General features: G+C 54.0%; 55 protein-coding genes (1 of these 55 cut by a window edge). 36 read left to right on the top strand and 19 right to left on the bottom strand.

Going from position 1 to position 57,671, the window contains the following annotated elements; genetic code table 11:
• Nucleotides 1-82 precede the first annotated feature (82 nt).
• Entirely contained in the window at nucleotides 83-634 is a 552-nt protein-coding gene (locus JNK54_00680; GenBank protein ID MBL8022784.1) for a hemerythrin domain-containing protein, read from the top strand.
• Between the two features lie 2 nt (nucleotides 635-636).
• Here JNK54_00680 and JNK54_00675 read toward each other — a convergent pair whose 3' ends face one another.
• Nucleotides 637-918, bottom strand: a complete 282-nt coding sequence (locus JNK54_00675; protein ID MBL8022783.1) for a hypothetical protein — start codon at nucleotides 916-918, stop codon at nucleotides 637-639.
• Nucleotides 919-1,064: 146 nt separating this feature from the next.
• Here JNK54_00675 and nifJ point away from each other — a divergent pair, with 146 nt between their 5' ends.
• From nifJ to JNK54_00605, 14 genes are all read left to right on the top strand, one after another.
• On the top strand, nucleotides 1,065-4,676 hold the full coding sequence (nifJ, locus tag JNK54_00670) for a pyruvate:ferredoxin (flavodoxin) oxidoreductase (GenBank protein MBL8022782.1): 3,612 nt from the start codon (nucleotides 1,065-1,067) through the stop codon (nucleotides 4,674-4,676).
• A gap of 19 nt (nucleotides 4,677-4,695) precedes the next feature.
• Entirely contained in the window at nucleotides 4,696-5,691 is a 996-nt protein-coding gene (locus JNK54_00665) for a dihydroorotate dehydrogenase-like protein (protein MBL8022781.1), read from the top strand.
• Between the two features lie 5 nt (nucleotides 5,692-5,696).
• Complete coding sequence (locus tag JNK54_00660; protein MBL8022780.1) at nucleotides 5,697-6,806, top strand: hypothetical protein; 1,110 nt, start codon at nucleotides 5,697-5,699, stop codon at nucleotides 6,804-6,806.
• A complete protein-coding gene (locus JNK54_00655; protein MBL8022779.1) occupies nucleotides 6,803-7,795 on the top strand; it encodes a PorV/PorQ family protein in 993 nt (330 codons plus the stop codon). Before JNK54_00660 ends, JNK54_00655 begins: the two co-directional genes overlap by 4 nt.
• Nucleotides 7,796-8,112: 317 nt before the next feature.
• The gene (locus JNK54_00650; protein MBL8022778.1) at nucleotides 8,113-9,405 is read left to right on the top strand and encodes an O-acetylhomoserine aminocarboxypropyltransferase/cysteine synthase; all 1,293 of its coding nucleotides are present in this window, start codon (nucleotides 8,113-8,115) and stop codon (nucleotides 9,403-9,405) included.
• Between the two features lie 81 nt (nucleotides 9,406-9,486).
• Nucleotides 9,487-10,620 carry a homoserine O-acetyltransferase gene (locus tag JNK54_00645; protein ID MBL8022777.1) on the top strand — a complete coding sequence of 378 codons (1,134 nt, stop codon included), beginning with the start codon at nucleotides 9,487-9,489 and terminating at the stop codon, nucleotides 10,618-10,620.
• Nucleotides 10,621-10,627: 7 nt separating this feature from the next.
• Nucleotides 10,628-11,224: a methionine biosynthesis protein MetW gene (metW, locus tag JNK54_00640; protein MBL8022776.1), complete on the top strand. Its 597-nt coding sequence runs from the start codon at nucleotides 10,628-10,630 to the stop codon at nucleotides 11,222-11,224.
• A gap of 16 nt (nucleotides 11,225-11,240) precedes the next feature.
• Nucleotides 11,241-12,539: a porin gene (locus tag JNK54_00635; GenBank protein ID MBL8022775.1), complete on the top strand. Its 1,299-nt coding sequence runs from the start codon at nucleotides 11,241-11,243 to the stop codon at nucleotides 12,537-12,539.
• 55 nt (nucleotides 12,540-12,594) lie between these two features.
• Complete coding sequence (locus JNK54_00630) at nucleotides 12,595-13,584, top strand: sulfate ABC transporter substrate-binding protein (GenBank protein ID MBL8022774.1); 990 nt, start codon at nucleotides 12,595-12,597, stop codon at nucleotides 13,582-13,584.
• Nucleotides 13,571-14,419, top strand: a complete 849-nt coding sequence (gene cysT / locus JNK54_00625) for a sulfate ABC transporter permease subunit CysT (protein MBL8022773.1) — start codon at nucleotides 13,571-13,573, stop codon at nucleotides 14,417-14,419. Before JNK54_00630 ends, cysT begins: the two co-directional genes overlap by 14 nt.
• Nucleotides 14,419-15,279 (top strand): sulfate ABC transporter permease subunit CysW, encoded by an 861-nt coding sequence (gene cysW / locus JNK54_00620; protein MBL8022772.1) that lies wholly within the window; start codon nucleotides 14,419-14,421, stop codon nucleotides 15,277-15,279. Before cysT ends, cysW begins: the two co-directional genes overlap by 1 nt.
• Complete coding sequence (locus tag JNK54_00615) at nucleotides 15,276-15,686, top strand: YjbQ family protein (protein MBL8022771.1); 411 nt, start codon at nucleotides 15,276-15,278, stop codon at nucleotides 15,684-15,686. The genes cysW and JNK54_00615 overlap by 4 nt, the downstream gene beginning before the upstream one ends.
• A 36-nt stretch (nucleotides 15,687-15,722) precedes the next feature.
• A complete protein-coding gene (locus JNK54_00610) occupies nucleotides 15,723-16,436 on the top strand; it encodes a hypothetical protein (GenBank protein MBL8022770.1) in 714 nt (237 codons plus the stop codon).
• A gap of 6 nt (nucleotides 16,437-16,442) precedes the next feature.
• Nucleotides 16,443-17,546 carry a DNA recombination protein RmuC gene (locus JNK54_00605; GenBank protein ID MBL8022769.1) on the top strand — a complete coding sequence of 368 codons (1,104 nt, stop codon included), beginning with the start codon at nucleotides 16,443-16,445 and terminating at the stop codon, nucleotides 17,544-17,546.
• Here the strand turns inward: JNK54_00605 and JNK54_00600 are convergent.
• The 5 genes from JNK54_00600 to JNK54_00580 all read right to left on the bottom strand — a co-directional run bounded on the left by JNK54_00600 (nucleotide 17,524) and on the right by JNK54_00580 (nucleotide 19,806).
• Nucleotides 17,524-18,456, bottom strand: a complete 933-nt coding sequence (locus JNK54_00600) for a HipA domain-containing protein (GenBank protein MBL8022768.1) — start codon at nucleotides 18,454-18,456, stop codon at nucleotides 17,524-17,526. The genes JNK54_00605 and JNK54_00600 overlap by 23 nt on opposite strands.
• Nucleotides 18,446-18,784, bottom strand: a complete 339-nt coding sequence (locus JNK54_00595) for a HipA N-terminal domain-containing protein (protein MBL8022767.1) — start codon at nucleotides 18,782-18,784, stop codon at nucleotides 18,446-18,448. The genes JNK54_00600 and JNK54_00595 overlap by 11 nt, the downstream gene beginning before the upstream one ends.
• Nucleotides 18,785-18,788: 4 nt before the next feature.
• Complete coding sequence (locus JNK54_00590) at nucleotides 18,789-19,001, bottom strand: helix-turn-helix transcriptional regulator (GenBank protein MBL8022766.1); 213 nt, start codon at nucleotides 18,999-19,001, stop codon at nucleotides 18,789-18,791.
• 147 nt (nucleotides 19,002-19,148) lie between these two features.
• Nucleotides 19,149-19,466, bottom strand: coding sequence for an iron-sulfur cluster assembly accessory protein (locus JNK54_00585; protein ID MBL8022765.1), 318 nt, complete (start codon nucleotides 19,464-19,466; stop codon nucleotides 19,149-19,151).
• Nucleotides 19,467-19,482: 16 nt separating this feature from the next.
• Nucleotides 19,483-19,806 (bottom strand): iron-sulfur cluster assembly accessory protein, encoded by a 324-nt coding sequence (locus JNK54_00580; GenBank protein MBL8022764.1) that lies wholly within the window; start codon nucleotides 19,804-19,806, stop codon nucleotides 19,483-19,485.
• Between the two features lie 166 nt (nucleotides 19,807-19,972).
• Between JNK54_00580 and def the strand changes: the two genes are divergently transcribed.
• Genes def through JNK54_00550 form a run of 6 tightly spaced genes read left to right on the top strand, consistent with a single transcriptional unit; the run spans nucleotide 19,973 to nucleotide 25,217 of the window.
• Entirely contained in the window at nucleotides 19,973-20,509 is a 537-nt protein-coding gene (gene def, locus JNK54_00575) for a peptide deformylase (protein ID MBL8022763.1), read from the top strand.
• A gap of 39 nt (nucleotides 20,510-20,548) precedes the next feature.
• Nucleotides 20,549-21,445 carry a methionyl-tRNA formyltransferase gene (locus JNK54_00570; GenBank protein MBL8022762.1) on the top strand — a complete coding sequence of 299 codons (897 nt, stop codon included), beginning with the start codon at nucleotides 20,549-20,551 and terminating at the stop codon, nucleotides 21,443-21,445.
• A 15-nt stretch (nucleotides 21,446-21,460) separates the two neighbouring features.
• On the top strand, nucleotides 21,461-22,357 hold the full coding sequence (gene htpX / locus JNK54_00565) for a protease HtpX (protein ID MBL8022761.1): 897 nt from the start codon (nucleotides 21,461-21,463) through the stop codon (nucleotides 22,355-22,357).
• Between the two features lie 12 nt (nucleotides 22,358-22,369).
• Entirely contained in the window at nucleotides 22,370-23,446 is a 1,077-nt protein-coding gene (gene rlmN, locus JNK54_00560; protein ID MBL8022760.1) for a 23S rRNA (adenine(2503)-C(2))-methyltransferase RlmN, read from the top strand.
• Nucleotides 23,447-23,493: 47 nt separating this feature from the next.
• Nucleotides 23,494-24,537, top strand: coding sequence for a PASTA domain-containing protein (locus JNK54_00555; GenBank protein ID MBL8022759.1), 1,044 nt, complete (start codon nucleotides 23,494-23,496; stop codon nucleotides 24,535-24,537).
• Complete coding sequence (locus JNK54_00550; protein MBL8022758.1) at nucleotides 24,534-25,217, top strand: ribulose-phosphate 3-epimerase; 684 nt, start codon at nucleotides 24,534-24,536, stop codon at nucleotides 25,215-25,217. Before JNK54_00555 ends, JNK54_00550 begins: the two co-directional genes overlap by 4 nt.
• Before the next feature lie 91 nt (nucleotides 25,218-25,308).
• On the opposite strand, the gene JNK54_00545 is transcribed toward JNK54_00550, so the two are convergent.
• On the bottom strand, nucleotides 25,309-27,207 hold the full coding sequence (locus JNK54_00545) for a DUF2723 domain-containing protein (GenBank protein MBL8022757.1): 1,899 nt from the start codon (nucleotides 27,205-27,207) through the stop codon (nucleotides 25,309-25,311).
• A gap of 117 nt (nucleotides 27,208-27,324) precedes the next feature.
• On the opposite strand from JNK54_00545, the gene JNK54_00540 reads away from it, so the two are divergent.
• The 9 genes from JNK54_00540 (at nucleotide 27,325) to JNK54_00500 (ending at nucleotide 38,028) form a co-directional block, all read left to right on the top strand.
• Nucleotides 27,325-27,867 carry a superoxide dismutase family protein gene (locus tag JNK54_00540; GenBank protein ID MBL8022756.1) on the top strand — a complete coding sequence of 181 codons (543 nt, stop codon included), beginning with the start codon at nucleotides 27,325-27,327 and terminating at the stop codon, nucleotides 27,865-27,867.
• A gap of 2 nt (nucleotides 27,868-27,869) precedes the next feature.
• Nucleotides 27,870-28,802, top strand: a complete 933-nt coding sequence (locus JNK54_00535) for a hypothetical protein (GenBank protein MBL8022755.1) — start codon at nucleotides 27,870-27,872, stop codon at nucleotides 28,800-28,802.
• 156 nt (nucleotides 28,803-28,958) lie between these two features.
• The gene (locus JNK54_00530; protein MBL8022754.1) at nucleotides 28,959-30,008 is read left to right on the top strand and encodes a hypothetical protein; all 1,050 of its coding nucleotides are present in this window, start codon (nucleotides 28,959-28,961) and stop codon (nucleotides 30,006-30,008) included.
• A gap of 60 nt (nucleotides 30,009-30,068) precedes the next feature.
• Complete coding sequence (locus JNK54_00525; protein MBL8022753.1) at nucleotides 30,069-30,971, top strand: mechanosensitive ion channel family protein; 903 nt, start codon at nucleotides 30,069-30,071, stop codon at nucleotides 30,969-30,971.
• A 77-nt stretch (nucleotides 30,972-31,048) separates the two neighbouring features.
• Nucleotides 31,049-32,890: a sodium:proton antiporter gene (locus tag JNK54_00520; GenBank protein MBL8022752.1), complete on the top strand. Its 1,842-nt coding sequence runs from the start codon at nucleotides 31,049-31,051 to the stop codon at nucleotides 32,888-32,890.
• 130 nt (nucleotides 32,891-33,020) lie between these two features.
• A complete protein-coding gene (locus tag JNK54_00515) occupies nucleotides 33,021-35,258 on the top strand; it encodes a trehalose-6-phosphate synthase (GenBank protein MBL8022751.1) in 2,238 nt (745 codons plus the stop codon).
• Between the two features lies 1 nt (nucleotide 35,259).
• Nucleotides 35,260-36,582 (top strand): chloride channel protein, encoded by a 1,323-nt coding sequence (locus JNK54_00510; GenBank protein MBL8022750.1) that lies wholly within the window; start codon nucleotides 35,260-35,262, stop codon nucleotides 36,580-36,582.
• Entirely contained in the window at nucleotides 36,579-37,385 is an 807-nt protein-coding gene (otsB, locus tag JNK54_00505; protein MBL8022749.1) for a trehalose-phosphatase, read from the top strand. The genes JNK54_00510 and otsB overlap by 4 nt, the downstream gene beginning before the upstream one ends.
• A 22-nt stretch (nucleotides 37,386-37,407) precedes the next feature.
• Nucleotides 37,408-38,028 (top strand): carbonic anhydrase, encoded by a 621-nt coding sequence (locus JNK54_00500; GenBank protein MBL8022748.1) that lies wholly within the window; start codon nucleotides 37,408-37,410, stop codon nucleotides 38,026-38,028.
• Here the strand turns inward: JNK54_00500 and JNK54_00495 are convergent.
• From JNK54_00495 to JNK54_00450, 10 genes are all read right to left on the bottom strand, one after another.
• Nucleotides 38,023-38,628 carry a LysE family transporter gene (locus tag JNK54_00495; protein MBL8022747.1) on the bottom strand — a complete coding sequence of 202 codons (606 nt, stop codon included), beginning with the start codon at nucleotides 38,626-38,628 and terminating at the stop codon, nucleotides 38,023-38,025. The genes JNK54_00500 and JNK54_00495 overlap by 6 nt on opposite strands.
• Before the next feature lie 172 nt (nucleotides 38,629-38,800).
• Nucleotides 38,801-39,361: an OmpA family protein gene (locus JNK54_00490; protein MBL8022746.1), complete on the bottom strand. Its 561-nt coding sequence runs from the start codon at nucleotides 39,359-39,361 to the stop codon at nucleotides 38,801-38,803.
• Nucleotides 39,362-39,376: 15 nt separating this feature from the next.
• Complete coding sequence (locus tag JNK54_00485; GenBank protein ID MBL8022745.1) at nucleotides 39,377-39,751, bottom strand: hypothetical protein; 375 nt, start codon at nucleotides 39,749-39,751, stop codon at nucleotides 39,377-39,379.
• Entirely contained in the window at nucleotides 39,748-41,652 is a 1,905-nt protein-coding gene (locus JNK54_00480) for a SpoIID/LytB domain-containing protein (protein ID MBL8022744.1), read from the bottom strand. The genes JNK54_00485 and JNK54_00480 overlap by 4 nt, the downstream gene beginning before the upstream one ends.
• Nucleotides 41,653-41,830: 178 nt before the next feature.
• Complete coding sequence (locus JNK54_00475) at nucleotides 41,831-43,180, bottom strand: sigma-54-dependent Fis family transcriptional regulator (GenBank protein ID MBL8022743.1); 1,350 nt, start codon at nucleotides 43,178-43,180, stop codon at nucleotides 41,831-41,833.
• A 7-nt stretch (nucleotides 43,181-43,187) separates the two neighbouring features.
• Nucleotides 43,188-44,990, bottom strand: a complete 1,803-nt coding sequence (locus JNK54_00470) for a HAMP domain-containing protein (protein ID MBL8022742.1) — start codon at nucleotides 44,988-44,990, stop codon at nucleotides 43,188-43,190.
• A 154-nt stretch (nucleotides 44,991-45,144) separates the two neighbouring features.
• Nucleotides 45,145-47,148 (bottom strand): hypothetical protein, encoded by a 2,004-nt coding sequence (locus JNK54_00465; protein ID MBL8022741.1) that lies wholly within the window; start codon nucleotides 47,146-47,148, stop codon nucleotides 45,145-45,147.
• Nucleotides 47,145-49,715, bottom strand: a complete 2,571-nt coding sequence (locus JNK54_00460) for a DUF2339 domain-containing protein (GenBank protein ID MBL8022740.1) — start codon at nucleotides 49,713-49,715, stop codon at nucleotides 47,145-47,147. The genes JNK54_00465 and JNK54_00460 overlap by 4 nt, the downstream gene beginning before the upstream one ends.
• Entirely contained in the window at nucleotides 49,667-50,140 is a 474-nt protein-coding gene (locus JNK54_00455; protein MBL8022739.1) for a hypothetical protein, read from the bottom strand. Before JNK54_00455 ends, JNK54_00460 begins: the two co-directional genes overlap by 49 nt.
• Before the next feature lie 703 nt (nucleotides 50,141-50,843).
• Entirely contained in the window at nucleotides 50,844-51,428 is a 585-nt protein-coding gene (locus tag JNK54_00450; protein MBL8022738.1) for a TetR/AcrR family transcriptional regulator, read from the bottom strand.
• A 260-nt stretch (nucleotides 51,429-51,688) separates the two neighbouring features.
• Between JNK54_00450 and JNK54_00445 the strand changes: the two genes are divergently transcribed.
• From JNK54_00445 to JNK54_00435, 3 genes are all read left to right on the top strand, one after another.
• Nucleotides 51,689-52,207, top strand: a complete 519-nt coding sequence (locus JNK54_00445; GenBank protein MBL8022737.1) for a hypothetical protein — start codon at nucleotides 51,689-51,691, stop codon at nucleotides 52,205-52,207.
• Between the two features lie 350 nt (nucleotides 52,208-52,557).
• The gene (locus JNK54_00440) at nucleotides 52,558-53,286 is read left to right on the top strand and encodes a pirin family protein (protein MBL8022736.1); all 729 of its coding nucleotides are present in this window, start codon (nucleotides 52,558-52,560) and stop codon (nucleotides 53,284-53,286) included.
• Between the two features lie 122 nt (nucleotides 53,287-53,408).
• The gene (locus tag JNK54_00435) at nucleotides 53,409-53,792 is read left to right on the top strand and encodes a DUF2784 family protein (protein MBL8022735.1); all 384 of its coding nucleotides are present in this window, start codon (nucleotides 53,409-53,411) and stop codon (nucleotides 53,790-53,792) included.
• 9 nt (nucleotides 53,793-53,801) lie between these two features.
• On the opposite strand, the gene JNK54_00430 is transcribed toward JNK54_00435, so the two are convergent.
• Nucleotides 53,802-54,356 (bottom strand): hypothetical protein, encoded by a 555-nt coding sequence (locus JNK54_00430; protein MBL8022734.1) that lies wholly within the window; start codon nucleotides 54,354-54,356, stop codon nucleotides 53,802-53,804.
• A gap of 29 nt (nucleotides 54,357-54,385) precedes the next feature.
• Nucleotides 54,386-56,002, bottom strand: coding sequence for a BamA/TamA family outer membrane protein (locus tag JNK54_00425; GenBank protein MBL8022733.1), 1,617 nt, complete (start codon nucleotides 56,000-56,002; stop codon nucleotides 54,386-54,388).
• Between the two features lie 105 nt (nucleotides 56,003-56,107).
• Between JNK54_00425 and JNK54_00420 the strand changes: the two genes are divergently transcribed.
• The 3 genes in view from JNK54_00420 to JNK54_00410 are tightly spaced (at most 3 nt apart) and all read left to right on the top strand, a layout consistent with a single transcriptional unit that may run on beyond the window.
• Nucleotides 56,108-56,851 (top strand): YebC/PmpR family DNA-binding transcriptional regulator, encoded by a 744-nt coding sequence (locus tag JNK54_00420; GenBank protein ID MBL8022732.1) that lies wholly within the window; start codon nucleotides 56,108-56,110, stop codon nucleotides 56,849-56,851.
• A gap of 3 nt (nucleotides 56,852-56,854) precedes the next feature.
• Nucleotides 56,855-57,349, top strand: a complete 495-nt coding sequence (gene ruvC / locus JNK54_00415; protein MBL8022731.1) for a crossover junction endodeoxyribonuclease RuvC — start codon at nucleotides 56,855-56,857, stop codon at nucleotides 57,347-57,349.
• Nucleotides 57,346-57,671 carry the 5' portion of a hypothetical protein gene (locus tag JNK54_00410; protein ID MBL8022730.1) on the top strand. It continues 289 nt past the right edge of the window, so 326 of the gene's 615 nt are visible here — the first part of the coding sequence; its start codon is at nucleotides 57,346-57,348; the stop codon falls past the right edge of the window. Before ruvC ends, JNK54_00410 begins: the two co-directional genes overlap by 4 nt.

The raw sequence follows: 57,671 nt of genomic DNA, 5'->3' as shown, positions 1-57,671 counted from the left end.
GGAGAGTTCATAGCGGTAGGGGCATTATAGCCGCAAATCGTCTGTTTGTATAAAGAAATTTGATAAAAATCCGATAATACCTATGAGATCAGTTCGTGTGGGGGGGAATAAATCCGTGGAGATAAAAGAGTTGTCGCAACAACACACGGAAATGTTGGATCAAATTCAGGATATTCGAGCACTCCTGGGATTGGTTTCCACGAAGACTCTGGCGGCGGATATTGGGCAAAGATTGGATGTTCTTGCCGCCTCTCTGGGGCTTCATTTATCGGTGGAGGACCGGGAGTTTTATCCCGCTGCTCTAATCTCAACGGACGAAAAAGTTCGAACCACCGCCGAGCGCTTTTATGTTGAAATGGGTCATTTGCGGAGAGCCTTTGGAAACTATCGGGAAGCCTGGAAATCCGACAAGGCCATTCATGGGAGTTTTCCACTGTTTGCGGAAGACACGCAGCGCGTGTTTGCGTTGCTTGAAAAACGGGTTCGTTTGGAAGAAGAACACCTTTATCCGTTATGGAAGGCCCCAGTCACTCCCTTTTCAGAAGGACAGCGGGCTCTAATGAAAGAAAACAATGACTCAGAGCTTACCTATTTTAATGTGATGAATTCCAATCATTTCCGAATGAAAACGTAACCCTAATCCTCTCCTTCGCTCCTCTTGTAGGAGACCACTTTCAATTTCAATTCCACTCCCGCCGGTTTTCCGTAGGAGAGGCGCTGAGCGCTTCGGAGTTTGACAAAAACTTCGCCACGGTGACCTCGAACAAGAACCGCGTTTTCCACTGACCCAGACCAAAGACGTGTCAAGAGCTCTGTCCCTGGGACTATCGCCTTCATCTCGTAATGGAGCTTAACCCAGGTGGCCTGGAGAGGTACTATGGGGGAGAGGTCTGTTTCGGGCATGTTTTTTTTTAGCATTTTTTTGGCGTGGGGGGATGTCAATCCTCTTCACTTTTCATATGATCGTCGGGAAAGTAAGTGGTTTCTTTTCCGTTCGTTGCCCCTTTCTTTAATGCACGGGATTCGACGTTGCACGAACGAGATTCCATCTCCCGAGGTTTTCTATGTCCCAAGCGCGATTTAAAACAATTGATGGCGGCGAAGCCGTTGCGTCTGTGGCGTTCCGCACCAACGAAGTTATTGCGATCTATCCCATCACCCCTTCCTCCACGATGGCGGAATGGTCCGACGCGTGGATGTATGAGATGAAGAAAAATATTTGGGGAGACGTTCCTTACGTCTACCAAATGCAGAGTGAAGCGGGGGTTGCGGGTGCGGTTCACGGGGCCCTGCAAACGGGATCTCTGTCCACCACCTTCACGGCAAGCCAGGGTCTACTCCTGATGGTTCCGAACATGTACAAAATCGCCGGGGAACTGACCCCAGCGGTTTTTCATGTGGCCGCCCGGTCCCTTGCGGCTCAAGCGCTTTCTATTTTTGGTGACCACCAAGACGTTATGGCCACTCGCCAGACCGGGTGGGCCCTCTTGTGTTCCTCGTCTGTTCAAGAGGCCATGGACTTCGCCGCCATTTCTCAAGCCGCGACACTTAAATCGCGCATTCCGTTCCTTCATTTTTTTGATGGATTTCGCACATCGCACGAAGTCCAGAAAGTCACGTATCTGGAGGATGAGACTCTTCGGGCCCTGATTGATGACGCCGATATTCACGCCCATCGCGCCCGGGGGCTCACGCCAGAAAAACCCGTGATGCGGGGATCCGCCCAGAACCCGGATGTTTATTTTCAAGGGCGAGAGACCGTCAATCCCTTCTACGATGCCTGTCCGGGAATCACGCAGTCGATCATGGATCGGTTTGCAAAGCTGACGGGCCGACACTATCGCTTGTTTGACTATGTGGGGGCACCGGACGCCGAGCGTGTCATCGTCCTAATGGGTTCTGGGGCGGAGACTGCCCAAGAAACGGCTAAGGTATTGAACGCTTCAGGTGAAAAAGTGGGGGTTCTGAAAGTTCGTCTGTATCGGCCGTTGGATGGGGCGGCGTTCTTAAAGGCCCTGCCCAAAACAGTGAAACGCATGGCCGTGTTGGACCGAACGAAGGAACCCGGGTCCGCTGGGGAACCGCTTTTTACGGATGTGGTCAGCACCGTGTTTGAATCGTTGGGGGCAGGGACTTCTCCTTTCATTGGGGCCCCGGTCATTGTGGGAGGACGTTACGGACTCTCGTCCAAAGATTTTACCCCCGGGATGGCCAAAGCTGTTTTCGATAACCTCTCCGCCGCAAAACCCAAAAGCCATTTCACCATTGGAATTCATGACGATGTGGGGCACACCAGTCTTCCGTGGGACCCGCATTTTTCAGCGGAACCGCCCAAAGGCGTGCGTGCGCTGTTCTATGGGCTGGGTTCGGATGGGACCGTGAGCGCCAACAAGAACTCCATTAAAATTATCGGGGAAAACACCGAGGGGTATGCCCAGGGCTACTTTGTTTACGATTCGAAGAAGGCGGGGTCCATTACAATTTCTCACTTGCGTTTCGGTCCGGAGCCGATTCACGCGCCGTATCTTATTTCTGAAGCGGATTTTTTGGGCATCCACCAGCCGGTGTTTCTGGAACGGTTTGACCTCTTGGACCAAATGAAAACAGGCGGAACGGTATTGCTCAACACCGCTTTTGGGCCGGATAAGATTTGGGACGAACTCCCTCGGATTTTTCAGGAAAAATTCATTTCCAAGAAACTTCGTTTTTTTGTAATCGACGCCTACGCCGTGGCCAAAGAGGCTGGGTTGCGCGGTTTGATCAACACGGTTATGCAGTCTTGTTTTTTTGCTATTTCCGATGTTCTTCCTCGGGAGAGGGCCATAGCTGAGATTAAGGATTCCATTGAAAAAGCCTACGGCAAGAAGGGCGATGATATCGTTGAAATGAATTTACGGTCCGTGGACATGGCGTTGGAACATATGTTTGAAGTGAAAATTCCCTCCCAAGTGACGAGCGTGAAAGAATTGCCTCCTCCCGTGGCGGAGGGCGCGCCAGCTTATGTTCGGGATATTATCGGCACCATGATCCGAAACGAAGGGAATTCTTTGCCGGTCAGTGCCATGTCGATCGATGGGACATTCCCTCTCGGGACAGCGGCCTATGAAAAACGTAATTTGGCTTTGGAAATCCCTGTGTGGGATACGAACACCTGTATTCAATGCAACAAGTGCGTGATGATCTGTCCTCACAGTGTGATCCGTTCGAAAGTGGTCGAACCCGAGTTGATCGCCAGCGCTCCTTCGACGTTCAAAAGCCGTGACGCCATTGAGCGCGATTGGAAAGGTCAGAAATTTGTTCTCCAGGTCGCTCCTGAGGACTGTACGGGCTGTACCCTTTGTGTTGAAATTTGTCCCGCGCGCAACAAGTCGGAAGCCAAACTGAAAGCCATTAACATGCAACCCCAACCTCCCCTCCGCGCGACGGAGAAAGAGAACTGGGATTTTTTCCTCACCCTTCCGGAATACGATCGACGGAAACTGAAGATGGGACGGATCAATCAAGTGCAAATACAAACCCCACTGTTTGAATTTTCGGGAGCTTGTTCCGGTTGCGGGGAAACGCCTTACCTCAAACTTCTTTCCCAGATATGGGGCGACCGCGCGTTGATCGCCAACGCCACGGGATGTTCCTCCATTTATGGGGGTAATTTGCCCACCACCCCCTGGGCAACCAACAAGGAGGGGCGCGGTCCCGCCTGGTCCAATTCGCTTTTTGAAGATAACGCCGAATTCGGCCTGGGGTTCCGCCTTTCGGTGAATCAGCAAATGGAAATGGCCCGGGATTTGGTGAAACGCCTCTCCTCCCACTTGGGGGATGAGTTGGTGATGGGTTTGTTGGAAGGAAAACAACGGGATGAAGCCGGGATTTATGAACAGAGGGAGCGGGTCAAAATTCTCAAAGAGAAATTAAAAAATGTGCCGGGGAATGAAGTGGCCCGATTGATGGACTTGGCGGATGTCCTGGTTCGGCGAAGTGTGTGGATCGTGGGGGGGGATGGCTGGGCTTACGACATCGGGTTTGGGGGGTTGGATCATGTGTTTGCCAGCGGGATGGATGTCAACATCCTCGTGTTGGACACAGGTGTCTATTCCAACACGGGAGGACAGGTGTCCAAGGCGACCCCGCGGTCTGCGGTGGCCAAGTTTGCCACAGGGGGGAAATCTTCGGCGAAAAAAGATTTAGGTTTGATGGCCATGAGTTACCGCAACATTTATGTGGCGGAAGTGGCCATGGGGGCGCGGGACGAACAGACGCTCCGGGCCTTCCTTGAAGCGGAGTCGTTTGATGGGCCTTCGTTGATCATTGCCTACAGTCATTGTATTGCTCACGGGATCAATATGACCAAGGCGCTGGACAGCCAAAAAGCAGCTGTCGGGAGCGGCCAATGGCTTCTCTATCGGCACGACCCGCGTCGAATCACTGAGGGCCAAAACCCCTTGGTGATCGATTCCCGGCCCGCCGCCATGAAAATGGAAGAGTTTTATATGCGGGAGAATCGCTTTAAAATGCTCACGAAAACAGCGCCCGAACACGCGCGGGATCTCTGGGGTCGTTCTCAGGAAGACGCGGAATCCCGTTGGGCGCTTTATCAGCACATGGCGTCGCGGCCTGTATCCAACGGCCCAGCGGTGACCCCTAGCGGGGTTCCCGTTACACCACCCCCAACGAATTAAAGGAGCCCCTGTCATGCCCGTGGACTTATCGACTGATTATTTGGGGATGAAACTTCGATCTCCCCTTGTTCCTTCGGCCTCCACCTTGGCCGACGATCTGGACAATTTAAAAAAATTAGAAGACGCCGGTGCTTCCGCGGTTGTTCTCCATTCGTTATTTGAAGAACAGTTGCGTCGGGACAAAGAAGAGCTTATTGAACGGACCACCCAAGGAACAGAAAGTTTTGCCGAAGCCCTGACCTATTTCCCGGCTTCCGAGTCGGCGTTGTTGGGCCCGGAAGAATATTTGGAACATATTGTGAAAAGCAAGAAAGCCCTTTCCATTCCGGTCATCGCGAGTTTAAACGGGAGTTCCACGGGGGGATGGATTGACCACGCCCAGAAAATACAAGAAGCGGGCGCCGACGCTTTGGAATTAAACATCTATGTTATCCCGACGGATCCAGACGCTTCGGGGGTCCAGGTGGAGGAAAGCGCCATTGAGGTTGTCCGAACCGTTCGGAAGGCCGTCAATATTCCTTTGGCGGTGAAGTGCAGTCCTTTTTATTCCAATATGGCCAACATGGCCAAACGGTTTGTGGAAGCGGGGGCCGATGGTCTCGTCCTGTTCAACCGGTTCTATCAGCCCGACGTGGATTTGGAAAACCTGGATATCCGGCCGAAAGTTCTCTGGAGTACGCCCCAGGCCGCCCGTCTTCCTCTCACGTGGATTGGGATCCTCCACAGCCGAATTAAAACAGATTTCGCCGCGACAAGCGGTATTCACACCGGACGGGACGCTTTGAAAATGCTCATGGTGGGGGCCAGCGTGACCATGATCGCTTCGTCTCTTTACCGCCACGGCATCAAACACCTTTCTCTGATCGAAAAGGAAATCCGGGAGTGGATGGAGAAAAATGAGTATGAATCCGTGAAACAACTGCGGGGAAGCCTTTCGCAAACCAACTGCCCTGACCCATCCGCTTTTGAGCGAGCGCACTACATGCGCGCCCTTCAAACGCCTCCGGCCGCGTAACGGGTATGATTCGCGCGCGTTCGAATCGAGGGGGAACACGGGTCGGGTTGCTGGTGGGCCTCCTGTTGGGGGTGGGTTTCTCCGCGGGAGTGCTGGGCGTTTTTCTGTGGTTTTTAAATGGCGTGGTTTCGTCAGGTCTTGAGGGTTACCTCCGGACCTATGTTTTTGATCGACCGGAGGCCACTTTTGAAACGGTTCGCGTGGACGTGTGGCGCGGCCGTCTTCGCCTCACGGACCTGCGGTTGAAAGGAGAACGGCTCTCGTTGTCTGTTCCTGAAATAAAAGTGGACATCCCTTTTCGTGAACTCCTCGCCGGACGTGGGGTGGTTCGCTCGCTCCACTTTGAAAATCCCTTGGTGGAATTTTCTTTTTCGTTCAAGGGGGTCGCGAGTGGATTAACTGATTTTTCTCAGCGGTTCCCGGTGTGGGTCCATCGGCTCCCCATTTCTGAAATCTCCATCACCCATGGGCAAGTTCGGTTGGTGAACCGTGATTCGAACGGTTCCTGGGGGCTTCGTCAGGTGGAGGCCCGCCTGACCCAACAGGGGCGGGCCGAGGGGATAGGGGGGGCCTATCAACTCAAGGTGGACGGGATAAACGAATCCGAATTACCTGGTGCGGTTTCGGTAAGTTTGGAGATGGACCGGGTGCGCCCAGGGGTCAACCTGAACGGGGAATGTTCCCTTAAAAATTGGCCCATCGATCCTTTGGCGCGGTTTTTAACAGGGAATGGGGATGTCCGGGTCACGGATGGTCGGGTTGATTTGAAAACCTCATTAACGTGCAAGGACGATTGGCTCACCGCAAGCCATTTGGTTCAAATCACGGATTTGAAAGTGGAGGTGTCTTCTTCACGGAAAGAAATCCTTGGTCTTTCCGTGAAACGGTTTAAAGATGTGATGGCTATCCCCTATCTTTCCTTTGTGGTCCCCATGAACGGGTCTATTCGGGATCCCCATGTGGGCATCGCCTCAAGTGTTCAGCAAATCCTATACAAAGTTTTGGAAGGTAAAATCGAAGATAAAAAGAACCTTGAAAAATGGGCACGACGGGGGGGGGATTACATCGGGGCGAAAATCGATCGATCTCTCCGGGACGGGATTAAAACGAAATGAAAGGGGGCCTCCCCTTTCGACCTGTTATCCTTGGGTGTGTTTTTTTAGTGGGGTATGGGGTTTCTCCTGGATGGAGCGAAGGGAAATCCTCCGCTCTTCCTTTTTTGACTTTAGATGTAAGCGCTCGCTCCGCTGGGATGGGAGGAGCTCAGGTGGCGGTTGTGGACGATGCCACTGCCGTCCTATCGAACCCTGCCGCGCTTCGCCGATTGATTCGTCCAACCGTCTCGATGTTTCACTCTTCCTATGTGGGGTCAAGTTTTTTTGATTTTGTTGGAGTGGGGCGGCGGGTCGGTCGCACGGGGGCTTTTGGTGTCGGCGCTCAATTCCTTTCTCAGGGCCGTCTCGAACGTATTGATACGGAAGGCAACACCACAGGAAACTTTTCCCCCAACGACGCGGCCCTGTCTTTCGGATACGCGGGCGAATTTGGCGGCACGTTTTTGGGTGTGGGGGGAAAATACATCCGTTCCTCACTCTCGGACACCGCGTCCACCTTTGCCGGCGATGCCGGAATTCTTTCCCCCCCACTTATGGATCAAACGGTGCGTTTGGCCGCCGTGGTCTCAAATCTGGGTCCGGAGATTAAATACAAATCGAAATCGGAATCTCTTCCCACGCAAGGTCGAGCGGGCGTCCGGTTTGAGGCCAACGCCCAGTGGAATTTCGCGGCGGATATTGTTTTCCCAATAGCGGGGGATATCTATTCCGCTCTAGGGGGAGAATACCATGTCCCGTTGGATGGATCTCTGGATGTGTTCTTGAGAGGGGGCTACAACACCCGGGCCAAAGGAATGGATTCCCTAAGTGGGTTCAGCGGGGGGATCGGATTTGGCCATGCTTTATTTGATGTGGATTACGCTCTCGTCACTTTAGGAGATTTGGGGCTCAGCCATCAATTTTCTCTCACGTTTCGGTTTGGCCCAGAAACGAAACCTCCCACCCCTAAGAAATTCCCCCCTGGACTCCCTCGGAATTTAAACGAATAAAAGGATGCTCTCTTATTCGCGGTCCTTTCCCCCAAAGTGTTTTGCGTTACACCCTTCTTGAATTTGACAGGGCGGGTTATGCTATGGTACGATCGGTGTAACGGCGAGGCTTTAATTTCCAACTTGCCCCGGCCGGCTTTTACCGAGAGGTAACATCGTGTGGCGTTTTGCGCGGTGCTGTCTTCCCTTTCAGTTCAGAGAGGGGGATGGGTCAAACAGGGTGCTAAAACGGTCCGAGTCCCTCACGATTTTCTGATGGCCCGCACCGCAACTTACGGCGCGGGTTTCTTTTTTTCCCGCCCCAATGGAGTTCAACGATGACACAGTTTGATCACCAATTGAAACCTGAAACATTAGCGCTGCATGGGGGACAAGAGTCTGATCCCACCACAGGGGCCCGCGCGGTTCCCATCTACCAAACCACCAGCTATCAGTTTAAGAACACCGAACACGCGGCCAACCTGTTTGGTCTTAAAGAGTTCGGGAACATTTACACGCGGCTCATGAACCCCACCACCGACGTGTTGGAAAAACGTATCGCGGCGTTGGACGGGGGCGTGGGCGCGCTCGGGGTGTCGAGTGGGCAATCGGCAATTTCTCTGGCCCTCTTAAACATCGCTCAATCGGGAGACGAAATTGTTTCGGCCGACAACCTGTATGGGGGCACCTATAACCTGTTCCATTACACGTTCCCGAAATTTGGCGTGACGGTGAAATTCGCAAAATCGGGCGATTTGGACAGCATCAAAAAAGCCATCACACCGAAAACCAAAGCCATCTACGCGGAATCCATTGGCAACCCGAAACTGGACGTGGCGGATTTAGCCGGGATATCCGCCATTGCTCATGAGGCGGGAATCCCCTTCATTTTGGACAACACCGTTTCGCCCTACCTCCTGCGTCCTTTTGATCACGGGGTGGACATTACCGTGTATTCCGCCACGAAGTTTATTGGTGGTCACGGGACATCGATTGGGGGACTCATCGTGGACTCCGGAAAATTCGATTGGACGAACGGGAAATTTCCGCTGATGGCGGACCCCGATCCCTCTTATCATGGGATTAATTTTGTGGAAGCCCTAAAGCCCATGGGGAACATTGCTTACATCATCAAGGCGCGGGTCACACTTCTCCGGGATCTCGGGATGGCCCTGTCCCCGTTTAACGCGTTCCTTCTCCTTCAAGGATTTGAGACGCTCCACCTGCGTATGCCGCGCCACGCGGAAAACGCGCTGGCCGTGGCCACTTTCATGAAGAAGCATCCAAAGGTCAACTGGGTGAATTACCCGGGGTTGGCGGACAGCCCTGAGCAGGTTCGGGTTAAAAAATATCTGCCCAAAGGTGCCGGCGCTATTTTGGGGTTTGGCATTAAGGGGGGCTTGGAGGCGGGCCGGAAATTTATTGATCGGTTAAAACTGATCAGTCATTTGGCCAATGTGGGGGACGCCAAAACCTTGGCCATTCACCCGGCCACGACCACCCACTCCCAGCTGTCTGCGGAAGAGCAGAAGGCCACTGGGGTGACCCCAGACTACGTTCGCCTTTCTGTGGGACTTGAACATATCGACGATATCTTGGCGGATATCGATCAGGCTTTAAAACAGGCGTAATTCAAAACCATCTCTTCTGGTTTCTGGCCGCCCAGATGGTTCAAGGCGGCTGTCCGGGCGAGAATTGGGTTTAGGTGCCCCATGACACAAGCGATTCCCACCCCCTCAGCTCTCGGTGTTGTTGAGACGCGGACCTTCACGTTTGATCGGATGGTTTTGGCGTCGGGACAGGAATTGGGACCCGTGACGTTGGCTTATCAGACGTATGGGAGGCTGAATGAAAAACGAGAGAACGCTATTCTCCTTCTTCATGCTTTAACGGGTGATGCCCATGTGGCGGGGCTTGAAAAGGGGGAACCGAAACCCGGATGGTGGGACCCCCTTGTGGGACCGGGGAAGGCTTTTGACACGGACAAATATTTTATCGTGTGTTCAAATGTCATCGGAGGCTGTCGCGGTTCAACCGGGCCGGGCTCCCTTGATCCAAAAAACGGGAAGCCCTACGGCCTTCACTTTCCGGTCATTACCATTGGGGATATGGTGGAAGCTCAACGGCGACTCATGGACCACTTAGGGATCCCCGCTTGGCTTTCCGTGGCGGGGGGATCCATGGGGGGGATGCAAGCACTCCAGTGGGCGGCCAGCTATCCGGAACGGGTTAAAAGCGTGATCCCGGTGGCCACCACGCTCAAGCATTCCCCTCAGCAGATCGCCTTCGATGAAGTGGGGCGTCAAGCCATCATGGCGGACCCGGACTGGATGGGGGGGGAATACTATGGGCACGGTCAGCCGGAACGGGGGCTGGCGGTGGCCCGGATGATTGGACACATCACATACATGTCGGACCAGTCCATGGAAGAGAAATTTTCCCGACGGCTTAAAGCCGAAGGGTTCAAATTCACCTTTGATGCGGAGTTTGAAGTGGAAGGGTATTTGCGCCACCGGGGGGCCCATTTCGTTCGACGGTTTGACGCGAACAGTTACCTCTATGTGACCCGCGCCATCGACTATTTCGATCTTTCCGGTGATAAGCTGTTTGGGTCCGGTGGTCCCATCCCTCGGTTTCTTGTCATTTCCTTCAAATCCGACTGGCTCTACCCCTCTTATCAGTCCCGTGATATTGTGACCGCATTGCGATCTCGGCAAGGGGACGTGACCTACGTGGAAATTAATTCCACTTACGGTCATGACGCGTTTTTGGTGGAGTATGATGAACAAGCCCGACTGATTAAGCCTTTTTTGGCCAAGACCTTTGAATTCGGATCCCGAGGTTAAACGATCCATGCGCCCCGATCACCACGCGATTCTTCAGATGGTTGAACCGGGGGCCAAGGTATTGGATTTGGGATGTGAAAAGGGGGACCTCTTGGCCCTCTTGGAAAAGGAACGCGGTGTGAAAGCTCAAGGCGTTGAGTTGAGAGAGGATTCCATCTACGAATGCGTGGAAAAGGGGTTGACCGTATTGCACGGTGATATTGAGGGGGGGCTTGGTCAATTTCCCGATGGTTCTTTCGATTACGTGATCTTGAACCACAGCATGCAGGAAACCCGGAACGTGGAGTTTGTCTTGAAAGAAGCTCTCCGTGTCGGGCGAAAGGCCATCGTGGGGTTTCCGAACATGTGCCACTGGCGGGCACGGGTGGACGTTTTTTTTCGCGGGCGGACGCCCGTATCGCCGGCCTTACCCTACCGTTGGCACAACACCCCCAACATCCATTTTTTGAGTCTTTACGATTTTGAAGAGTTCTGCCGAGAAAAAGGCCTTCGGGTCTTACAGCGGTACGGGGTAACACGAAACGGACGCGCACGGGTGTGGCCCAATCTTTTTGCGGAAAGCGGTGTATTTAAAATAACGGCCGGGGATTCTTTTTCCCTCTAGGCGAAGGAGTCGGTCTATGAAATGGAATGCGAGCGTCTGGGGGTGGGGTTTGCTGTTGGTGGTGACAGGGACCCTGTGTTCTGCGGCGACCGAAGTGGAAAACCGACTGGCCAATCTGGAAGCCCGTCAGAAAGCTCTGGAGGACAAATGGGCGGACCAGCCGGTCGTGACCGCTGGCGCCGAAGGGTTTTCGTTGAAATCGCCGGATGGGTCCATCGGTATTCGATTTTATGGGGATATTCAACTGGATGGGCGTTTTTATGTGTCCGATAAGGCGGGATCCTTTACCGACACTTTCTTGTTGCGCCGTCTGCGGCCGGGGTTTGAAATGAATGGGTATGGGATTTTGAAGGCCCGGTTCCAACCGAATTTTGGTGGAAGTTCTGTCTCCTTGGATGATGGCTATTTTGATTTTATTGTTTCCCCGGAAGCCACGTTTCGTTTGGGGCGGTACAAGCCGCCAGTGGGTCTGGAAAATCTTCAGGCCAGTACGCGTTTGACCTTTGTGGAGAGAGGCCTTCCCACCAATCTTGTTCCAGGGTATGACGAAGGGGCTCAAATCCACGGCGTTCTTTCCCAGGGGCGGGTGAGTTACGCTGTGAGCGTTTCCAATGGGGCTCCAGACGGTGCGGGTGTGGCGGCCGATCACGCGGATGGCAAAACGGTTTCGGCCCGCCTCTTCGTCGAGCCCCTGAAAGGTTCCTCCTCCCTCCTCCGTGATTTGGGGCTGGGTGTGGCCGAAACCCGTGGTCGGGAAAAGGGGACGCCGCTTCCCGCGGGATTCAAAACCGAAGGTCAGAATACTTTTTTCAGTTACACGAACGCGGTGGCTCAGGGGAAACATCAACGGATTTCGCCCCAGATGTACTGGTATGGTGCGGGATTAGGATTTTTAGGGGAGTACGTGGTCTCCTATCAAGAAGTCCAGCACACCTCTACCCAAAGGATAACCCATTTGACGAATACGGCCTGGCAAATGGCCCTTTCTTACGTGCTGACCGGAGAGCAACCCACTTATAAGGGGGTAAAACCAAAAACGAATTTTGACCCGTCCCGGGGGACCTGGGGAGCGGTGGAGTGTTCGGTGCGTGTGAGCCGATTTACGGCGGATGAATCGGCTTTTGAAATGAACGTGGCGGATGCCGCGACGTCGGCCCGGGAAGCGCGCGCGTGGACCGGCGGGGTGAACTGGTACCCCAACTCTTTGCTTAAAACGGTGATCAATTATACCTACACGTCTTTTTCGGGTGGGGCACCCAACGGTCGACGCGTTCCGGAAAACGCCCTCTTCCTTCGGACACAAATCGCTTTCTAGATTCGCTCTCGACGAATTCATGACGATTCCTTTTCTCCAGGATGGATCGGCCTCAATGAGAAGAATCCTCTTTGGGGTCTCTCTTCTTTGTGGGGCGTTTGTTCCCGCTGTTTATTCGAAGGATTCCACGGAACTCTTAAACGTTTCCTATGATGCCACCCGCACGTTTTTTCAAGATTACGGGCGACTGTTTCAATCCCACTGGAAAGAAAAGACCGGCGAGTCTGTTTCTGTTCGCCAATCCCATGGGGGGTCGGCCAAACAAGCGCGTTCGGTCATTGATGGACTGGAAGCCGACGTGGTCACTCTCGCCTTGGCGTCGGATATCGACGCGATCGTGACGCGGTCTGGAAAAATTTCATCGGAGTGGAGGGGTCGTTTTCCGAACAACAGTTCTCCCGCCACATCGACGGTCGTCTTTCTTGTTCGTGCGGGGAACCCCAAAAATATTCACGGCTGGGAGGACCTCGTTCGGCCGGGGATTTCCGTGATCACGCCTAACCCCAAAACGTCCGGTGGCGCCCGGTGGAACTATCTTGCCGCTTGGGGCTATGCCTTGAAAAGGGACCAGTCCCCAGCGAGCGCTCAGGCGTTTGTGGGAAAACTCTATCGCAATGTCCCTCTCCTCGATTCAGGGGCGCGAGGGTCCGCCATGTCTTTTGTGCGGCGGGGATTGGGCGATGTTCTGATCGCCTGGGAAAACGAAGCACTGTTCATTCAGCGGGATTTTGGGGAGAAGAGGTTTCAGCTCATCCGTCCTTCCCTCAGCGTTCAAGCGGAACCTTGCGTGGCGGTGGTGGATCACGTTGTTGACCAACGGGGCACCCGGGCGCTGGCCACCGCCTATTTGGAATTCCTCTATTCTGACGTTGCCCAAGAGCTCGCGGTTCAGCACTTTTTTCGACCGTCTCGTCCAGACATCCGGAGCCCCCTTCCCCCCATGGAACTCTTTACCGTGAAGGAAATCGTTGGGGATTGGGAAACCGCCCAACGGGTCCATTTCTCAGACGGGGGCCTTTTCGACCAGATTTATGATCCGCGCTAACCGAAAAAGGCGAAGGTCCAGTCCGTTGCCTGGATTGGGTCTTTCCCTGGGCTACGCTGTATTTTACCTGGGACTGTTGGTCCTTTTGCCTTTGTCCGCTCTTTTGGTGAATGCCGGAAAAATGTCGGGATTGGAATTTATTCAGATCGTCACTTCGCCCCGGGCTTTAGCGGCGTTCCGTGTTACTTTTGGAACGGCGGCCGCGGCGGCGGCGCTGAACGGGGTTTTTGGGTTTCTTGTGGCGTGGGCGCTCATCCGTTACCGGTTTCCAGGGCGACGAATCGTGGATGGTCTCGTGGACCTTCCGTTCGCGTTGCCAACGGCGGTGGCGGGGCTAACGTTAACGGAACTGTACAGCCCCTCCGGTTGGCTGGGGGCTCCGTTGGCGTTCGTAGGATTGCCGGTGGCGTTCACGCGCTTAGGCATTGTGATTGCCCTCGTTTTTATTGGACTTCCTTTCGTGGTGAGGACGCTCCAACCGGTGTTGGAAGATCTGGACCGGGACATGGAAGAAGCCGCTAAAACATTGGGGGCAAGTCCGTTTCAGATTTTTCGCCGCGTGATCCTTCCCCCTCTTGTGCCTCCGCTCCTAACGGGTTTCGCGTTGGCTTTTGCCCGGGGGATCGGGGAATACGGGAGCGTGGTGTTCATTGCGGGGAACATGCCGCTTCGGACCGAAATTGTTCCCCTCTTGATCATGACGAAACTTGAACAGTATGACGTGGCCGGGGCGTCCGCGTTGGCGGTGGTCATGTTGGGTCTTTCCTTCGCTCTCCTGCTCACCATCAATTCATTTCAAGCGTGGACACGACGTCGACAAGGAGCGGCCACGTGATCCCCACCGTCAGTGGTCCTTCGTTGAATGAGGAAACTCCTGGATCAATCCGAACCCGTTGGTTCTTGTTGGCGATCGTTTTTCTGTTTCTTGGTCTCTTTCTTCTTCTTCCGCTCCTCGCTATTTTTGTGAACGCGTTCTCTGAGGGATTTCGTGTGTACGCGGCCGCCCTGTGGAACCCGGACGCGCGCTCGGCGGTGCTCCTCACTCTCCTGGCCACCGGGGTGGCGGTTCCGCTGAACACGGTGTTCGGAATGGCCGCTGCCTGGGCCGTGGCCCGGTTCCGGTTTCCGGGCCGAAACATTTTTCTAACGGTGATTGATCTGCCCTTTTCCATTTCGCCCGTGATCGCTGGTTTGATCTTTGTTCTCCTATTGGGGGCTCACGGGTGGTGGGGCCCCTGGCTCACCGCCCACGGGATTTCGGTGATCTTTGCGGTGCCTGGGATTCTCTTGGCCACGACGTTTGTGACCGTTCCCTACGTGGCACGGGAATTAATCCCGCTCATGCAAGCCCAGGGAACGGAGGAGGAGGAAGCGGCCCATGTGTTGGGGGCCAACGGCTGGCAAATGTTTTGGCGGGTGACTCTTCCTAAAATTAAGTGGGGCCTTCTCTACGGGGTTATCCTGTCCTCCGCCCGTGCGGTGGGTGAGTTTGGGGCCGTTTCCGTTGTCAGCGGCCACATTCGCGGTCGAACCAACACCGTGCCCCTCCATATCGAAGTCCTTTACGACGATTACCAATTTGCCGCGGCTTTTGCGGTGGCGTCTCTTCTGGTGATGGGCGCTCTGGTCTCTTTGGTCGCGAAGGCCTGGGTGGCGGGGCGGTTTCGTCACGGGGGGGAAAAGGAGACCTTATGAAAAGCCGAACAGAGTATCTTTGGTTCACTACAAAAAAACGGAAGGAACTCATCAACGTCACTTCCGTGCTTGCGGATCACGTTCAATCCAGTGGTGTACAAGAAGGGATTTGTTTGGTCTCCGCCATGCACATTACTTCCGCCATTTGGGTGAACGATGAGGAACCGGGTTTAAAAGAGGACGTGATGGTGTGGTTGGAAAAGCTGGCGCCCGCGGGGGACTATCTCCACCACCAGACCGGCGAAGACAATGGGGACGCCCATTTGAAACGAACGCTGATAGGCCATCAAGTGACCCTGCCGATCACAAAAGGGACGTTGGATTTAGGCCCCTGGGAACAGGTCTTTTACATGGAGTTTGACGGTCAACGGCGGAAACGTGTGGTGGTTAAAATCTTAGGAGAGTGATTTCTCCGACGACGGAGTGTGGTATAATAGTTTCCTATGGCGCCGGAACCCGATTACTTTAATGGCATCAACTTTGACCGTGCTTGGGAAGAAGAGGACTGGGAACGTTTCTTTGAAGCCCAAGACCGATTGACCTCCGCCCGTCGTCGTCGTGTGGGGCGGCCGTCGGAACGCCCTTCCGTGGACCCGGGCCTTTCTTTTCGTCGCGTTCTTCACCAGTTTGGAATGGATCCGGACAATCCCGAGTCTCCCCCGCGGCCTTTTGCGTTGGATCAGGTTTTGGGTCCGGACGGGGCGGTAGGGCTTCCCTTCTGGCACCCCGGGGCCGATCCCGAACGATTGCCCCTCTTCCTGCAAGCGGCAGAATTTTCCCGCCAGATGTCGGAATTGGTGGAAGTCCGTTTCGTGAAAATCCTCGCCAAAGTGTATAAAAGTCCCTCCCACAAACAGTTTCAAAAAATTCTTCCGGAAGCGGACGATCGGGCGCGGGCCATTCCTCGCCTCGTGGCTCTCGGTCATCGGGCGGGCTATGATCCTTTTGGGGCCAAGGGCAACATTGTCCGATGTCGGCAGGGGTTGATCAGCGCCGAAGCGTGTGTGAGCCTTCTGTCCCGGCTTCCACGACGGCACATGGATCGAGTCCTCTATCATAAAGTGTTCGCCGACTGTGTTCGGTTACGGAACGGGTTGATGGATTGGATTCTCTTGCTTCGAACCCGCTTCGCCGCTCGTTCCTTCCGGCCCCGCTGACCTGTTGTGAATACGACCCTCCTTGTTTTGATCGGTCTGATCCTTGGGGTTCTGGGCGCCCTGCTGGTTGTCTGGAGGGCCAAGTCCACTGGGGGCTCTCTCCTTCTTCTTCAACAGCAAATGGACGCCCTTCGCCGCCAGTCGGCGGAATCCGCCCAAACCCAAACCGATCTTGTGACAGATCGCCTCATGCGTTTAGGCGCTGAAGTCAATCGCCAGTTGGAAACCGTTGGACAACGGGTTCAAGAAAGCCAGAAATCTGTGGGGGATCGCCTGGACAGTGCCACCCGAGTGGTGGGGGAAGTTCAAAAAAGCTTGGGGGTTCTGGGCCAAGCGTCGGATCGAATCTTTGAGATCGGCAAGGACATTTCCAGTCTTCAGGATATTTTGAAGGCGCCGAAACTTCGCGGAGGCTTGGGGGAATTCCTTCTTGCGGATCTGCTGCGGCAAATCCTTCCGGCCCAGAACGTGGAACTGCAACACACGTTTAAAACACGCGAAACAGTTGATGCGGTGATCCGGTTGGGGGGACGGTTGGTCCCTGTCGACGCAAAGTTTCCCCTGGAAAACTTTCGGAAAATGCTGGACGCCACCACCGATGAAGAACGGCGGGTGCTCCGCAAAAAGTTCGGGGCGGATTTGCGCAGGCACGTGGACGCGGTGGCGTCAAAATATATTCTTCCGGACGAAGGCACCTTTGATTTTGCGCTTCTCTATATTCCGGCCGAGAACGTGTATTACGAATGCATCGTGAAAGACGAGGGAGAAGAGGGGGCCTTGATGGAATACGCTCTCCGCCGTCGGGTTGTCCCTGTTTCTCCGGGGAGTATCTACGCATATCTTCAGGTGATCGCGCTGGGGTTGCGGGGTTTCCAAATTGAGGAAAACGCCCGGCGGATCATGGAAGATCTCGGGCGATTAAGAGAGAATTTGGCACGATTTGCCGAAGATTTTGATTTGGTGGGGCGCCATCTGTCCAACGCTAAGACAAAATACGACGACGCTGGTCGCCGGTTGGAACGGTTTCAAGACAAACTTTCAACCATCGCCAACACCGCGCCGTCCATTGGTCCTTCCCCAGACACCCCTACCCTTCCTTCAAAGTCGTAAACAGTCGCCGGTGGCGTTCCTGTATAAGCCCGATAAGTTTTTCGCGAAGGACGGGGGAGAGCGTTGATGTCTGGGCGAATGTGATGAGCCTTTCAAGCGTCGAGCTGAATTTTTTAAAAGTAAACTGAGAGGCCTTCGGATCGATGCGGAGTGATGTCGCCAGGACTTCAAAATCTTTCCGTGTGAGTCCGTGGTGTTTGCCGTTGACTGTCAAAGCGGAGTCTGATTCGTCCGGGAGATACACTTTGGACGACACAAAGTCGTAGCAAGGGGCCAGTTTGATCACCCTCTGGGGGTCTGTTAAGAGGGCCCAATTCTTTTGGTGCATGTCGCCGTTGCCAATTAAATAACAGAAGAGAACGCGCTCAAAAAAATCTAGGGCGTCGAGACCTGTTCGGGTGGCATGAAGGCGGATGATTTTCCCCAAGCTCTCCAAGGATCCAGCGTATTTGTTTTCTTGGCCGGAAATTTGAAAAAATGTTTCTTTCGGTAACTTCTTTCCGTTTTCCAGACGATCGAACCTTTTCACGATGTAGCAGAAGGTCCCGTCCGCCATTGCAAATAATCCGTGCGGTGGAACATTTAAGCCCAACGTGGACGCCATATTCATGCAGAGGTTTTCATTGTGGGGGAGTTCGGCGAAAGTTCCGGGTTCGGGTTTCAAAATGTGAGTCCCTCCCTCTGAAACGGTTTCAACTCTCCAGGTTTCCGGATCAATCCTTACGGACAGTTTCATTTGAATTCCCGATATGGACATGCGCATGTTCGTTTTAAGGGCTTGTCCCGGAACCTCCGCGGTGCCGAAGGGGATCAGGGGAACGCGTGATTTCCCAAAAAGAGACTTTAGGCATTTCGGGTGGTACGTTTTATTATCCGACGGTTTTAGGCAAGACAGACAATTATTTTTCATTGTAAGTTATCGGGCGCACACTTACGGCACCCACAGGATCCCGTCCCGTGTGCAATAGAAGCCTGAATTTGTCGGTTTTGTCAATTTTGGCCGCTTTGGCCGTGAGGTCCAAGAGCCAGCCCTCAGGAAGAAGGCCGTCAAAGAAAGAGAAAAGGCGGGGGCATTCATACGCTTTTTCTCGAAGAGGGAGTGAAAAACTTATGGGGTGAGCCTCCGGGGATTTTAAATAGGTTGGTTCGTAAACAAAAATAAAACCCTGGGCCGTTTTTGATAGGGTACCGGCCCTTTGGTTAAATGCGAAAACGGCGGCCCGCTGTTCGTTGTCTATCACGTCAATTCTCGTGGCGCGTGAGATCCGTTGGTCCGAGACATTTTCCGAAAAGAACGAGGACTTTATTGGTGGTATCCATACGAAGGGAGGGTTTGCCCTGCTCCAAATCTCGAAGGAACCGTAGCCCCACGCCAGCTTTTTTCGCCAGGTCGATTTGAGTCAGGCGCGACTCCTTGCGTTCTTTCTTCACAAATTCTGAGATATTGTTTTTCATTTATCCCCTTCCGGGTATAAAAATAATCTGTCGTAATAAAAAATAGTTATTTGGTTTATTACCTTATTAATTATACCCGTTAAGGGTTATTAATTCAACTATTTATTGAGCAGGTGGAAATATTTGGAAGTGAGGCTATTTCCTGGGTTATACTGCGAAAGATTCTCCGCACGAACAGGACGTGGACGCGTTGGGGTTTTTGAAAATGAAGCGGCGGGAAAAGACGGTGTCCTCGTAATCCAGGGTTGTGCCGGCCAGGAAGAGCAGACTTTTTTTATCCACGTAAACCGTAAGATTTTCTAGATCCACCCGATGGTCTTCCGCTGGGGCCGGTCCGGACCAGGGGTCCAGGTTGTAGCTGAATCCAGAACACCCGCCCGGCGTGACCTTAACGCGGAGGGCGCGGTCCTGGGGTTTCCGGGCGGCGAGCAATACCTGGGCGCGGGCCGCGGCCCGATCGGTGATTTCGAAAAGATTTTTTTTAGGCGTTGAAGGATTTGCCACAACCACAGGAAGATTTCGCGTTGGGGTTAGAGATGGCGAATCCGCCGCCCGAAAAATCTTCTTTGTAATCAACCACCGACCCTGTGAGCAGTCCGGCGGTCTGCGGATCCACGAGAAGTTTCACTCCCGCTTGATCCAATTCCGTGTCCCCCTCTTTTTTATCGTCAAAGGTAAACCCGTATTGGTAACTGGAGCACCCCCCCTTCTCCACCACCACCCGGAGGGATTTTCCGGCCAGAGAAGGGTCCCCGGTAAAAATATCTTTCACTTTCTTTGCCGCGGTTTCCGTCAGTGTGATCATGGGAATCCTCCTGTTCTTAGGGTGAGACCCGTGGGTCTCTTTTCGTGGAGGGGACCTCTGCGGACACCCTCTTGGGGACGGTCCATTCCACTCCGAATTTTCTATACTTTACTAAAATAGTCATATATTGTCAATTCCGTCGATGACTTAGTATAATGTCCAAACTATGGATCACGCCATTCCCAAAAATCTTCCCTCGTTGCTGCCGATCGTGAAATACGGGAACCCGGTCTTGGTCAAAAAGGCTAAACCTGTGGGAACGATTGATGACGCGGTACTTCGATTAATTCCCGTCATGTTTAACACCATGTATGCCGAGCCCGGTATTGGATTGGCGGCGCCCCAGGTGGGCGTCTCTGTTCGTCTCATGGTCGTGGACGTTGCTCCGGATGGGAAAAGCCAACCCCTGGCTCTCATCAACCCAAAGATAGAGGTCTGGAAAGGGCGCATTCGGTCGGAAGAAGGGTGCCTTTCTTTTCCGGGGATCCAGGTGACGGTTCCTCGGGCGGCTTGGGTCAAAGTTTCAGCCATCAATGAGAAGGGGTTGCCCATCACCATTGAAGCGGAGGGACTTTTGTCCCGATGCCTTCAACACGAAATGGATCATCTGGATGGGGTGGTAATGATCGACCATTTGTCCCTGGCCCAACGGGTTAAAACGCTTTGGGAAATTCGCACACGAAAAAAATCCGGTCTCTGGTAGATCCCCGTGCTCTCCACCGTATTCTTTGGAACTCCTGATGTGGCCGTTCCGTTTTTGGAACGGTTAGCGAAAAATTCCCATGTGATGGGGGTCGTGACCTCCCCAGATCGTCCCGCGGGGCGCGGGTATGCTCTGGCACCCACGGAAGTGAAACGGGCGGCAGAGGCGCTGGGCTTGCCTGTTCAGCAACCGGAAAAGTTGGCGGGTTTTTCTCTAGCGGGAAGTTTTGGGAAAACGCCCGATGTGGGGATTGTTGTCGCGTATGGCCATCTGATTCCGCCTAGCGTTTTTAACGAGCCTCGCCGCGGTCTTGTGAACGTTCATTTTTCCCTCGTGCCCCGCTACCGGGGAGCTGGCCCCATGCAATGGGCCCTGATTCGGGGGGAATCGGAGACCGGTGTTTCCCTTTTTCAAATTGAAAAGGGTTTGGACACGGGGCCTGTCTTTCTTCAGGGGCGCATGCCCATTGAGGCCAAAGATAATGCCGTGACGTTGCGGGAGAAACTGGTGGGGCAGGGGATTGAACTTATGGAGGAGTTCCTGCGTAAATTGGAGCAAGGGGATTGTTCCCCTGTTCCCCAATCCGGGGAAGTCCTAATGGCTCCCCAATTGACGAAAGAAGACGGTCGAATTCGTTGGGGACAGCGTTCCGCTCTTGATATCGTCAATTTGATTCGCGGAACCTACGAGTGGCCCGGTGCTTTCGGGATTTTGAAAGGCCAACGGGTGAAGATTCGCCGGGCCGAAGCAGAAATTCAACAATCGGGTCGACCCGGGGAGATCACCGCCGTCGAGAAAGGGCGAGGATTTTTGGTAAAATGTTCCCCCGATAGTCTTTGGGTGTTACGGGTTCAGCCTGAAGGGAAAAAAGAAATGGACGCATCTGATTTTTGGAACGGCGCTCGCCTGGCGGTGGGCGACCGATTTGAAGAATAATCAAAGGAGTTCACAATGGCGATGATGAAACGTTTCATGCTTTTTATGGCGGTCAACCTTTTGGTTGTCGTTACAATTTCAATTGTTCTTAACGTCCTAGGTGTTCGCCCCTACATCACGGCCCAGGGGTTGGACATGACATCTTTGGCTATCTTTTGTTTGGTGTGGGGAATGGGTGGGGCTTTTATTTCCTTGGGTCTTTCCCGCATTTTGGCGAAGATGTTTCTCAAGGTGAAAGTCATTGACCCCGTCACGGCTTCGGGAGACGCGGCGTGGTTGGTCCAAACGGTGCACCAATTGTCTCGGCACGCCAATCTTCCCGGGATGCCTGAAGTGGGGATTTACGAAAGTCCCGAACTTAACGCTTTTGCCACCGGGCCCACCAAGCGTCGGTCTTTGGTGGCCGTTTCCTCAGGACTTTTGGAACGGATGGACCGGAACCAGGTGGAAGGTGTTTTGGGCCACGAGGTCAGTCACATCGCCAACGGCGACATGGTGACCATGACTCTCCTGCAAGGTGTGGTGAACGCTTTCGTCATGTTTCTCGCCCGCATCATCGCGTTCGCCATCAGTCAAAACGTGAAAGAAGGGAGTCGCCGGATGGTCCAATTCACCGTGACCATCGTTTTGGAAATCTTGCTCAGTTTCTTGGGGATGATGGTGGTGGCGGCTTTTTCCCGTTACCGGGAGTTTCGTGCGGACGCCAGCGGCGCTCGGTTGACGGGGCGGGAAAAAATGATCGCCGCGTTGGAAGGGCTCCGCCGTGGGGTGGGCCTTGAAGACAAACGCGCCCCTTCTTTGGCGGCCTTCAAAATTTCAGGGAAACGCGGAGGTCTCATGGCTCTGATGGCCACTCACCCGCCGCTGGACGTTCGAATCGCCCGCCTCCGTCAGTCGACGGGCGCCTTCTAAATTGAAACTCCTGTGACGTCTCCCGCCGCCCCGAGGCGGTCACTTCTCGATATCCCTTTCAACGACTGGTTCAAGGCCTTGGGCCTGGAACCGAAGGAAGCCTACCGTGTTCGGCAGGTCCATACCTGGGTTTTTGAGCGCCGGGCGAAGACCTTTGAGGAAATGAGTGATCTTCCTCAGGCGCTCCGGGAAAAATGGGACACGGAGTTTCGTTTGCGGTCTCTGGTGTTGAAACGACGGGATGTGTCCGCTGAGGATGGAACCGCGCGTCTTTTTTTTGAAACGGCCGACGTGGAGCGTTTTTCGTCTGTCTATCTCCCCGCCAAAGGGGGGGAAGGGGCGCGGTCGGCGCTCTGCCTTTCCAGCCAAATCGGTTGCGCCTGGGGGTGTGTCTTTTGCGCTTCCGGGCGGGTTCCTCTCGAAAGAAATTTAGCGGCCTCAGAAATCGTGGAGCAAGTGTTGTGGGCGGAAGAAGCCTTTGGGCATAAAATTTCGAGCCTTCTCTTTATGGGCATGGGGGAACCCCTCGCCAATTTCACGAACCTCGTGCAGGCCCTCCAGATTCTTCGATCCCCGTTGGGCCTCAACTTTGGGGCGCGGCATGTGACGGTTTCCACCACGGGATTGGTACCACAAATTCCGATGCTGGCCACGTTGGCTCCGAAAGTGAATCTGGCCATCAGTCTCCATGCCGCCGACGACGAGACCCGAAAAAAACTATTGCCCAAGTCCTCCGCGTGGCCCATCAAGGACCTTTTAAAGGCGGCGTGGGACTACCAACGATCAACAGGTCGCGGACGAGTCACGTTTGAATATATACTGATTAAAGGGGTCAACGATTCCACGCGCGAAGCTCAACGGTTGGCCAATCTTCTTCGGGCCAAAAAAGCCTGGATCAACTTAATTGCGTACAACCCGGTGGCGGGGGTTCCTTACGAGGCTCCCACGGATCTGTCCATGCATGAATTTGCTCGGGTGTTGACGGGCCGAGGCCTTTTCGTTCGGTTGCGGAAACCTCAAGGCACTGACATCGCCGCGGGGTGCGGCCAGTTGGGGGAAGCGGGCCCCTTAGGACGCGGACGGAAATAAGGGCGACGTTGTTCCTGCCCAACTCGATTCTCTAAGAGGATATCTCCATGGCATCGAACGATTCTCCGATTCCCGATAAAACGTCTAAAGCCAACGCCGGTTCGTCTCGCGTCGCCGCTCTCACGGCACGGGTAGGTCCCCGCGGGGGTGGGCGCCGATGGACGGGTTTTGCGGCTCTTTTTGTGGCGGCACTTTTGGCCACGGCTCTGGGGCTCCAGTGGGCCGTGACCGGGCTTTTGCATTCCAGGAAGGTGGTGGTGGTGCCTGACCTGACGGGGAAAACGTTGGAACAGGCGTTGGATATTCTTTCCCCTCTCCAATTGGCCTTGTCCAAAGAGGCGGTTCAATTCGATGAAAATTCTCCGCCTGGGGCTATTGTTCGGCAGGCCCCACCGGCGGAACTTCGTGTGCGAGAAGGAAAAATTATTCGTGTCACCCTCTCGTCGGGGGGGCAAGTGGTCTTTGTTCCCGACGTGATCGGAGTGACGTTGACGGAGGCCCAGAACCGATTGCGTTCGGGCGGCTTGTCATTGGGAGCGGTGTCTCAAATCTATTCCGGCCAACATCCGGCCGGCACGGTGATGGAACAGACTCCTTTGGCCAGCGCTGTTGTTCCACCCAACGCCATGGTGGACCTCAAGTTGTCCAAGGGGCTTCCGCCTGAGGGGATGTCGCTCATGCCGGACTTCGTCAATCAATCCATCACCCAGGCCCGCCAGTGGGCGGAGGAACGAAAAATTGCTCCTGAAATTAAAGAAGAAATGACCACTGTTTTCCTCCCGGGTGTGGTGATCCGCCAATTCCCTGCGCCGGACACGGCGGTGACCGAAAAAACGGCGATTTCTTTTGTGGTGGCGTTTTCTTCGGGAACCTTAGACGGGACGGCTCGATCGGTTCGATATCAATTGCCCTCGGGTTCCGGATCGGTTCGAGTGCGAGTTCTGTTACGGGACGATCTGGGGGAGAGGGAAGTTTTTTCTTCGGTTCAGGGGTCTGGCACCCTCGTGGACGTTCCCGTATCTCCCCAGGGGGCCGCCCGGGCCCACATTTTCATCAACGGTGTTTTGGTGGAGGAGCGCGAAATCCAATGACCCCCCACCCTCTGGTGATCGCGCCATCCATCCTGTCCGCTGATTTCGCGCGGTTGGGCGAGGAAATTCGTCGAGTGGAAAAGGCGGGGGCGGATTGGGTTCATGTGGACGTGATGGATGGGCATTTTGTTCCGAACCTGACCATCGGTCCGGTGGTGGTTCACTGGTTAAAGAAATGCACCGCTCTTCCCCTGGACGTCCATCTCATGATTGAACATCCGGAAAAATACATCCCGGAGTTTGCCAAGGCCGGTGCTTGGAACATCACGATCCATTGGGAAGCCTGTCGGCGTCCGTTGGACGTGCTGCGTCTCATCAAGGACCACGGGTGTCGGGCGGGGATCTCGGTGCGCCCTCGAACGCCCATCCAAAAGATTGCTCCTTTATTGAACGAATTGGATTTGGTCTTGGTTATGACCGTCGAACCGGGCTTCGGCGGTCAATCGTTTATGCCGGATATGATGCCCAAAGTCCGGTGGCTCCAGGATAAATTTGCGGGGGTGAAGAGGTCAAAGCGGCCTTGGATCGAGGTTGATGGGGGGATCAATAACGACACCGCTCCCATCGTCGTCCAGTCGGGAGCCGATGCTCTCGTGGCCGGAAACGCGATTTTTGCCGCTCCCAACCCCGCGACCGCCTTAAAAACTCTCCGCCACCGCGCCCAAACCCCGATCCTCTAGCCCGAAATCCCCAGTTGAATCACGGGATTCGACAAAAAAATCGGGCCTTTTTCCTTCCCAAAAAAGTTTGTCCGTAGTCCCCGCGACCGCGCTAGCGCCATCCCACTTTTTGGGCCATCCGGTTTCTCAAGGTACGCGCCAGTTCAAAATGGGGATCCACATCCAACGCCATTTGGGATGCGTCATAGGAGGCGCGAAAGTGCCCTTGGGTGGCGTGGATCACGGCCCGGTTGTAATGGCCAATGGAATAGAGGTAGAAAATTTCTTCCACAAAATAATTCTCCCGTAAAGCAGCGGGAACGGGCGGTACTCCCGCCCAGGAATCCAACCCCTCGGGTTCCATCTCGAGATTCACGTCTTGCGCGATCTCAAACGCCAAACCGCTGGGACGTAAAACGAAGGGATTTCCCAGAACGCCCAACTCCTGAAATTCCGTCCCCGGCACCCCAATAAGGAAGAGGGGAAACTTCCCGTAATTATTTGTGATCACTTTTTTTAGAGTGGGGGTTCCCTGGGGACCGAAACCGAGTTCCGGATAGTGAACCCGGATGTGGTCCGCGTAGGCGGCACTGATGTTGGCGTTTAAAATCTTGATGTCGGTCCGGACCCGGGAAAGTCGTTGGAGATACCAAAGAGTAAAAAGTGAATTGTCCCCGTTAACGAAAAGGACCGCGTTGGGAGGGAGAGTGAAGAGCAGGTCTCGCCCGTATCTCTCACAGAGGTCAAAGGTGGCAAAGTTGAGCCGGCGGAAGTTTCGGGCCAGAAGGAAGGTGGGAAGAACCAACAACAACACAAAAACCAGGGCGGCCGCGGTTTTGGGGTGCCTTTTTCCCCCGGCACTTTTTCGAACGTGTTCAGAAAGTTGTGCCATCCCAACCCCAATTCCCACCGCGAATAATAAAAATGAAGCCACAAAAAACCGTTCCAAAATGGTTTTCAGCACAACGGAAGTGGCGGGCATTCCGGCCCAGGCGAGAAAAAAGGGCCCAGCTAAAAATCCCGACAAGCCGATCATAAGGAAGATCCGGGGAGACTTCCAAAGAAGGACGCCAAACCCCCAAAGGCCCAAGACAATTCCCGCCCAAGAAAAACTTTTTAAGAGGGATTGGCCATAGAACGCCAACACGGAGGCCATCGCCGGTTCGTTGAAGGGAGTGTATTCCGGTGTGAGGGACGTGACGCCATAGGCGCGACGTGTGAAATGGTCAATGAAGCGGGAAAAAGTTGTTACGGTTCCCGCGTTCATGTACGGCATGGCGTGCGCTCGGAGGGGAACGTAAAGGTAGGGGGTGAGACCGATAAAAAGGCATCCCACGGCCGCGAGCCATGCTTTGGGCCCCAGAGGTGTTTTGTTTTTTTTGGCCCACGCGATCACCCCGATCAGCACTCCCGGAACCATGAAAACAATGGAGTGGTGGTGAGAAAAAGCGAGGCCCAAAAAGAAGGCGAGTCCGTACAACTTTTTAGGGTTTGTCCTAATGGCCTCTTCAGGGGTTTGAAAGGACGGGGAGAGGTTGAGAACGCTTAACACGATGAGTCCATAGAAAAAGGCGTTCAAGGCGGTGATCTCTGGAACGTGAGCGTATAACCAAAAGTGATAGGAACACGCCAAGGTTAAGGCTCCCGCGAAAGCGGCAAGAAGTTGCCCTGTAAGAAGGGTCAGAATGAAGAACAGGGCAACGATGGCAAGGGATCCACTTAACGCGTTAAAGAGATGCACCCCCCACGCCGGAGCGTGTGGAGTGAAGAGAGAAAAAACACCCCCACCCAGGGTGAAGAGGGGATAGCCTGGGGCGTGGGCGACACCAAAACTGGCGGCCGCGGCGGTCATTTCGGCCGAATCACCACAGGAAATCAATGTGAGCGAACTGGTTTTGACATACAGAAAAAAGACGAGGACCCCCACAAGAGTCGCGATCCATCGGATGGGTTTTAAGGGGCCTTGCGTCACCGGAGAGTGTTGATGAATAGGGGGTTTTCTCTGTTTCAAAAGAGGGCGGTCTCCCAGGAAACTTTTTAACGCGAATCTTGTTAAAAAGATTACCATACTTGAAAGAGGATTTTATAGTTCTACCAAATCGAACGAGTGCAGGGAAAGGAGCTTCCTATGAAAATTCAGATGAGGCGGGGTCCCCACCGATTAAAAGTTTTGGTTGTCATTTTAACCCTTGGAACGGCATCGGCTGTTTTAGCGGAAAAAGGGGTGGCGATCCTGAAGGGAACCGCCGCCGAATCTTCCATTGCGGGGACCGTCTCGTTTCAAGACACGCAAAAAGGGTTGGAAGTGACCGCCACGTTAGCGGGACTGGCCCCCGGGTTGCACGCCTTCCATATCCATCAGTTCGGGCTTTGCGCCGATATCGGGAAAGCCGCTGGGGGCCATTACAATCCCAAAAGTTCTCCCCATGGGTATCTCCCGAAAGACGGGCCCCATCGGGCCCACGCGGGAGACATGGGGAACCTAACGGTGGGTGCAGACGGTACCGCTCGATTGAAAACGGTTCTCCCGAAAATTACTCTGTCGCAAGGCAAGTCCACGGTGGCCGGGAGGGCTGTGATCGTTCATGAGAAGGTGGACGACTTTAGCCAACCCGTTGGGAACGCGGGGGGACGTGTGGCCTGTGGCGTGATTACGATCACAGGGGAATAAGCGTGCCCCACGTTTCCTTGATCCGATGGGGTGGGGTGTTGGGGGCCACGTTGTTCCTCGCGTCAATGGTCCCTGCGGCTCCCTTTGACAAAACCTTCTGGGACCATTGGGGCGATGGAAAGGCGGAAGTGTCAGGGTATGAGCTCACGTTCCCCCGTTACGGGGAACTCCGTCAAGGAACGGCCGTCTTAATTTTCGTGACGGAACCTTTTTCGGATTCGAAGCGGGTGAAGGCGGACCCGGGAAAGAATCCGAAATCTGACGAGTTTCAAGTGATGAAGCTTAACGTTGTGCGCGATTTCCCCACAGGGGTTTACGATTACAACTTGATGACCAGCGTTTTTCTGGGGCTGGAACCCTTTGGGGGAAAAGGATTACGCGGTCAACAGGCCGCGGGGACACCGGCCAAAATTTCTTTTTCGGCTCAGGAATGGTGCGGGCAGGTCTATGAGCAAGCCCTGTTCCGAAAAGATTCCGTGAACACGCTGTGGCACAGTTACTTTGATGGGGAAGCGGACGGGAATTCCCAGCTCCCTTTTCCGGAAAAGGGAGCCAGTGAGGACGCTCTTTTTCTCTGGGCCCGTGGCTGGGCCAACCCTCGCTTGAATCCTGGCGAAACCCGTGACGTTCCGCTTCTTCTCTCCTTGGTCACGTCCCGGTTGAACCACACCCCCCTGGTGTGGAAAAACACCAAGCTCTCCCGCGGTTTAACGAGCGAATCGATCAAAGTTCCCGCCGGCACTTTTGCCGCCGAAGTCTGGACAGCCGAAACGGAAGGAGGTCCGGCCTGGACCTTTCACGTGGAGGCTGTTGCTCCACACCGGATCCTGAAATGGACCACAAGCGAAGGCGAACAGGGCCTCTTAAAAAAGTCCGAACGTCTCCCCTACTGGAAAAGGAACGGTTCCCAATGGAACTCACGGATAGAAGAGTGACTGAATTGACGTGCCCAGACCAAACTCTTAAAATGGGCCATGCCCCACAGCGATCGACTGAATAGATCACGTGAGTTTTCCACCGGTAGTTTGGGGGGCTTCCCTGTCCGATTTCTGATGGATGGGGTCCTCCGGAAGTTTTTGTTTCCCTAAATCATGATGACCCTCCCCTCAACCATCGATTTCCTCTGGATGAGATTTGTTTTGTCAGCGCTCTTTGTTGTGGCGGCGGGCATTAGTATTGGCCGCGTGAGTGGGGAATTGGGGGAGCGGCTGGGGTTGGGGCGTGCCTGGTCGGGAGCCGTATTCTTGTCGCTGGCCACCACGTTGCCCGAACTGGTTTCTTCCGTGACGGTTGTTCTCCGGGGGGCCCCGGGGATGGCCGTAGGGGGAATTCTCGGGAGCATCGTTTTTAACCTGTTTATCCTTGCGTTGGTCGATTTGGTGGGGGTGGATTCTATTTATCGCCGAGTTTCCTCGAATCACGTGGCCACAGGTCTGTTAGGATGCGCTCTTCTGGGCACTCTGGTCACAGGGCTCTCTATCGGGGCGGGTGGGGGTGGAATGAGTTTCGGTTTGGGGCATGTGGGATTGACGCCCCTCACGATTCTGGCTTTGTTCGCCTTGGGCCAATTTGTTCTCTTGAGACTGGCGCGAGGCGGATCGGGAGAGGAACGAAGGGTCAATGTATCCACCGTGTTCAACCGGATGTCGTTAACGGGACTCTTTTTTGTCTACGCGGGAATAGCGGGAGTGATCCTCGTGTCCGCCTACAATCTCGGTGTTGCGGCACAAGGATTGGCCTCCCATTACAGTCTTGGTGCGACGTTTGCGGGAGCCATCCTCTTGGGCGTTGTGACGAGTTTACCTGAAATTTCCAACGCTACGGCGTGCGCCAAAAAGCGTGAATTTGACCTTGCCGTTGGAAACATCTTGGGCGCTAACGCCATTGTGTTGACCGTCTTAGCCATCGCTGATTTATTTTATTTCCCCGGAAGAATCCTCTCTCTCTTGTCCCCAGGAGAAGCCCTTTCGTCCATTGCCATGGCGGGGATTGCCATCGTGATGCAAGCCATCGTTTTGGGGGCGCTCGCGTCCCGAAGCGGGGATCGCGTCTGGCGGGTGGGGATTGCTTCCCTTCTCCTCACAAGTCTCTACGGGGCTAGTCTCCTCATTTCCTATCGATTTTCGACGGGTCCCTCCTGACGGGGAAGCCTACACGAAGGTCATTTTTTCAAGACATTCTTTTCTTGTTCGGAGGATACGATGACAATGGATTTAGTTAAAAAGTGGGTCTTTGATCCCTCTCTGGGGAAGGTGATTGCTGTGGGGATCGGATTGATTATGACCTCTCTGCTTATTCGAGGGTTACAGAATTGGGTGGGGGGGCGAGTTAAAAGCACGGAACTTCGTTACCGCGCCAAGAAAATCATAGGTTTTACAGGATATCTGATTGCTTTTTTTATCGTGGGGGCAATCTTCAGTGATCGGTTGTCCCGATTTACAGTGGCGTTTGGGGTGGCCGGGGCTGGGATTGCTTTTGCCTTGCAGGAAGTCATTGCCAGTGTGGCGGGATGGATCGCGGTTTCGTTTGGAAACTTTTACAGTCCAGGGGACCGCATTCAGTTGGGAGGGACGAAAGGGGACGTGATCGATATCGGGGTCTTGCGTACCACCCTGATGGAAGTAGGTCAATGGGTGAACGCGGACCAATACAACGGCCGGATCGTGCGGGTGGCGAACAGTTTTGTATTTAAAGAACCCGTCTACAACTATTCCGCGGATTTTCCGTTCCTTTGGGATGAAATTATTTTCCCCGTGCGCTATGGTTCGGATTGGGTTTTTGCCAAAGAAACCTTGACCCGCGTGGCGGACGAAGTGGTGGGGGATTACGCCGCTCGCACACGGGCCTCGTGGGAGGTCCTTTCTAGGAAATATTTGTTGGAAGACACGGACATTGCGCCCATCGTCACGTTGCGTGCCGATGAAAACTGGATAGAATTTACTCTGCGTTACATCGTGGATTACCGGAGACGCAGGACAACGAAGGATCGATTGTTTTGCCGTCTCTTAGAAGAGGTCGATAAAAACCCGACCCGTTTGCGGATTGCCACGGCGGGATTCGAAGTCTTGTCTGTCCCTGGGCTTGATGTGAACGTGAAACGCTAACCCCGTCTTCTTTTCAACCCCGTCCGGTTTAAACGGGGGTGGAATTCGGGTCCACTAAATCCTAAAGTAGAATCCCCATGATGGTTCACCAGCCCCTCCTCACTATTCTGTTCATGATTGTTGGCGGTGTGGCTTGCCTGCTGATTGCCCAGCGAACACGTATTCCCAGCATCCTTTTTTTATTGTGTGCGGGAATTGGGCTGGGACCTCACTTTGCGGGACTGGTCCAACCCGAAGTGTTTCGGTCCAATCTCTCGACCTATATTTCCCTCCTGGCCGCCTTGGTCCTCTTTGAGGGGGGGGCGTCCTTAAAAAAAGATCAATTCCGAGAGGTTTCTGGGATCGTTCGCAACCTTTTAAGCGTGGGGGTGTTGGTGACTTGGGCCGGGGTAACGTTGGCTGTTCATGGGTTGATCGGGGCTCCCTGGCGGGTGGCGGTCCTGTTCGGTGCCCTCATGATTGTCACCGGGCCCACCGTTGTGGGCCCTATTCTCCAGCGTGTTCGAGTCCGGGAACAACTTCATAACGTACTCAAATGGGAGGGGATTCTGGTTGACCCCCTGGGGGTTGTCATGGCCGTTGTGGTGTTTGAGCTCTTGCACTTAAACCATGTGGGGTGGGTGGGGGGCCTCGGCCTCTTTGCCGCTCGACTCGTTCTGGGGGCGATTCTGGGACTGGCGGCAGGCGCGGTCATCACGGGTTCGTTGCGCAAGAGTCGGTTGCTCCGTTTTGAAGGGGACGAGTTCGGCGGGTTGTTTATGCTGGCGGCGGTTTTGTTTTTCTTTGGAGTTTCCGATGTGATTTTATCTGAAACAGGGCTGGTGGTGGCCACCGTGGCGGGTATTTATGTGGGGAACAGTGCGTTCCCGGGGAAGGAAGAAATACTTCGGTTCGGAAGGCAGCTCACCCTCTTTTCCCTTTCGGTTCTCTTCATCCTTCTCTCCAGCGGAATTCCCGTGGGGGACTTGGTTTTGTGGGCGAAGCCATCCGGGGTTCTCTTGGTTGTCATGATTTTTTTGATTCGCCCTCTTTCTGTTCTCGCCAGTTCCTGGGGGGGAGGCCGGATGCCCTGGCGGGAAACGGTTTTTATTTCGTTATTGGCGCCTCGAGGAATTGTTTCGGCGGCGTTGGCTTCTTTGTTTGCGGTGGCCCTGGTGGATCATAATATTCCGGGGACAACTTTTTTTCTCCCGGCGGCTTTTTTCGTCATTGTGGGGACCATTGTCTTTTACGCGGTGGTTTCTCCCTGGGCCGCTCGTTTGTTGAACGTCCGTGAGGAGCCCGGCAAGAATCTTGTCATTGTTGGCGCGAACCCTTTGGGAAGGCTCTTGGCCGCCGAACTTCTGAAGGACGGGGTGGTCTCTGTTTTCGTGGATACAAATCCCCAATTTTGTCGGAAGGCCCGTAAAGAAGGGTTTTCCGCTTCGCTCGGAAGCGGTTTCGACGCGGGCCGACTGGAATCTTTGGATTTCAAAGGGATTGGGCGAATGGTTGCTTTAACGTCAAACCATGAGGTCAACGTGTTGTCGTGTCAGGCCTTTTCCCGATTTCTTGGCAAAGCCAACACGTATCGGTTGTGGGGAGGCGGGGACACCTGGGAAAGTGTCCATTCCACGGCGTACGATGCGACGTGGGGGAGACCCTTGCTGTCTCCTCCCGCAGATGATCAGCCTTCCATTTGGGAGGAGTTAGAGGAAAAAAGGCTATCTTTGGAACGATTGTCGGTGGACACGCCCCTCACCCTATCTCCAGAGAGCCTGGCCGAGAAAAAAATCACATGGCCTTTTTACGCTTTGGTGGAGGGACAGGTGGTGTTTCCCCAGCCCGATACGCCGATTCCCGCGGGGGGGGTGCTGGTTCATATGGTTTTCTCAGATTCAAAACTTGCGGGGTTTTTAAAACTCCTTAAAAAAGTTTAGGGATTTCAAGTGAACCGGTATACAGGACCGTCCTAAAGCGATAAAATTAGGCTTAGACTTCTCCCCGCTTCCCGACAAGAGTGCGGTCCGGCTGCGCGTCAGCTGAATACATAAAATGGGGACCCCTAAAATGCGAATCACTTTCCGTTTGATTGTCTCACTTGTGGTGGCTGTGGCCGGTGTGGCGGCTCTGTTTGCCCGTTTCCAAGTCATCGAAGAGAGAACCCGCCTGGAAACCGAAATGGACCGTCGCGCACTCCTTTTGTGCGAGAGTCTTCAGGACAACGTGGAATCCTTGTTGGCCCGGGGATCCTCCCCGGCCTTGGGCCGGTTGGTCGAGAAATTTTCCAATCGAGAACGGGTGAAGGGAACGGCGGTCTATGGTGCGGACGGGAGCGTCCTGGCTGTGTCAAAGGCCTTGTCTGAACCCTTGAAAGAGCGGCCCCACGGGGTCAAGGACCTCCCCACCAAACCTTCCGGTACGTTTGAGATGTTGGCGGGCGTGCGCATGCACGTCTTTGGTCACCCTCTGGGCGACCCGGAGAACAACAAGGGGGTTATCCTTCTGGTTCAGGAGGCGGCCCACATTCCCGCGCATTTGAACAACATCTGGAAACGGGCTTTTTTACGCGTCCTTATTCAAATGGCTTTGATCACGTTGATTACGCTCTTGGTGGTTCGCTGGAGTGTGCAAGGCCCCATCGCTCGAATGGCCGATTGGATGAAACGTCTTCGTGCGGGTGAAGATTTGTCCAACCTCTCGGTCCCCAAAGAAGACGCCCTGTCTCCCATTGCCCGTGAGGTGAGTACGTTTGCTCAACACCTCAATCGGGCCCGAACCGCCGCCGAAGAAGAGGCTCGCTTGCGCCATCAATCGGAGGCTCTTTGGACTCCTGAAAAACTAAAAGAGGTGATGAAAAACCGTCTGCAGGGAAAGCCCCTCATCGTGGTGTCGAACCGAGAGCCCTACATGCATTTGCATCGGGGCCGAAAAATAGAATGCATTATTCCTGCCGGTGGATTGGTGGCCGCTTTGGACCCCGTCCTTCGTGCCACGGACGGATTGTGGATTGCCCACGGATCGGGGGACGCCGACTGGGACGTGGTGGATGACAAGAACCGTATTCGCGTTCCACCCGAGGACCCCCACTACACTCTGAAACGAGTGGCCCTGACAGAAGAAGAAGAGAACGGCTACTATTTCGGTTTCTCAAACGAAGGGCTCTGGCCCCTGTGTCACATTGCCCACGCGCGACCGATTTTCCGCCCGTCCGATTGGGAGCAATACACCGCGGTGAACGCCAAATTTGCCGCCAATGTGTTGGAAGAAATCGAAGGCATGACGGAACCTCTGGTTCTTCTTCAAGATTACCATTTCGCTCTTTTGCCCCGTTTGATCAAGGACAAACGTCCCGACGCGCGGATCGGTCTTTTCTGGCATATCCCGTGGACGAACCCGGAAGCTTTTGGGATCTGTCCCTGGCAGAAAGAAATCCTTTATGGAATGTTGGGCGCCGATCTTATTGGTTTTCACACCCAGTTCCACGCCAATAATTTTCTGGACACCGTTGACCGTACGCTGGAATGTCGTATCGAATGGGAACGCTTTACCATCAACAAAGGTGGCCACTCGACCCTGGTGAAGCCTTTTCCCATTAGCGTCGATTTTCCATCGGAAACAAAGAAAGGGGCTCCGGTCCCTGGGAAAGAAGAGCTTCTTAAAGAGCTCGGTGTTAAGGCGGAGTTTCTGGCGGTCGGGGTGGACCGTGTGGATTACACGAAAGGGATCCTAGAACGATTTCGTGCGGTGGAACGGTTCTTGGAGAAATACCCGGATTACCAGGGGCGGTTTACGTTGGTTCAATTGGGGGCCCCCAGCCGAACGCACATTAAGCGTTACGCGGATTTCTTGGCGGAAGTGGACCAGGAAGCGGACCGTATTAATTTAAAGTTTAAGGCCAAGTCATGGAAAGCCATTGTCTTCTTAAAACGGCACCACAACCCGGCTGAAATCCGTCCCTTTTACAAGCGGGCCGATGTGTGTCTGGTGACCAGTTTGCACGATGGGATGAACCTGGTGGCCAAGGAGTTTGTGGTGGCTCGGGACGACAGTGATGGTGTTCTGATTTTGTCACGGTTCGCGGGGGCTTCCCGGGAACTTCGCGACGCTTTGTTAATCAATCCCTACGATGTGGAACAAACAGCGGACGCCATTTACACGGGGCTCAATCTCGACCCGGCCGATCGGCGAGAACGCATGCGCCGAATGCGGGAAAACGTTCGTGAAAACAATATTTATCGTTGGGCCGGTAACCTGGTTTTGGAATTGGCCCAAGTGTCGACGTCCCAAGAAGGACCGCGCGGTTAACGTGAAGATGTTTACGTTGTTACGGGTGTTTGAGCGACGTAAAGTTCAAGTGGTGACGCTCGCCCTTTACTTAACCGCGGCCCTGGCGACGGGCGCTGGGTGCTATCTGTTCATGCGGGGTTTTGAGTTCATGAATACCCATCGCCTGGACTACCGAAGCGTCGGCCTTTGGTGTTGGATTACCACCCCGGTTCTATTTATCGGGGCCGTCTGTTTGATCCGGTTTATTTCTCCCTTCTCCGCTGGAACCGGAATTCCCCAGGCGATTTTCGCGGCGCAACATTTCACCAAAAATTTGGAAAGAAAGATTTTCCCCTTGGTGTCTCCCCTGGCCTTGATCATTAAAATTCTAGCGGTGTACATTGTGGTTTTGGCTGGGGCGTCGGTGGGGCGAGAGGGGCCCACTGTGCAAGTGGCTACATGTTTCTTTGTGGGCCTCCTGCTTCTGGGGCGTCGGTTCACCGGAATTCCCTTTGACATGCGCTCGGCGGTGGTGGCGGGTGGGGCCGCAGGGTTGGCGGCGGCTTTTAACGCCCCATTGGCGGGAGTGACTTTTGCGGTGGAAGAATTAACAGTGGATTATTTTTCAAGTATCAAGGATTACGTTTTGCTCGGGATCATCTGTGCCGCCATTGCCGCTAAATCGCTTACGGGAGAATACATCTATTTTGGAAAAGCCGCGGTCTTGGCTCCAGTGAAAGCTCCTATGGCGCTTTTGGTGGGGGTGGTGTGCGGGGGGGCTGGCGCACTTTTTTCCACGTTGCTGTTGCGTGGGACGAAATTGATTCGGGGGATTCAATGGCGGTGGGGTTGGATGGCCATCCCCGTTCTGCTCTCCTTTGGGGTTCTTTTAATGGCGACGATTGGGGGCCCCGATGTCTTGGGCCCTGGAAACGGGGCGGCTCAAAGTCTTATTCAAGGTCAATTTGGATCCTGGACCTATGTTTTTTTCCCTGCCAAGATGCTCGCGACTCTCTTGAGTTATTTGGCGGGAGCCGCGGGGGGGATTTTCGCGCCTTCCCTTTCTATGGGTTCGGCTTTCGGGGCGATCTTGGGTCATTGGTTCAACAGTCCGCCCGCGGGATGCGCGGTGGTGGGAATGGCGGCCTTCCTCTCCGGTGCCATTCAAGCCCCCATCACCGCTTTTGTCATTATTTTTGAAATGACGGGTTCCCATGACTCTCTGATTCCGATCATGTTGGCTTCTTTGGCCGCTTTCATGACGGCCCGTTTGTCTGGGGCGCAACATCTCTATAAGACGTTGGCGGCGCAATACGACGAGATCCTTCAAGAGAAACCGATGGAAAAGACGGATCCGTCATGAAGAAAAAAACTGACGCCCCTGTGAAAAAAAAGCTCTCTTGGCCTGTTTTGACCCGTTGTTTGGCGAGGGAGAAGAACGTATTGCTGGTGCTTGATTTCGATGGTACACTGGCTCCCCTTGTGCGGGTTCCTGATACGGCGCAGATGAGACCACGGATGTACAAACTCTTGGTAAAGTTGAAACGTCATTCCCCTCTGCATGTGGCCGTTATCAGTGGGCGATCTTTGGACGACATTCGCAAGCGTGTGGGAGTGCCCCGTCTGACCTATGGGGGAAGCCATGGGATGGAAATTCGAGGACCCGGGTTCGTTTTTAACCATCGGGAAGCGCTCCTCCTTCGACCTGTTGTGATCAAGTTGGTGAAAGATTGCCGTCGCGCTTTTTCCAGCGTGAAAGGCGTCCGCATTGAGCCAAAACGGTTGGGGGTGGCGGTTCATTACCGTGAGGTGGACGCGGCGTTGGTCCCTCGGTTGTTGCGGTTATTGGGGCAATTTCAAAAACGATCTCAGTCTCTCCCTGTCCGTTGGCGACAGGGCCATAAAGTATGGGAAGCCGTTCCCCGTGTGGGTTGGGACAAAGGGGAGGCCCTGCTTCTGTTAAGCCGCCATTTGAATCATCCGTATCCCATCGTCATTGGGGACGATCTTACCGATGAAGATATGTTTCGCGTCGTGGGATCGAAAGGAATTTCAATTCGAGTCGCTCCCCTGGGTCGGACTCAGGCCCAGTACATTCTTAAGAATCAAGAAGAAGTCTTCTCCGTTTTAGAGAGAGTGGATCAGTTTTTTCTAGAAAAACGGTGAACTTTAGATGAAAGGAGAAACGATGATCTCTGGTCTTGAAGCCCTTGAGCGGTTGCGTTCGGGGAACAAACGGTTCATGTCCAATGCCCAAGAAGGGGGAGCGTATCTCACCCCGGAACGGCGCGCGGCACTGACCTCAGGGCAGGAACCCTTTGCCATTATTTTGGGGTGTTCGGATTCTCGGGTTCCGGCCGAGCTGGTGTTCGATCAGGGACTGGGCGATCTCTTCGTGATCCGAGTGGCCGGAAACATCGTGGCCCCTTCCCAGGTGGGGAGCGTCGAATTTGCGGCGGCTCGGTTTGGAACGCGGTTGGTCGTGGTTCTGGGGCATTCTCAATGCGGAGCGGTCTTGGCCACCCTCGACGATTTCAAGGATCCCAACAATATCCATTCCCGCAACATGCGTTCCATCATCGATCGGGTTCGCCCATCGGTCGCTTCCCTGATCGGGCAGGGGCTTGCGGTGGAAAAGTTGGTGGGTGAATCGGTTCGGGCCAATGTCCGCGCGTCCGTGAATCAATTGCGTCACGGGTCCTCGATTCTGGAATCTCTGATCCTTAAAGAAGATTTACTCGTTGTGGGGGCTGAATATTCCCTAGAAACAGGCCTCGTCGATTTCTTCGATTTGCCGAACCCCTCATAACCACAGTTCAACCAAACCGAGAGCAATCAATAAATAGCCGGTGGCTCGGTCGGCCACAAGGGTCACGTGGGCTTCATTGAATTTCTTTTTCCTTTTCCAATGTTGAACACTTGATCCCAGGGCGCCCCAAAAAAGTATAACTCCAAATCCGGCTCCGGCTCCCGTGGCCAAGGCTTCCGTCATTGTGGGGGTTCTTGTTTTCATGGCCAAGAGCAAAGAACCATAAGCGGCCCAGAGGCCTGGGTTCGTTAAAACAAGACCAGCCGGCCATATGAACCTCCAGGTGGGACGCTCCCCATGTCCCAGTCGTTTTTCGTCTTTCTCAAAAAACAAGAATCCAATTCCTGTCACCACAAGAAGAACTCCCGCGACCCCATGCAGAAATCCTGAGGTGTCCCGAAGCGCTGGGGAGGCCACATGCAATCCCCACGCGGCCACCCCCGCAACCAGCCCCTCCGCAAAGGCCATCCCTGCGGTCGCCAGGAGGCCTCCGCGCTGACCATGGCGGATCCAAGACCGAAGCACCAAGATCCCCGCCGGACCGGCTGGTAAACTAAATAGGAGTCCCGCGCAACACCCTTTGACAAACGATTCAAACATCTTGTTAACACCTCTAACCTGAAGGACTCGTCTTGCGACTGTCTTCTGGGTTCAATTTCGGAGGCCCACCTCCTTCCGGTTTCTTCCTCTCTCAGAGAACACGCGTGATCCCCAGAACCCGGATTGTTTCTGGGGTTTCTGGGAGAGATCATCGCTATCGATGATCCCAACTTTACATTACGAATTTGTGAAGAGGAATTCGAATACTATTTTTGGCTCTGACAACTGTAACGGCGCGTCGATTCAAGTGCCAGCAGCTTTCTTCGGAACGAGAACAAGCGGGTTTTTCCTCCCCGTAGGAAACAGTGGAAAGGACCTTCTTTGGAATGCCCAGAGTCTCATAATATTTTTTTACGGCATTCGCTCTTCGTTCCCCTAACGCCATGTTGTATTCAAGTGTGGCCCGCTCATCACAATGCCCCTCAACAAGCACTTCAAGACCAGGCACTTCTTTAGAGAGGATCTTGAGAACCACCCCGTTCCGTTTCAAGGCCAATCGCGCGGATTCGGTGAGGTCTGCCCGGTCGGTGACGAAATAGGCAGGTTCGAGGTTGGGAACGGATGCCCATTCCGTTCCGACCGAAAGACTCGGAACTTCTTTTGCAGACGCTGTCTCCCTTGAATCATCTTGATTGGAGGAAAGCGTCTGATCCGTGTCCAGTTGAGGGGCTCGACGTGTTGAACACCCTACAGAAATAATCACACCAAAGAGAACGGTCAGGAATGTTTTCATGGGTTATGGACTCTCCTATTTTCGTTTTTGATTTTGGATTGGTTTTACAGGTGTCTTTTTAGGGGCCGTTGATTTCTTAGCCGCTGCGGCGGCTCGAATGGCGTTTTCTTTGGCTTCAACGGAAGCACTGAGAGCCTCGGAATTGGCCTGGGCCGCGATTTCTTTAGCGGTCCCGTATTCTTTTTTTGAAAACTTTTGATCCGCCGTGTTTATGTAACTCTTGGCTTGGCTCAGAGATTTGACGGCAAAACGTTCCGCCCCGGCTTTTTCTGCAGCGGCAATATTTAACCGTGCCTCATCCATGGCCAGGACAGCCGCTTGTTTTCCCCCTTCACAACCCACCAGGGCAAACCCGGTCATAGCGAGAATTCCCATCCATTGGTATTTCATGTTTTTCTCCTTTCTGTTTTAATGATTTGCGCTTCTGGAAAATAGTGTGTCAAAATTTCAGTGAAGGATTGTCCGGCGAGGGCCCGACCGGCTCCGCCGGATTGACAGAACCCCACGCCGTGCCCCCACCCTTGCCCGTGAATAAGGAATGAAAACACGCGATCGCTTTTGAATAGGGGTTCAAGGGTGAATAATGTACTTCGCAGAGAAGCCATCCCCAATAGTCTCCGAATATCCGATTCTTTCTTTAAAACCAATAGGTTTTTGGTCCCCTCGATCGTCAACTCGGTGACTCGACCGCTGGGACCGCGGGCGGTCACCTTCACGGTTTTAAGGTCCCCAATGTCTTTCAATCTCTGGGCTCTTTCGGCCACGTCCTCAGCGAGAGAAAACCTGACCCACTCGGATTTTACGCCTTCCGTATAGATCGAAGGACCGCAATAAAAATTATTTTGGTTCGCAGCGGTGTCGTCCTTTTCTCTGCGGTCGGGGGTTCCGGTCCAGTAAGGAACGGAGCCCCACCCGATTTCCGATCCCGTTTGACTGTGTCCTCCGCAGTTGCTGGAATACACCCCGTGCACGGGGTGGCCCTTATAAATCAAAGAGTCCCCTTGCGTGGCATCCACCGCGGCGGTGGTCCGGGCTTGTTCAAGGGGCACTCCCCCATACACTTGGCAATGTTGTTCGTCACAGATATCGTACCCGTGGGATCGGTGCGGTTTCCGGACATCCCTTTGAAAAAAGGCATACGAACGGGCGAGAACCGCTTGGGCTTTTAACGCCTCCAAAGGGAATCGAGCCGGCATTTCAGCCGGCACCACGCCGTAGAGATACGATTCCATGGGGAGACAATTGATCACATGGAACCCCGCGGCCCCAGGTCGGATTTCCACTGTGCCGCGAACCTCTCGATCGGCAAATCCGGACCAGGAAAAACCGACCGCGATGGAAAGGTCCCTAAGAATAATGGTCTGATCCCGTTGGTCCGGCTGGAATGAGACAAACCCCTTCTTGAGCGTTTTTTGTTGATCGGGTCCCTCCAGGAGGACCCCGTTCTCGGAGAAAATCACACGCCACGGTTCTTGGGCTCCGCCCTTGGCGAGGACATTTCCTTCTTCATCCACCCAACGAAAAGATCCCGCGCACTGGAGAGTGACACTGGCAAGAATGACGCTTTGTCCCCGTCCGTCGGTCCCCAACCCGACGCGGAGAATCGGTCCGGAGTTGGCGGGAGGGGGTGCGATGACCGCGCGGTGATCCAACACTTTGCGACGTGGGACCATTTCGGAGGGGGGTTTCGTTAACCGCGCCGTCAGCTTCTCCTTGGCGGTTCCAGCGAAGGCGTTGCGTGGATCAACCGAAAGAATACGGTCATAATCCCGCCAAGCGTCGTCTATGGCCCCCGTGTTCTCGCGAAGCCGTGCCCGGTAGGGGCGGACTTCGGCAAAAAGCGGGTCGGCTTCCAGAACCCGGCCATACGCCGTCATCGCTTCTGTGGATCGTCCTATTGATTCGAGGGCGCGTCCCTCAACGAAATGGGACATGGCTTTCCAGGGGCCTGTGGCTCCTCGAACGGCCCAACGGAGAGCATCTTCCCCGTTTCCCAGTTCCCATAAAGTAAGAGAGTACCCCACCGCGTCCCGGGGAGAAAACAGGGGGTCTCGGGAAAGCAATTTAAAAAGACGTTCGGCATTTTCGAGGTCGTAGTTTTGGAAATAAGACCAGGCTAACTTTGATTCAATCCCTTCTCCCTTCTTGCCGTTTTTTAAACAATCCTGCAAAGCCTCAACCCGGCTTTTAAGTTCGGAGGGGGTGGTGGGGGAGGGGATCGCATCCACACATGTTTTCCCTGAAGAGGGAAGGATGAATCCGGCCAGGCTTAATATCAGTCCAAACTTCATATCTTTTACTCATGGCAACTCTCTGGCCAAGAATAAAATACGAATTAAAGAAGAATAATGAGGAATTTCGTGGAAAATGGGGGTACTCTTACCGCGATGTGGGGTAAAAATACCCCAACAAACCGATCAGACCCTCGAGCGTATGGCCGAAAAGGGGATGCTGGATGAGATTTTCGTTTTAAACGGATCGGGGGATGTTATGTCTCTTTAGTAAGTCTTGAAAATTTTTACGATCCATGCCGGCTATTTCGGCGGCCTGGGAAATGTTTCCCGAGGTCTCACGAAGGAGGGTGGAGATAAATTCCTGTTCAAATCGGTCAAGAATCTGCCGTTTGGCTTCCCGGTAAATCTTCGATGGGGGAAAGGGGGGAGGCGAGCGGGTGACGTTTTCCTGCTTTTCAAAACTGAGGTGTTCGCCTTGGGCCATGGCGACGGCTCTCTCCACAGTATTTTCCAATTCTCGAACATTTCCAGGCCATGGGGATGACACCAGGCCGTCCATCGCCTCCGGAGTGAACTGGTGTTTGGACGTGCCGGTCCGAAGGGCGATCCGTTCCAAGAAAAAATTAACGAGGATCGGGATATCTTCACGCCGTTCTCGAAGAGGGGGGAGCGTGATGGGGACAACGGCCAGTCGGTAAAAAAGATCTTCCCGAAAGCGCCCTTCCGCCATTTCCGTACGGAGATCTTTGTTGGTCGCCGCGATCACCCTCACATCGACGCGATGGGGCTTCGCTCCCCCTAAGGGGCGGACTTCTCTCTCTTGGAGAAACCGAAGAAGCTTGACTTGCATGGGGGGGGGCATTTCACCCACTTCGTCTAAAAACACCGTTCCCCCTTCCGCCTGATCAAGCAGGCCCGCCCGGTCTTTTGTGGCGTCTGTAAAAGCGCCCTTCACGTGGCCAAACAGTTCAGATTCAAGAAGCGTTTCAGGAAGAGCTCCGCAGTGGATGGCTTGGAACGGATGCTCAGCGCGGGCGCTGTTGCGGTGAAGGGCCCGGGCGGCCAATTCTTTTCCCGTTCCGCTTTCGCCAAACAGGAGAACGGTGGTGTCCGATTTCGCTAATTGGCAAATGATTTCATGAACACGTTTCATGGTCCCGCTCGCTCCCACCCAAAGATCTAAACCCTCTCGCCCCGCCAGGGCATGACGCAAACGATGGTTTTCTTCACGTAACCGTTGCTTTTCCAGAACACTTCCCAACACAGATCGAATTTCCTCATTTTTAAAAGGTTTGGTCACATAATCCGCGGCCCCTTTTTTCATGGCGCTCACCGCCATGTCCAATGTTCCAAAAGCGGTCATGAGAATGACTGGGGTTTCGGGGGAACGGTTTTTGATCGCTTCCAAAACGCCGACCCCATCCACTTTAGGCATTCGAACATCGGTCAGCACAACATCGACGGGGTTGCGATTGAAATCCGCCAAGGCTTTGATCGGTTCTTGGTAAACGCGAACACGGTACCCCGCGTCTTCTAGAACGGTGGAAAGCAGGCGTCCCATGCCGGGTTCATCATCAACGACCATGACGCTTTCATGGGGTGGGGACAGGGGAATCCTCCTTGAGTGGAAGAGGGAGTCGAATCGTGAAACAGGCACCACCGGAGAGGGGGTTTTCAGCCCGCAGGCTTCCTCCGTGACGTTCAACGAACGCGTAGCTGAGCGCGAGTCCCAATCCGGTTCCATTTTCCTTTGTGGTGAAAAAGGGGGTAAATATTTTATGTAAGGATTCCGGAGGGATCCCTGGCCCCGTGTCCCTGATCTCCACGATGGCTTCTGCCTCGTTGCTGTCGAATGTGATCGTCACCTGGCCTCCCCGTGGCATGGCCTGGCAGGCATTAAACAAAATGTTAAGGAGAACTTGTTTCATTTGATCACGGTCGAGGTTGAGGGGAGGCAGCTGGGTCTTCACCTGTATGGCGAATCCCACTCCGATCGGGTTCGCTTGGGGCAAAACAAGGGCAATGGTTTCGTCCACCAAAGATTCCACGTCCACCAGAGACGTGTGGGGTGGAGCTTGCCGGGCAAAGCCTAAAAGATTGGCCACCAAACTCTGACACCGCTCTGTTTCTCGAAGTATGTCTTCCAGATGCGCCCGGTTCTTTCCGGTGAGGGGTGCGTTGTCTTTCAGGTGTTCGGCAAATCCAGAGATCACGGTGAGCGGATTGTTGATTTCGTGGGCCACCCCGGCGGCCAGTTGTCCCACGGCGGCTAGCTTTTCATTATGGGCCAAACGTTTCTCTGCGGTGGCGGCTTCCTCGATCATGCGCCGGAGGCGTGCGGTCATTTCATTGAACGCTTTTCCTAAAGCGCCCAATTCGTCCTGGGTGGTGACAGGGACGGTGGTCCCCAAATTTCCGGACGTTACGCGACGGACACCTTCCGCCAAGTCGGCAAGGGGGCGAGTGAGGAGCCAAGCCAACAACACGCCCGCCACCACGGAAAGACACAGGATGAGAATGAAGATGAGGCCCAATACTGAAAACATTTTTTTGACGTACACGTAGGATTCGGAGGCCGGTTGGCGAACCACAACACCCCATCCCGTTCCGGCCACTGGAGCGTGGGCGGCCACGACGCGGATGCCTTCCGCGTTAATGAAGTCCGTCACCCCCGGTCCTCTTTTTTTGGCCAACTCTTGAACAGGGGGGTTTTGTCGGATGTCTTCAAAAAGACGGTTCTGTTGAGGATGAGCGATAATCTGCCCCAAAGCATCCACGAGATAGGCGTATCCGGATTTCCCAATTCGAATTTCTTCTATGCCCCCCAGCGAATGGTTGTTAAGCAAAACTCCTGCGGTTAACACTCCTACCGGGTGCCCCTCCACACGAATGGGGGCGCTAATTCCCACCGCGGGTTCCCCCGTCTCAGAACGATAAACATCGGAAACAACAGTGCCCTCCGAGCCTAAGCACGGGCGAACAAAAAGGTCGAGGGCTGAGTTGGGAAAAAGCCGTTGGGTGTCTGGTTCCGCGGCGTCGGTGAGGAGAGCCCGGCCATTCAAGTCCCAGAGGATCAGCCCGTCCAGCAACTCGGTGACTTTAATCACAAGGGTCAAGGCCGCGAGGCGTCCTTCCGGATCATTGTTTTTGATTTCTGGGAGTTCGGCTGTGGTCTCCACCGTTTTCCGCGCTTTGGTTAAAACTTCTTCCACCTGAGCCGCGATATTTTTTGCGATCACCAGCTCGTCTTCTTGCTTTTGACGTTTAAGGGCACGGGAGGTCTGGTCGAAAGTTAAATAACCAGTGACCAAAAAAGCAGGAATCAGAACACCAACGAAAGCTCCCACCATCTTAAACCGTAATCCCGAAAAAAGGCGCAACCGCGAGAGACCCATAGGAGAATTATATCATCCGTTTATAGAGAAGACGTTATGCCTTCAAAGGGGGGCCGTGAGGTCGTTCTGAAAAACAGGCCCCCAAAAATCCAATGGTAATCCACCCCGGAATCGTATGGGTGCAGATAAAGGATGATTTCCCCACCGACATTTCTTAGTGACGAGGCGGACTGGGTTTGGATTCGTTGGTGGGCAACAGGGAGCGAAGCACCCATAAAAGAATGATGGCCACGAATCCCAAGAGGAACCAAAACCCTATTTTATGCGCGCTGTTTCGTTTCTCCGTGCTCCACGGAAGGCCCCTTAAGCGTTCCTCTTCACCCAGGGAGGCCTCCTCGCGGTCGGCGGTCAATACGTTCTGGGATACCACGGAGAGGTCATAGCGGGGCCAGTTGGCTTGAGGGTTCCCATAGTAAAGCCAGAGGGGTGAGCCGGGGTCCGTTTTGAAGACGATCCCAAAAGTTTGGTAATGAATTTTAAATCCATTCAGGGTGAGGGGGGCATTGTCCCCGTTGTCCACTTCAATGACCAATCGGTCACCCATCGGGCCGCCCTGAATAAATAGGAAACGCCGCCCGGTCCCCTCGTTCGCTGTGCGACCCCATTCGGTCTGAGCCAGAATCGCCTTTTGTGATTGGCCACGAGGGTCGGCCTTGGTTTCATACACCGTTACCTTTCTCTGAAAAATCGTTTCCTTGACGAAACATTCGATCGCCCCGACCGGCATCCGGTTCTGGGGCAAAAGGAGTTCCCAGCGACTCTTTCCATTTTCCTCTTCGAGCGGTTTAACTGTCGGGACTGTGGAACGCCAAACGGGAGTGCGGTCCAAGAGAAAGGGAATCTGTTTTCCTTCCCGAATAAGACGGAGATCCCGCCCGCTCGGGTCCGCGACGGCTAATAGAGTTGGAGTCAACTCTACCCGATGGAACCCGGATTTGGAAACGGAGACGGGAGACCTCCGAGCCCAGGGGGAAACATCCAGGGAAGCTCCCCATTCCGGCAATTCAGGAAGAATGTCGATAGTTTGAAACGTGGGGTTGGGTTCCAAAGGACCAGATCCCGCGGATTGAAAGGGCCCTTTAATCAATTCAGGCTTAAGGCTGACTAAGTCATAAATCGGTGCGGCCGCCCGGGGGTTCCCAAGGGCGAGACGATATGTCCCAGGGGCTGACCCACGGAAAATGAGATAGGTCGGAAGGACCGTCGCGTGAACGGTGTCAATGGGGATGGGGGGATTCCCATTGTTTTGGATCACCAGGACCACTTCGCGGGCTCGAACGAGGTGGCCGACACGAAGATCGGTTTTTTTTGTGTTTTCAAACCCTTCTAAAGCCACGCGGTAGAAGGTTCCTGCCGCTAGAGGCCATTCTTTAATGGCTTGGCCCGGGAAGTCCCCGTCGGTTCGCACCCCCCGCACGCGCAGGGAAACGGATCGTTGAAAAAGAGGACTCTGGCTTTCCACAGAGAGGTCTTCAATGAATATGTTCCTCCCCGGAAGCTCGAGGCGCAGGCGGGTTTCGGTGGGCCCTTCTTCTCTCCCAAGGAAGCGGAGGGGGACCGTTTGGGCCCCTTCCGCGGGTCGGCCAAGGAGACGGACAGCGGCCCGAGTCCAGGGGACAGCCGGCGATTTTTTATCATCGATCTTGATGATGAACGACGTCGCTCTCACGGATGGAAATTCAATGGTCAGGTTCTCCACTCCAGGGGTTTCGCGAAAAAGAACCTGGTTCCGGGCCAAAGTTTTCCAGGCACCGGAAACCTGGGCTTCCACCTGAACCCCTTTCAGAAAGGGGCCGACCGGTCCCGCCAGAGAGACCGCGTTGACGACTGAGCCTGGAATCAAAGAAAAACGAAGAACGGTTTGTGTGTCCTCGATCTCCGATTTAAAATTATCCCCTTTCGACCATTTTTCTTCTTCTCGACGAGGTTCATCCAGAAGGTAGGGCACTTCTTGATGGTGGGGATCGAACAGCCGGAGGTCCTGGCGATCGGGAGCGGCATGATTTAAAGTTTCCGGTGGGACGGCCCATCGCACCATTCCGGGCTGAGCCACGGTGAGGGGTTGATGATGGGACCATTCGTCCGGATTCGAAAGGGCCCAAAGAGGGAGGGACGCGAGGGCGATCGAAATCAAGAGTGCGCCAAGGGGCCTGTTCATGGTTTCTTCTCCTCCCGGCCCCGAAGGAACCGTTGATAAAGGAAAGAGGAAAGAATGAGAACCACCGCCAGCCCAACAAAAGCTGCCGCGCGATACAGAAGGGTCAGTCGCCACACATCGTGGAGAAAGAGTTTCCCAATCGTGACAGCGAGCAAGGCAAAACTCGCGCGACGCGCGCCGAGGGAGTCTTTCCAAAGGCCGACCACTAAAAGGGCAAGGCCGAAGAGACCCCATCCCAAGGTATAGCTCATGTCTTGCGTGAGGGAGCCCCGCAGGTTAAAGGTGAGGGTGGTCCCGGTGCTAAACCAATCGGCGATTTGAATGTTCATGAGCAAGAATAGAAGGACAATCCCCATGGCGTTCAATCCTGACCGGAAGGAAATTTCGGGCCTTGTTTCGTCCGAAGACGCCCCCTTCTCCGCAGCCGAGGTTTGCCAAAAGCGGGCCGCGAGCAACAGGCACACCGTTGTAACGCCATACGCATACAGATACCAGTTGAAGAAAGGTGTTCCCGTACGAGGATGGTAGGCGAAAACGGTGGGGTTGGCGGCCAACCGCACAAAGGCGATGGTGAGCAATGTCCCTCCCCACACTTTCAGTCCGGGGTGAGGGACCCGACCGAAAAGCCACACCAGGGCCATCCCTTCCAGGGCCCATCCCAGAGTAATCCACTCCCGATCGAATTGGAGGGGAAAAATAAGGCTGATAAAGAAGAGGGTGACGCCCCCGAACGCGGCCAGAAGGGTTTGTTTTCGAGGAAGGCTCTCCGAGGGATGGCGAATGATTTCCCACAAAGAGAGGGAGTAAAGGACGGCCAATCCGGCTGGCAAGGCCCCTAGGGTGTTCGTTCCGAAAAGGGTGGAATAGGTTTTGTATAGAAAGAAGAAAAGGATGGGGCCTGCGGCGGCGGAGGTCATCCAGGATTCGAACAGGGCCCCAAACGATTTGGAAAGAAAAGGTAAAGCTAAAAAGACAGCCAACGTTCCTGTGTACCAAGGCAACACGACCCACGGATCGCTGAGAGAAAAGAGTTCTCTATGCCAGACGAATTGAAGCAGGGCCATACTGATCAGACCCATGGGGACCAGGATCCCTGTCCGTGCGCCGCGCCGAATCGCAAGGCTGAGGAGCAAAAGGATTAAGAGAGCGCCCACCCCGAAAACAGGAGCTGGATTGGTCAGTTTGAGATGGACAGCCGCTTGCCCCAGGAGCAAGAAAGGCAGAAGGCATCCCAAAGCGGGAAGGGTGTCCGCCAATTCTGGTGGGAGCGCCCAAGCTTTTTGTTCCTTTGGAGATCCTTCTTGGTTTGTTCTTTCGTTCCTTTTCAGGAACCACAGTCCGGCCCCAAAAAACAGAGCCGCTATTCCGCCGATCACCAGAAGGAGGCTTGGTAAGTCCCCCGAGGAAAGACGGCCCATCCAGAGAGACGCGGTGAGGAGGCTGAGGCCTAGGGCGCCCAGCAGGGCCCAGAAAAATCCTGTGGTCAGGGCGGCCAAAATGGTGACGCCGTTCAAGAGAAACGCCACAGGCCAAAGAAACACGGGAGAAGCTGTTTGCCGGGTCAACGTGAGGAGGACGGGAATCAGGAGGATCACCGGGTAGATCTGGCCCAGGGCCACAGCGGTGGACGATCCACCTCGACGATGGAGGATCACGGCGAACGCGCCGTGCCACCCGCCGAGAAGAAGGATGACCAGGAGAGCGTGCGGCAGGAGCGCGGGGGACAAGAACTGGTTCGTCCACATCATCAGACTGAAAAACGAGATCCCTCCCGCCAGGACATGGTAGCCTTGGAACTTTTCGTGGCGAAGGGCCAATCCCGCCAAAAGGATGTTGCTCAGGATCAAGACGGAAAATGGAACGGTGGGCTGGACGGCCACCGCCGTATTTTTGAGCGCGAAGAATCCCATCCCCACGACCGCGACCAGAGACAGAAGCCCCGCTGAATGAAGAGAATGGGAATCGTTGGGATCGGTTTTTTCCGACATCCGGCGTGCCACGGCAAAGAGGCCGGCGAACCAAAGAACAATACTGGCCGCGGTGGTCATTTTGGAAGCTTCAAAAAACTGCTGGGCCCACCCTGTTTGCATGAGGACGGTCCCCAGGGCTGCGGCGGAGATCAAATACATCCATCGTTTTCGGAGAGCCACCAACACCAACCCCACGTCGAGGAGGGTCACGTAACTGAACAGCCCCAGGGCTTGGTCCACCCCAGTTGAAAACAGGGGCGGGGTCAAGAATCCTCCGAGGAGCCCCAAGATCGCCACATACGGGGAGTCCATCCGGATGGCCAAAAGGAAGGCCACCGCTGTCACGAGCGTCATAAAAGCGAAGGCGGATTCAGCGTTGAGAAGGCCATAAAGAGCGTGGGCGGCAAACGTGTTGGCGTAAAGAATGGCGCATCCCGCAGCGCCCAAGGTTTGCCCCGTCACAGAATACCCGCGTTTGTGCGTATGGATCCCCGCCAGGAGGGCCCCCGTGCCAGCGACGAAGCCGGCCATGACCCGCATGAGCGGGCTCACCCAACTGTGGTCGATACTGTATTTGACGAAAAAGGCAGCGCCCATAAAAAGAGCAAACCCACCAATCCAGCTAAAAAGTTTAACTCCCGTAAATCGGTCCCAATCCAGGGTCGGTATTTCTCCGGAAGAGGGGGGGGCTTGAACCACGGTCGGGCGGGCAGGGGGGGTGTTGTTGGTTCGATGGCGACCTTTTTTTCCGGGTCCCGTGGTTTTTCCGGTGGAATGTTAAGGGATATTCCGGTGAAGGGATCGCTCGGAGGGAGTGGTTCTCGGGGGGGAGGTATTGGAATTTCCAAGGGTTTCGGTGGCGGTGGGAGGGGGTCTCGGTGCCGAAGTTTTTCGAATTCCCGTTCAAGAATGTTCAGCCTTTTTTGAACTGTCCCCACACGAATGAAGGCCAACAGAGCCAAGAGGGGTGTCAGTAAGATGACTCCCACAATTAAAAGCCAAAGTCCGCCCAATCCAATCATGGCTGTTCTCCTTTTGTTTCAGTTTTTTCGGGGATCGGGGTGTTCCCCGATGGGTTTACGTTGGGGTGCAGGAAGAACCCGGTTTTTAAAAATAAAATGATGTTCTTAACCGTTGATTTTCGGAAGAGAAGCAACGTATGCTGGGATTTAATTCGAATGAAATCCGTTGCTCCTGGCAGCTGGGTGCTGGTGAGGGGCACGGACCCGTCATTGTCTTTGGGTGAAATAGGGTCATCGCTTTTTCCCCATTTTTTGCTGCCGGCGATGATCCCGAATGGACATCGTGGCACACCAAGGGATTTCAAGAAGGAGCTATCCGTTCTGAGTTGAAGAATAGCTTTGTCGCCATAAATCCACCGGAATAGTCTGAATCGAAACAACGTATCGATCCATGGGGATCCGTGATTTGGTGGTGCAATCTGGACCAACCGACTCCCCGGAGAGGGGAGATGTTTTGATAAGTAGGTCCGAGCAATAATGGCTCCAAGGGAAAATCCGACAAAATGAATTGGCCCAGGAAAGTCTTGGTTTTGTATGAATGTTTTCAATTTCGCAGCGTATTCTTCAATATTTTTCTCCCGGCTTTTATATCCCCAGTTGTAGACCCTAAATCCTTCGTTTTCAAGGCTTTTTTTTATGAATGTCATAATAAAGGGCCGGTTGAGAATCCCGTGGATTAGAATCACGGATTCCAAGTTCTTCTTTAGTTTTTTAGGGCGCGCCATAGGGACTCCGTGACGGGTTCTGTCTCTTTGCGTAAATCATGGCCAATTGCTTGACGGTAACGAACCACACAAATCCGAATGATTCCCCCCAGGATCAAAGACCCCCCGATAAAGGGGTCCATGGGTCGAAAGGCTTTGGCGGTTTGGCCATCTTTAATGAGGTCCACCACCACGTGCCCTGGATGTTTAAACGTGGAGGGGAATTTATCCAATTCCCTGTGCTCTGAGAGGATAAGGTAGGTGAACAAATCCCTTTCTTCTTCATAGGTCTTAAAAGCGGTCGCTACAAAGGCGCCCAATTGGGCTCGGCCGGGCAATTCTCGGTTAATAAGCGCTGTCAACTCATGTGAGAACTCATTCACATGTGTGGCGAAAATATGGTAGGCCAGGTCCTCTTTACTTTTAAAGTGTCGGTAAAGAGCCCCTTCCGAAACACCGCTTTTGGACGCGATGTCTTTCGTCGTTGTTCCATCAATTCCCTTTTCGACAAACAAGCGAACAGCGGCCCGCATGACCTTGGGCAAAATGGTTTTAACTTTAGACTGTTCCACAATGAAGTGCATTTTTTCTCCTTGCTAGTGATTAATCACTCACATTGTATGTCGACTTCCATTTTTTGTCAAGGGGGGAACTTTTTTCAGTTTCGGGCGTCTAACCAGTCAGGAGGGCAAACCCATGGCCAAGAAATTTGTTAACCCCATCGGAAATTTTATACGCAAGGACTCCCCGCACGGGAAAAGAAAAACTCTCCCTACGTGGGAATTCTTTTACACGGGCACCCTGTGGCGGCTCACGCACGGGCAGAGAGGAAAGATGGTGAACCTTGTCCCGAATACAGTATCCTCCACTTCAGAACGCCATTGAATTGTTTTCGCTTTGGGGAGGGCTCTTGCAAGAACGAGGGAAAGAAGTGATCCCAGGACTGGCTGTTTTAATTACGAACATGATTTTATTTCTAGGAACCGTTCCTTATTTCCTGAACAAGTTCCATCATCATTGGATCATCCCAGTCTTCGCTGCCGGGTTGCTCTTTCAATCGATACTTTTTGTCCGATGGGACCCGTCATGGATCAAGCCGGCATTACGTGTGGTCATGAGTCTGGGGCTCTTGATGGGGGCACTTCTTCTTTGGAGGCAATTCTCAATGTTTCAATGTTTTCGACATTGCGAGGGGCGTCTTACTGTTGGACTTATTTTACTATCAGGGACGTATGGGGTTGCCTGGCGCTTTGGTCCATTTAATAAATCACGATTATTATCGAGAACCGCCCTGGTGTTTTTGGTCTGGGCCCTCATCGTTTTGGCAATTGGGGTTAAGCATGCCACATGGAATTTTAATTGAATAGTCCCTTCCCAAAAATTCCGTCCATAGTTCCCGCTGCGACCCGCACTTTTCTGTTCGTAAAAAACCTATTTTTTCGGCTCTTATTAGCGGCTCTGCCTCCCCATGTGCCGGGAGCTTTGCGACAGGATGATGATCCTTTAGGCCAAATCGGATTAAAAGGTAAGGTGTTATTGCACTGGTTCCCCTGATTCCCCCTACTTCAATCAGTTGCCCTCAATGTCAATCATGCTATTTGAGTAGATATCGCTCATGTTTCATGGTAAATCTGGCCCTTTCTTTAGGTTCCCCACCGGCTGGCAGGGGGAACTTACTGGTAAAAAGAACGTTGGATAAATTGGGAGGGGTCTATGAAAACCCAAACGGATTCTAACGTATCCATTCGCCGAGCCAAAGACCGGTTTCACACCCGGATGGATTGGCTGGATTCTTGGCACAGTTTTAGTTTTGGGTCCCATTACAGTCCCGACAACACCCATCACGGACTTCTCTTGGTATCCAACGATGACATCATTCTGCCAGGTACCGGGTTTATGACCCATCCGCACCAGGACATGGAAATTGTGACCTGGGTTTTGGAAGGGGAAATCGAACACCGGGACTCGGAAGGAAACCAGGGGGTGATCACCCCTGGTTTGGCCCAGCGGATAAGCGCAGGCACAGGAATTTGGCATTCGGAAATGAATCCCAGTTCCACTAAACCCGTGCGGCTTATTCAAATGTGGGTGCCACCGGATACGCGGAAAATTCAACCTTCCTACGAGCAACTGGACATTTCTCGGGACCTCGCTGGGGGAGGGCTGGTCCCGGTGGCGTCAGGAAATCCCAAAGGCGCCATCGCCATTCGCCAAAAAGGAGCGACTCTCTGGGCGGCACGCCTCTCCCCAGGGAAAGGTGTTTTAGTCCCAGAAGCTAAATTTTCCCACCTGTTTGTCGCGAAGGGGGAAGTCCATTTGGAAAACGCCGGAACGCTTGCCCAGGGAGATTCGGTTCGTCTCATGGATATGGATCAACAAAAGGTTGTGGGGGGTGTCCCGGGGGCTGAAATATTAATCTGGGAGACCGGAAGATGGGGATAAACGCCATGGGGTGTTTCCCTCTCCTGTTCGAAGGATTGAAAACCGGTTCTTCAGGCTTGAATTCGTTCTCAAAAGACCCTATGCTCTGAACAGGAAGGTTTGATTCATTTCGGAGGGGTCTCGTGTTCTGGAAACTTACCGCAGATTTCGTTGCTTTCATTCACGCCCTGTGTGTGCTGTTTATGTTGTTGGGACCTTTGTGGGGGTGGCGAAGACCGTTCTGGCGGGGGACTCATCTGGCTCTTTTGTTTGTGGCCGTGGTGTTGTGGAGTTTTTATTGTCCGTTAACCGTTGTTGAAAATCTATTGCGCAGTCATTATGATCCCAGCGTGGGGTATCAACGGGGGTTTTTGGAACACCTTAGCCCGATCATTGATCTGGAGAATCACGGTTCGTTGATCGCCTGGGCCATACGCGGTTGGTTGGTGCTGTGGTCCGTGATCTATGGGATCCTGTGGGTGAGGGAAGCCCGCGGTCATTCTTTCCCATCCCGGACCTCGAACTAAGACGGAATATTACTGGGGGGCTGGGATTTCTTCTAAATGTTCGGGAAGTTGAAAGCGATTTCCCGTGGACGCGTTAATGAAGGAAAGGATTTTTTCTTGGTGGTCGGGGAGTAACCACGAGAGTGGAAGCCACACTTCATGACCATCTTTAGATTTTAAGATGAGGGACGATTTTTCGGTGTTGGGTGTGCCGGTGTCAAAACCGACTGTTTCCGTTTCCGCCCAATTTATCTTGGCCTGACCGTTTGAGCTGTTGACGGAAACTCCTTCCAGCCCGAGTTCCCAAGTGGAAATCTGGGGAGGAATATGGGCAAAATAAAGAAGAATCCCACAGACGAGGGAGATCACCGGAGCTCCGATTCCAAACACGCGTGGACTCCAGTGAATGTGGAGATGCCGGTCGGCAAACTGGCTCACGAACCCCCTGAAGAAAAAAAGGAAAGGCAAGACCGCCAAAAGGAACAAGGAAATGTACGTTATCTCTCCAGGGAGTGTGGCCCCTGTCCATTGAACCGAGAGGGTCCCGATCTGTTGTGTGATTTCGTATTCGCCCGTGAGTGCCATGAGGTGTTTATTCTATCACAGCCTGGAGGTTAAAACACCTGCCCTGTCCCAAAGGTGTAGACCGGGGACCGGCTCCCTTCTGTCGAACGGGTGGGCCACGCCACATCCAAACGGATGACCTGTCCCAAACTGGCTCGCGAGAGATGAAAACGAAGGCCGGCGCCGTAATCGGCGCGAAGATCCCCCACCACAGGGGCGGTACCTCGGGGCCAGGCGTAACCCACGTCGGCAAAGGCCACGGCCCCGATCCCGAAAAGTTTGAAGACCTCGTCCACGACGAACAATCGGTTTTCGATGTTGGCCACCAAAAGGCGATTCCCCGCAAACTGGTTTAGAGGGTATCCCCTTAATCCCGAATCGCCTCCTAAAAGGAGTTGGGAGTCCGAGTCCGGATTAAGGATTTGTTCCCAGGATACGCGGCCCGCCCAGGTGCTCCAGGGCCGAATCCGATTGTAATATTCGAGGTCGAAGCGAGTGTCTGTGTCTTTCCATCCCTGTTCATAACGAGCCTTCCCTAGAATTGTTGCCAAACAGAATTGCCCCGGACGCCACAGATGCCCCTGGGAAAACTGGGTTTGAATGAAGGTCGCGTTTTGGGCTCCCCGGCTCCAGCGGGATTGGGAGATGCCTACGTTTCCCTCCAAAGCCGGGCCCAGATTAAAATCTTCCTCGCGTGAATAAAGCCGAATGTGGTTTTCTGTCACGAAGGCCATTTTTTGCCATTCGAAGTGCGGTCCGAAAAGATGATAGACGGAATCGTCGGAAAGGCGGTTGGCGTTTTCCCCATCAAAAAGTTCTCGGTGAAGGAAACGATAACCGAACCCCAAGCGCCGAACGCGAAGGGCGGTTGACCCACGGGAGAATTTAAAATGCCCTCCCAGTTCCCGTTCCTCGCGCGTGAAGCGAGCCACTTCAGATCCCTTTTCATAAAGGAGGGAGTCGCTCTTTTCGTAGGATCCCAACGTCTTAAATCCGAAGGGTGTTACGCTGGCGGAAAATGGTTTTTCAAGGGCCAAGGACCTGGAGGAACCCTCGGCGGTGTCCGCGTAATTCCCAGACAATCGCAGGGGCGTCCCCCACAAGGCGGGGTCGTCGTAGGAGAAGGATCGGGTCACCAGATCAGGCTCTCTCTTGTAGATAAATCCAACAGATTTTCCATACCCCGAGAGATTACGTTCGCGGATCCCGATAACATACTTCTTATCGTTTCCTGAACCGGAGGCGCCCACGAAGGGCTCTGTGGTCCAGGTGTCTTGGGTTTCAATGATCACGTCGACGGTGTCGGGGCCCACGGGAACGGGACGAACGCGAATATCCCGCAGGCGAAGAATGCGTCGAAGCGCCCGTTCCGTTTCTTTGGCAATGATGGGGTTGAATGCTTCCCCTTTCTTAAACAGCAACTGATGGTAAACCGCGCTTTCCTTGGTCAGCACGTGAAGGCGATTGATGGTGCGATACAAGAGTTTGTTTTCCGACGGTACGGAGGTGTCGAAAATTTGACGGCGCATGATGTAAATGTTTTCGATCCGATAGCCCTCGAAGGTCGGTTCGCTGGCGGTGGCCGGCCCCGCCAGAACAACAAGGCACACCCCCGCGATACACCGTGCGCCCCATCGAAGGGGTGGGAAAAGGAATCGGTCCCGCATAATTTTTAAAGTATAACGGTTTTCCCCGGAAGGAAGAAGGCGTTGTCACTCGGAATCCGATCTGGTAAGATCGACATCACACCGTTTTACGAAGGAGCGACTATTATGTCCGGTCACAGCCGATGGGCAGGGATTAAACACAAAAAAGGGGCGTTGGACGCCAAAAAAGGGAAAGTGTTCACACGCATCGTCCGAGAACTCACCATTGCGGCGCGAACCGGGGGCGGGCTCCCGGAAAATAACCCCCGGCTTCGGAAAGCCATTGAAGACGGTCGGGCCGCCAACATGCCCTTTGATAATGTGAAGAAGGCCATCCAGCGGGGAACCGGCGAAATCCCGGGCATGACTTTTGAGGAAGTGAGCTACGAGGGGTATGGGCCTGGTGGAGCCGCCGTTTTCTTTACGGGGACGACCGATAACAGGAACCGGACCAGTTCGGAAATCCGAAAAGTTTTTTCCTCCCATGGGGGGAATTTGGGTGAATCCGGGTGTGTGGCGTGGATGTTTCAGTCCAAGGGTCAACTGATCATCGAAAAATCGGTTTGGCAAGACGAAGACAAATTGATGACCGTCGCCCTGGAGGCCGGGGCCGAAGATATTAAGTCCGATGACCCGGAGATTTTTCAGGTTCTCACGGCTCCCGCTGATTTCGAGAAAGTGAAAGCCGCCCTTGAGGCCGCTGGGGTTCCCCTTAATTCATCGGAAATTACTCTTCTTCCTTCCACCACGGTGACTCTGAAAGACGGGGCGGCCCGACAGATGGAAGGATTAATGGAAGAGCTCGAAAACCACGACGACGTTAAGGACGTTTACACCAACGGCGATATTGAAGCCGGGGGTGAGGGTTAGGTATTGAAAGTCCTGGGTGTCGATCCCGGCCTCGGGACAGTGGGCTGGGCGGTCTTGGAAGCGGACGGGCGGGAATCCTACCGTGTGTGGGGCTATGGGGTAATTGAAACTCCCAAAGGTCGGCCCTTGGCAGAGCGGGTGTTGTTTTTGGCCCGTGGGTTGCGGGAGATCGTTGCGCGGGAGTGCCCAACCCTAGCCGCGGTGGAAGACCTTTTTATTGCCAAAAACAGTCGTACCGCCGCTTCGGTGGGGCATGGCCGGGGAGCTATTCTTCTCACCCTGGCCGAGCTCGGGTTACCCATTCATGAATACAATCCTCGTCAAGTGAAAATGGCCCTCACCGGGTATGGTGCCGCGGACAAATCCCAAATGCAAACGATGGTCCAGCGCCTTCTTCGTTTAAAAACCATTCCCAAACCCGACGACGCGGCGGACGCGTTGGCCATTGCCCTGTGTCACATCAATAGTGCTTCCTATATGGCTGGGGTGACCGCGTGATTGCCACCCTCCGGGGTCCTCTTGTGGAACGTTCGGATCACAGCTGTGTCATCGAGGCCGGTGGGGTCGGTTATGACGTGACGCTTTCCACCGCGTCGGCGCTCCGGTTACCGCCCGTGGGGGAGGAGGTCCGATTGTTGGTGGTGGAATCGGTGGCGATGTACGGGGGGGGGACTTCGTTGTATGGGTTTCTCAGTCCGCTGGAAAAACAGGTGTACCTTGTCTTGCGCGAAAATGTTCCTGGAACCGGGGCCAAAAAAGCCCTGGAACTTTTGGATAAGGCCGCCAAATCTTTGGCGGATTTCCGCCACGCGGTTATGAA

It is taken from the genome of Elusimicrobiota bacterium, from assembly GCA_016788905.1.
GTDB lineage: Bacteria > Elusimicrobiota > Elusimicrobia > FEN-1173 > FEN-1173 > JADKHR01.
The sequence above is the reverse complement of the archived record's forward strand: the minus strand, read 5'-3'. Positions and strand labels throughout refer to the sequence as shown.

Bases quoted from the DNA above. Each gene is read 5' to 3' on its own strand.
- JNK54_00680 (MBL8022784.1), top strand. From the start codon at position 83: ATGAGATCAGTTCGTGTGGGGGGGAATAAATCCGTGGAGATAAAAGAG.
- JNK54_00675 (MBL8022783.1), bottom strand. From the start codon at position 918: ATGCTAAAAAAAAACATGCCCGAAACAGACCTCTCCCCCATAGTACCT.
- nifJ (MBL8022782.1), top strand. From the start codon at position 1,065: ATGTCCCAAGCGCGATTTAAAACAATTGATGGCGGCGAAGCCGTTGCG.
- JNK54_00660 (MBL8022780.1), top strand. From the start codon at position 5,697: ATGATTCGCGCGCGTTCGAATCGAGGGGGAACACGGGTCGGGTTGCTG.
- JNK54_00655 (MBL8022779.1), top strand. From the start codon at position 6,803: ATGAAAGGGGGCCTCCCCTTTCGACCTGTTATCCTTGGGTGTGTTTTT.
- JNK54_00650 (MBL8022778.1), top strand. From the start codon at position 8,113: ATGACACAGTTTGATCACCAATTGAAACCTGAAACATTAGCGCTGCAT.
- JNK54_00645 (MBL8022777.1), top strand. From the start codon at position 9,487: ATGACACAAGCGATTCCCACCCCCTCAGCTCTCGGTGTTGTTGAGACG.
- metW (MBL8022776.1), top strand. From the start codon at position 10,628: ATGCGCCCCGATCACCACGCGATTCTTCAGATGGTTGAACCGGGGGCC.
- JNK54_00635 (MBL8022775.1), top strand. From the start codon at position 11,241: ATGAAATGGAATGCGAGCGTCTGGGGGTGGGGTTTGCTGTTGGTGGTG.
- JNK54_00630 (MBL8022774.1), top strand. From the start codon at position 12,595: ATGAGAAGAATCCTCTTTGGGGTCTCTCTTCTTTGTGGGGCGTTTGTT.
- cysT (MBL8022773.1), top strand. From the start codon at position 13,571: ATGATCCGCGCTAACCGAAAAAGGCGAAGGTCCAGTCCGTTGCCTGGA.
- JNK54_00615 (MBL8022771.1), top strand. From the start codon at position 15,276: ATGAAAAGCCGAACAGAGTATCTTTGGTTCACTACAAAAAAACGGAAG.
- JNK54_00610 (MBL8022770.1), top strand. From the start codon at position 15,723: ATGGCGCCGGAACCCGATTACTTTAATGGCATCAACTTTGACCGTGCT.
- JNK54_00600 (MBL8022768.1), bottom strand. From the start codon at position 18,456: ATGAAAAATAATTGTCTGTCTTGCCTAAAACCGTCGGATAATAAAACG.
- JNK54_00590 (MBL8022766.1), bottom strand. From the start codon at position 19,001: ATGAAAAACAATATCTCAGAATTTGTGAAGAAAGAACGCAAGGAGTCG.
- JNK54_00580 (MBL8022764.1), bottom strand. From the start codon at position 19,806: ATGATCACACTGACGGAAACCGCGGCAAAGAAAGTGAAAGATATTTTT.
- def (MBL8022763.1), top strand. From the start codon at position 19,973: ATGGATCACGCCATTCCCAAAAATCTTCCCTCGTTGCTGCCGATCGTG.
- htpX (MBL8022761.1), top strand. From the start codon at position 21,461: ATGGCGATGATGAAACGTTTCATGCTTTTTATGGCGGTCAACCTTTTG.
- JNK54_00555 (MBL8022759.1), top strand. From the start codon at position 23,494: ATGGCATCGAACGATTCTCCGATTCCCGATAAAACGTCTAAAGCCAAC.
- JNK54_00550 (MBL8022758.1), top strand. From the start codon at position 24,534: ATGACCCCCCACCCTCTGGTGATCGCGCCATCCATCCTGTCCGCTGAT.
- JNK54_00540 (MBL8022756.1), top strand. From the start codon at position 27,325: ATGAAAATTCAGATGAGGCGGGGTCCCCACCGATTAAAAGTTTTGGTT.
- JNK54_00530 (MBL8022754.1), top strand. From the start codon at position 28,959: ATGATGACCCTCCCCTCAACCATCGATTTCCTCTGGATGAGATTTGTT.
- JNK54_00525 (MBL8022753.1), top strand. From the start codon at position 30,069: ATGACAATGGATTTAGTTAAAAAGTGGGTCTTTGATCCCTCTCTGGGG.
- JNK54_00520 (MBL8022752.1), top strand. From the start codon at position 31,049: ATGATGGTTCACCAGCCCCTCCTCACTATTCTGTTCATGATTGTTGGC.
- JNK54_00515 (MBL8022751.1), top strand. From the start codon at position 33,021: ATGCGAATCACTTTCCGTTTGATTGTCTCACTTGTGGTGGCTGTGGCC.
- otsB (MBL8022749.1), top strand. From the start codon at position 36,579: ATGAAGAAAAAAACTGACGCCCCTGTGAAAAAAAAGCTCTCTTGGCCT.
- JNK54_00500 (MBL8022748.1), top strand. From the start codon at position 37,408: ATGATCTCTGGTCTTGAAGCCCTTGAGCGGTTGCGTTCGGGGAACAAA.
- JNK54_00495 (MBL8022747.1), bottom strand. From the start codon at position 38,628: ATGTTTGAATCGTTTGTCAAAGGGTGTTGCGCGGGACTCCTATTTAGT.
- JNK54_00490 (MBL8022746.1), bottom strand. From the start codon at position 39,361: ATGAAAACATTCCTGACCGTTCTCTTTGGTGTGATTATTTCTGTAGGG.
- JNK54_00485 (MBL8022745.1), bottom strand. From the start codon at position 39,751: ATGAAATACCAATGGATGGGAATTCTCGCTATGACCGGGTTTGCCCTG.
- JNK54_00480 (MBL8022744.1), bottom strand. From the start codon at position 41,652: ATGAAGTTTGGACTGATATTAAGCCTGGCCGGATTCATCCTTCCCTCT.
- JNK54_00475 (MBL8022743.1), bottom strand. From the start codon at position 43,180: ATGGTCGTTGATGATGAACCCGGCATGGGACGCCTGCTTTCCACCGTT.
- JNK54_00470 (MBL8022742.1), bottom strand. From the start codon at position 44,990: ATGGGTCTCTCGCGGTTGCGCCTTTTTTCGGGATTACGGTTTAAGATG.
- JNK54_00465 (MBL8022741.1), bottom strand. From the start codon at position 47,148: ATGAACAGGCCCCTTGGCGCACTCTTGATTTCGATCGCCCTCGCGTCC.
- JNK54_00460 (MBL8022740.1), bottom strand. From the start codon at position 49,715: ATGGGCGCTGCCTTTTTCGTCAAATACAGTATCGACCACAGTTGGGTG.
- JNK54_00455 (MBL8022739.1), bottom strand. From the start codon at position 50,140: ATGATTGGATTGGGCGGACTTTGGCTTTTAATTGTGGGAGTCATCTTA.
- JNK54_00450 (MBL8022738.1), bottom strand. From the start codon at position 51,428: ATGCACTTCATTGTGGAACAGTCTAAAGTTAAAACCATTTTGCCCAAG.
- JNK54_00440 (MBL8022736.1), top strand. From the start codon at position 52,558: ATGAAAACCCAAACGGATTCTAACGTATCCATTCGCCGAGCCAAAGAC.
- JNK54_00430 (MBL8022734.1), bottom strand. From the start codon at position 54,356: ATGGCACTCACGGGCGAATACGAAATCACACAACAGATCGGGACCCTC.
- JNK54_00425 (MBL8022733.1), bottom strand. From the start codon at position 56,002: ATGCGGGACCGATTCCTTTTCCCACCCCTTCGATGGGGCGCACGGTGT.
- JNK54_00420 (MBL8022732.1), top strand. From the start codon at position 56,108: ATGTCCGGTCACAGCCGATGGGCAGGGATTAAACACAAAAAAGGGGCG.